The sequence below is a fragment of the Streptomyces sp. NPDC090741 genome, assembly GCF_044769045.1.
GTDB lineage: Bacteria > Actinomycetota > Actinomycetes > Streptomycetales > Streptomycetaceae > Streptomyces.
Genome location: NZ_JBIVXF010000004.1, coordinates 500,585 through 554,868, shown reverse-complemented (window position 1 = coordinate 554,868; position 54,284 = coordinate 500,585). Strand labels below are relative to the sequence as shown.

General features: G+C 71.5%; 57 protein-coding genes and 1 rRNA gene (1 of these 58 cut by a window edge). 34 read left to right on the top strand and 24 right to left on the bottom strand.

Features of this window, described 5'->3' with window-relative positions:
• Positions 1–140 precede the first annotated feature (140 nt).
• A 5S ribosomal RNA gene (gene rrf / locus ACIQU4_RS14765) occupies positions 141–257 on the top strand.
• Between the two features lie 87 nt (positions 258–344).
• Complete coding sequence (locus ACIQU4_RS14760) at positions 345–899, top strand: GNAT family N-acetyltransferase (RefSeq protein WP_403729559.1); 555 nt, start codon at positions 345–347, stop codon at positions 897–899.
• A 9-nt stretch (positions 900–908) separates the two neighbouring features.
• On the opposite strand, the gene ACIQU4_RS14755 is transcribed toward ACIQU4_RS14760, so the two are convergent.
• From ACIQU4_RS14755 to ACIQU4_RS14725, 7 genes are all read right to left on the bottom strand, one after another.
• The gene (locus tag ACIQU4_RS14755) at positions 909–1,391 is read right to left on the bottom strand and encodes a hypothetical protein (RefSeq protein ID WP_403729557.1); all 483 of its coding nucleotides are present in this window, start codon (positions 1,389–1,391) and stop codon (positions 909–911) included.
• Between the two features lie 40 nt (positions 1,392–1,431).
• Positions 1,432–3,003, bottom strand: a complete 1,572-nt coding sequence (locus ACIQU4_RS14750) for a type VI secretion protein (RefSeq protein ID WP_403729554.1) — start codon at positions 3,001–3,003, stop codon at positions 1,432–1,434.
• Entirely contained in the window at positions 3,004–4,422 is a 1,419-nt protein-coding gene (locus ACIQU4_RS14745) for an ATP-binding protein (RefSeq protein WP_403729551.1), read from the bottom strand.
• Positions 4,423–4,441: 19 nt separating this feature from the next.
• Positions 4,442–6,004 (bottom strand): SCO6880 family protein, encoded by a 1,563-nt coding sequence (locus ACIQU4_RS14740; RefSeq protein WP_403729548.1) that lies wholly within the window; start codon positions 6,002–6,004, stop codon positions 4,442–4,444.
• Complete coding sequence (locus tag ACIQU4_RS14735) at positions 6,001–7,320, bottom strand: hypothetical protein (RefSeq protein ID WP_403729545.1); 1,320 nt, start codon at positions 7,318–7,320, stop codon at positions 6,001–6,003. The genes ACIQU4_RS14740 and ACIQU4_RS14735 overlap by 4 nt, the downstream gene beginning before the upstream one ends.
• A complete protein-coding gene (locus ACIQU4_RS14730) occupies positions 7,310–8,155 on the bottom strand; it encodes a hypothetical protein (protein WP_403729543.1) in 846 nt (281 codons plus the stop codon). The genes ACIQU4_RS14735 and ACIQU4_RS14730 overlap by 11 nt, the downstream gene beginning before the upstream one ends.
• A 76-nt stretch (positions 8,156–8,231) precedes the next feature.
• Complete coding sequence (locus ACIQU4_RS14725; RefSeq protein WP_136213834.1) at positions 8,232–8,540, bottom strand: hypothetical protein; 309 nt, start codon at positions 8,538–8,540, stop codon at positions 8,232–8,234.
• 468 nt (positions 8,541–9,008) lie between these two features.
• On the opposite strand from ACIQU4_RS14725, the gene ACIQU4_RS14720 reads away from it, so the two are divergent.
• On the top strand, positions 9,009–9,632 hold the full coding sequence (locus tag ACIQU4_RS14720) for a hypothetical protein (RefSeq protein ID WP_403729540.1): 624 nt from the start codon (positions 9,009–9,011) through the stop codon (positions 9,630–9,632).
• Between the two features lie 41 nt (positions 9,633–9,673).
• On the opposite strand, the gene ACIQU4_RS14715 is transcribed toward ACIQU4_RS14720, so the two are convergent.
• Complete coding sequence (locus ACIQU4_RS14715; RefSeq protein ID WP_403729537.1) at positions 9,674–10,519, bottom strand: pentapeptide repeat-containing protein; 846 nt, start codon at positions 10,517–10,519, stop codon at positions 9,674–9,676.
• Positions 10,520–10,598: 79 nt separating this feature from the next.
• On the opposite strand from ACIQU4_RS14715, the gene ACIQU4_RS14710 reads away from it, so the two are divergent.
• From ACIQU4_RS14710 to ACIQU4_RS14690, 5 genes are all read left to right on the top strand, one after another.
• The gene (locus ACIQU4_RS14710; protein WP_403729534.1) at positions 10,599–11,207 is read left to right on the top strand and encodes a LysE family translocator; all 609 of its coding nucleotides are present in this window, start codon (positions 10,599–10,601) and stop codon (positions 11,205–11,207) included.
• 118 nt (positions 11,208–11,325) lie between these two features.
• The gene (locus tag ACIQU4_RS14705) at positions 11,326–12,120 is read left to right on the top strand and encodes a thioesterase family protein (protein ID WP_403729532.1); all 795 of its coding nucleotides are present in this window, start codon (positions 11,326–11,328) and stop codon (positions 12,118–12,120) included.
• A gap of 78 nt (positions 12,121–12,198) precedes the next feature.
• A complete protein-coding gene (locus ACIQU4_RS14700) occupies positions 12,199–13,866 on the top strand; it encodes a serine/threonine-protein kinase (protein ID WP_403729529.1) in 1,668 nt (555 codons plus the stop codon).
• A 73-nt stretch (positions 13,867–13,939) separates the two neighbouring features.
• Positions 13,940–14,941, top strand: a complete 1,002-nt coding sequence (locus tag ACIQU4_RS14695; protein WP_403729654.1) for an NlpC/P60 family protein — start codon at positions 13,940–13,942, stop codon at positions 14,939–14,941.
• Between the two features lie 217 nt (positions 14,942–15,158).
• Positions 15,159–15,857 carry a phosphatase PAP2 family protein gene (locus tag ACIQU4_RS14690; protein ID WP_403729526.1) on the top strand — a complete coding sequence of 233 codons (699 nt, stop codon included), beginning with the start codon at positions 15,159–15,161 and terminating at the stop codon, positions 15,855–15,857.
• 124 nt (positions 15,858–15,981) lie between these two features.
• On the opposite strand, the gene ACIQU4_RS14685 is transcribed toward ACIQU4_RS14690, so the two are convergent.
• Positions 15,982–16,215, bottom strand: a complete 234-nt coding sequence (locus ACIQU4_RS14685) for a hypothetical protein (RefSeq protein WP_403729523.1) — start codon at positions 16,213–16,215, stop codon at positions 15,982–15,984.
• A gap of 423 nt (positions 16,216–16,638) precedes the next feature.
• Here ACIQU4_RS14685 and ACIQU4_RS14680 point away from each other — a divergent pair, with 423 nt between their 5' ends.
• Both ACIQU4_RS14680 and ACIQU4_RS14675 read left to right on the top strand, forming a co-directional pair.
• The gene (locus ACIQU4_RS14680) at positions 16,639–17,472 is read left to right on the top strand and encodes a hypothetical protein (protein WP_403729520.1); all 834 of its coding nucleotides are present in this window, start codon (positions 16,639–16,641) and stop codon (positions 17,470–17,472) included.
• Between the two features lie 141 nt (positions 17,473–17,613).
• On the top strand, positions 17,614–17,766 hold the full coding sequence (locus tag ACIQU4_RS14675) for a hypothetical protein (protein WP_403729657.1): 153 nt from the start codon (positions 17,614–17,616) through the stop codon (positions 17,764–17,766).
• A gap of 15 nt (positions 17,767–17,781) precedes the next feature.
• Here ACIQU4_RS14675 and ACIQU4_RS14670 read toward each other — a convergent pair whose 3' ends face one another.
• On the bottom strand, positions 17,782–18,150 hold the full coding sequence (locus ACIQU4_RS14670) for a metal-sensitive transcriptional regulator (RefSeq protein ID WP_403729517.1): 369 nt from the start codon (positions 18,148–18,150) through the stop codon (positions 17,782–17,784).
• A gap of 204 nt (positions 18,151–18,354) precedes the next feature.
• Between ACIQU4_RS14670 and ACIQU4_RS14665 the strand changes: the two genes are divergently transcribed.
• Together ACIQU4_RS14665 and ACIQU4_RS14660 are read left to right on the top strand one after the other, a co-directional pair.
• Positions 18,355–18,975: a DUF47 domain-containing protein gene (locus ACIQU4_RS14665; protein WP_030157116.1), complete on the top strand. Its 621-nt coding sequence runs from the start codon at positions 18,355–18,357 to the stop codon at positions 18,973–18,975.
• A gap of 5 nt (positions 18,976–18,980) precedes the next feature.
• Complete coding sequence (locus ACIQU4_RS14660; RefSeq protein ID WP_403729515.1) at positions 18,981–19,979, top strand: anion permease; 999 nt, start codon at positions 18,981–18,983, stop codon at positions 19,977–19,979.
• A gap of 125 nt (positions 19,980–20,104) precedes the next feature.
• Here ACIQU4_RS14660 and pstB read toward each other — a convergent pair whose 3' ends face one another.
• The 7 genes from pstB to mshD form a co-directional block, all read right to left on the bottom strand.
• Positions 20,105–20,881: a phosphate ABC transporter ATP-binding protein PstB gene (pstB, locus tag ACIQU4_RS14655; RefSeq protein WP_403729512.1), complete on the bottom strand. Its 777-nt coding sequence runs from the start codon at positions 20,879–20,881 to the stop codon at positions 20,105–20,107.
• A gap of 30 nt (positions 20,882–20,911) precedes the next feature.
• Positions 20,912–21,994, bottom strand: coding sequence for a phosphate ABC transporter permease PstA (gene pstA, locus ACIQU4_RS14650; protein WP_403729509.1), 1,083 nt, complete (start codon positions 21,992–21,994; stop codon positions 20,912–20,914).
• Positions 21,994–22,983, bottom strand: a complete 990-nt coding sequence (gene pstC / locus ACIQU4_RS14645; RefSeq protein WP_403729506.1) for a phosphate ABC transporter permease subunit PstC — start codon at positions 22,981–22,983, stop codon at positions 21,994–21,996. Before pstC ends, pstA begins: the two co-directional genes overlap by 1 nt.
• A 126-nt stretch (positions 22,984–23,109) precedes the next feature.
• A complete protein-coding gene (pstS, locus tag ACIQU4_RS14640; RefSeq protein ID WP_403729503.1) occupies positions 23,110–24,249 on the bottom strand; it encodes a phosphate ABC transporter substrate-binding protein PstS in 1,140 nt (379 codons plus the stop codon).
• A gap of 330 nt (positions 24,250–24,579) precedes the next feature.
• Positions 24,580–25,536, bottom strand: coding sequence for a CHAD domain-containing protein (locus ACIQU4_RS14635; protein WP_403729501.1), 957 nt, complete (start codon positions 25,534–25,536; stop codon positions 24,580–24,582).
• A complete protein-coding gene (locus ACIQU4_RS14630) occupies positions 25,517–27,799 on the bottom strand; it encodes an RNA degradosome polyphosphate kinase (protein WP_403729498.1) in 2,283 nt (760 codons plus the stop codon). Before ACIQU4_RS14630 ends, ACIQU4_RS14635 begins: the two co-directional genes overlap by 20 nt.
• A gap of 301 nt (positions 27,800–28,100) precedes the next feature.
• On the bottom strand, positions 28,101–29,033 hold the full coding sequence (gene mshD / locus ACIQU4_RS14625; protein ID WP_385582838.1) for a mycothiol synthase: 933 nt from the start codon (positions 29,031–29,033) through the stop codon (positions 28,101–28,103).
• A gap of 176 nt (positions 29,034–29,209) precedes the next feature.
• Between mshD and ACIQU4_RS14620 the strand changes: the two genes are divergently transcribed.
• A complete protein-coding gene (locus ACIQU4_RS14620; protein ID WP_403729494.1) occupies positions 29,210–31,024 on the top strand; it encodes a bifunctional metallophosphatase/5'-nucleotidase in 1,815 nt (604 codons plus the stop codon).
• A gap of 98 nt (positions 31,025–31,122) precedes the next feature.
• Here ACIQU4_RS14620 and ACIQU4_RS14615 read toward each other — a convergent pair whose 3' ends face one another.
• A complete protein-coding gene (locus tag ACIQU4_RS14615; RefSeq protein WP_403729491.1) occupies positions 31,123–31,905 on the bottom strand; it encodes an alpha/beta fold hydrolase in 783 nt (260 codons plus the stop codon).
• Positions 31,906–32,035: 130 nt separating this feature from the next.
• On the opposite strand from ACIQU4_RS14615, the gene ACIQU4_RS14610 reads away from it, so the two are divergent.
• Together ACIQU4_RS14610 and ACIQU4_RS14605 are read left to right on the top strand one after the other, a co-directional pair.
• Entirely contained in the window at positions 32,036–32,605 is a 570-nt protein-coding gene (locus ACIQU4_RS14610) for a TetR/AcrR family transcriptional regulator (protein ID WP_403729488.1), read from the top strand.
• A 103-nt stretch (positions 32,606–32,708) separates the two neighbouring features.
• Positions 32,709–33,584 (top strand): phosphatidylinositol-specific phospholipase C, encoded by an 876-nt coding sequence (locus tag ACIQU4_RS14605; RefSeq protein ID WP_403729485.1) that lies wholly within the window; start codon positions 32,709–32,711, stop codon positions 33,582–33,584.
• Here ACIQU4_RS14605 and ACIQU4_RS14600 read toward each other — a convergent pair.
• The 5 genes from ACIQU4_RS14600 to ACIQU4_RS14580 form a co-directional block, all read right to left on the bottom strand.
• Entirely contained in the window at positions 33,564–35,006 is a 1,443-nt protein-coding gene (locus tag ACIQU4_RS14600; protein WP_403729482.1) for a sensor histidine kinase, read from the bottom strand. The genes ACIQU4_RS14605 and ACIQU4_RS14600 overlap by 21 nt on opposite strands.
• Positions 35,003–35,755 (bottom strand): response regulator transcription factor, encoded by a 753-nt coding sequence (locus ACIQU4_RS14595; protein ID WP_403729479.1) that lies wholly within the window; start codon positions 35,753–35,755, stop codon positions 35,003–35,005. Before ACIQU4_RS14595 ends, ACIQU4_RS14600 begins: the two co-directional genes overlap by 4 nt.
• A 54-nt stretch (positions 35,756–35,809) precedes the next feature.
• Positions 35,810–36,934, bottom strand: coding sequence for a S1C family serine protease (locus ACIQU4_RS14590; RefSeq protein WP_403729476.1), 1,125 nt, complete (start codon positions 36,932–36,934; stop codon positions 35,810–35,812).
• 102 nt (positions 36,935–37,036) lie between these two features.
• Positions 37,037–38,059, bottom strand: coding sequence for a LacI family DNA-binding transcriptional regulator (locus ACIQU4_RS14585; protein ID WP_403729473.1), 1,023 nt, complete (start codon positions 38,057–38,059; stop codon positions 37,037–37,039).
• 24 nt (positions 38,060–38,083) lie between these two features.
• Positions 38,084–38,923, bottom strand: coding sequence for a response regulator transcription factor (locus ACIQU4_RS14580; protein WP_403729471.1), 840 nt, complete (start codon positions 38,921–38,923; stop codon positions 38,084–38,086).
• A gap of 465 nt (positions 38,924–39,388) precedes the next feature.
• Here ACIQU4_RS14580 and ACIQU4_RS14575 point away from each other — a divergent pair, with 465 nt between their 5' ends.
• The 13 genes from ACIQU4_RS14575 (at position 39,389) to ACIQU4_RS14515 (ending at position 49,461) form a co-directional block, all read left to right on the top strand.
• Entirely contained in the window at positions 39,389–39,643 is a 255-nt protein-coding gene (locus tag ACIQU4_RS14575) for a MoaD/ThiS family protein (RefSeq protein WP_030157092.1), read from the top strand.
• Positions 39,644–39,653: 10 nt separating this feature from the next.
• Complete coding sequence (locus ACIQU4_RS14570; protein WP_403729468.1) at positions 39,654–41,534, top strand: hypothetical protein; 1,881 nt, start codon at positions 39,654–39,656, stop codon at positions 41,532–41,534.
• A 173-nt stretch (positions 41,535–41,707) separates the two neighbouring features.
• Positions 41,708–42,418 (top strand): DUF2993 domain-containing protein, encoded by a 711-nt coding sequence (locus tag ACIQU4_RS14565; RefSeq protein WP_403729466.1) that lies wholly within the window; start codon positions 41,708–41,710, stop codon positions 42,416–42,418.
• 156 nt (positions 42,419–42,574) lie between these two features.
• Positions 42,575–42,664 carry an Ms5788A family Cys-rich leader peptide gene (locus ACIQU4_RS14560; protein ID WP_350875872.1) on the top strand — a complete coding sequence of 30 codons (90 nt, stop codon included), beginning with the start codon at positions 42,575–42,577 and terminating at the stop codon, positions 42,662–42,664.
• Between the two features lie 227 nt (positions 42,665–42,891).
• Positions 42,892–43,737, top strand: coding sequence for a sulfurtransferase (locus ACIQU4_RS14555; protein ID WP_403729463.1), 846 nt, complete (start codon positions 42,892–42,894; stop codon positions 43,735–43,737).
• A gap of 65 nt (positions 43,738–43,802) precedes the next feature.
• The gene (locus ACIQU4_RS14550; RefSeq protein WP_403729460.1) at positions 43,803–44,093 is read left to right on the top strand and encodes a DUF1416 domain-containing protein; all 291 of its coding nucleotides are present in this window, start codon (positions 43,803–43,805) and stop codon (positions 44,091–44,093) included.
• A 111-nt stretch (positions 44,094–44,204) separates the two neighbouring features.
• A complete protein-coding gene (locus ACIQU4_RS14545; protein ID WP_119097642.1) occupies positions 44,205–44,468 on the top strand; it encodes a DUF3099 domain-containing protein in 264 nt (87 codons plus the stop codon).
• Between the two features lie 134 nt (positions 44,469–44,602).
• Positions 44,603–45,376, top strand: a complete 774-nt coding sequence (locus ACIQU4_RS14540) for a hypothetical protein (protein ID WP_403729457.1) — start codon at positions 44,603–44,605, stop codon at positions 45,374–45,376.
• The gene (locus ACIQU4_RS14535; RefSeq protein ID WP_403729454.1) at positions 45,373–46,209 is read left to right on the top strand and encodes a hypothetical protein; all 837 of its coding nucleotides are present in this window, start codon (positions 45,373–45,375) and stop codon (positions 46,207–46,209) included. The genes ACIQU4_RS14540 and ACIQU4_RS14535 overlap by 4 nt, the downstream gene beginning before the upstream one ends.
• Complete coding sequence (locus tag ACIQU4_RS14530) at positions 46,206–47,111, top strand: hypothetical protein (protein WP_403729451.1); 906 nt, start codon at positions 46,206–46,208, stop codon at positions 47,109–47,111. The genes ACIQU4_RS14535 and ACIQU4_RS14530 overlap by 4 nt, the downstream gene beginning before the upstream one ends.
• Positions 47,112–47,386: 275 nt before the next feature.
• Complete coding sequence (locus tag ACIQU4_RS14525; protein WP_030157076.1) at positions 47,387–47,959, top strand: FABP family protein; 573 nt, start codon at positions 47,387–47,389, stop codon at positions 47,957–47,959.
• A 67-nt stretch (positions 47,960–48,026) separates the two neighbouring features.
• Positions 48,027–48,482 (top strand): Fur family transcriptional regulator, encoded by a 456-nt coding sequence (locus tag ACIQU4_RS14520; protein WP_403729448.1) that lies wholly within the window; start codon positions 48,027–48,029, stop codon positions 48,480–48,482.
• 10 nt (positions 48,483–48,492) lie between these two features.
• The gene (locus ACIQU4_RS14515) at positions 48,493–49,461 is read left to right on the top strand and encodes a YgfZ/GcvT domain-containing protein (protein WP_403729446.1); all 969 of its coding nucleotides are present in this window, start codon (positions 48,493–48,495) and stop codon (positions 49,459–49,461) included.
• Positions 49,462–49,519: 58 nt separating this feature from the next.
• Here the strand turns inward: ACIQU4_RS14515 and dtd are convergent, their stop codons facing one another.
• Positions 49,520–49,945, bottom strand: a complete 426-nt coding sequence (gene dtd, locus ACIQU4_RS14510) for a D-aminoacyl-tRNA deacylase (RefSeq protein ID WP_403729443.1) — start codon at positions 49,943–49,945, stop codon at positions 49,520–49,522.
• A 161-nt stretch (positions 49,946–50,106) separates the two neighbouring features.
• Here dtd and ACIQU4_RS14505 point away from each other — a divergent pair, with 161 nt between their 5' ends.
• The 6 genes from ACIQU4_RS14505 to ACIQU4_RS14480 all read left to right on the top strand — a co-directional run.
• Positions 50,107–50,700 (top strand): AmfC protein, encoded by a 594-nt coding sequence (locus ACIQU4_RS14505; RefSeq protein WP_403729440.1) that lies wholly within the window; start codon positions 50,107–50,109, stop codon positions 50,698–50,700.
• A 108-nt stretch (positions 50,701–50,808) separates the two neighbouring features.
• Positions 50,809–52,053 (top strand): GNAT family N-acetyltransferase, encoded by a 1,245-nt coding sequence (locus tag ACIQU4_RS14500; protein WP_403729438.1) that lies wholly within the window; start codon positions 50,809–50,811, stop codon positions 52,051–52,053.
• A 5-nt stretch (positions 52,054–52,058) separates the two neighbouring features.
• A complete protein-coding gene (locus ACIQU4_RS14495) occupies positions 52,059–52,835 on the top strand; it encodes a putative protein N(5)-glutamine methyltransferase (RefSeq protein WP_403729435.1) in 777 nt (258 codons plus the stop codon).
• A 234-nt stretch (positions 52,836–53,069) separates the two neighbouring features.
• Complete coding sequence (locus ACIQU4_RS14490; RefSeq protein WP_403729432.1) at positions 53,070–53,507, top strand: helix-turn-helix domain-containing protein; 438 nt, start codon at positions 53,070–53,072, stop codon at positions 53,505–53,507.
• A 10-nt stretch (positions 53,508–53,517) separates the two neighbouring features.
• Positions 53,518–53,937: a VOC family protein gene (locus tag ACIQU4_RS14485; RefSeq protein WP_030157063.1), complete on the top strand. Its 420-nt coding sequence runs from the start codon at positions 53,518–53,520 to the stop codon at positions 53,935–53,937.
• Between the two features lie 51 nt (positions 53,938–53,988).
• A protein-coding gene (locus ACIQU4_RS14480; protein ID WP_403729426.1) for a helix-turn-helix domain-containing protein crosses the window boundary here: on the top strand, positions 53,989–54,284 show its 5' portion. Its footprint extends 115 nt past the window's final position; 296 of the gene's 411 nt are visible here — the first part of the coding sequence; it begins with the start codon at positions 53,989–53,991; its stop codon lies off the right edge, out of view.

Here is a 54,284-nt window from a genome sequence, read left to right as displayed (position 1 = left end):
CCAGATGTGGAAGCCCGGTAACGGGTGGAGCTGACTGGTACTAATAGGCCGAGGGCTTGTCCTCAGTTGCTCGCGTCCACTGTGTTAGTTCTGAAATAACGAACAGCTGTGTCAATGCCAGCGTTCAAATTTCATAGTGTTTCGGTGGTCATAGCGTTAGGGAAACGCCCGGTTACATTCCGAACCCGGAAGCTAAGCCTTTCAGCGCCGATGGTACTGCAGGGGGGACCCTGTGGGAGAGTAGGACGCCGCCGAACAATCATTGTAGAAAGCCCCGTACCGGGTATCCGGTACGGGGCTTTTCTGCGTTTACGGGCATGCCGGCCTGTGATTGGATCCGGGGCATGAGTGAGTATGTGATGCGTGCGGTTCGGGCGGACGAGTGGGAGAAGGTCAAGGAGCTGCGGATCACCGCGCTCAAGGACCCGGCCGCGCCGGTGGCCTTCCTGGAGAACCTGGACCAGGCCGAGGCCAGGACGGACGACTTCTGGCAGGACCGGGCGAGCGGGGCTTCGCACGGGCGGCACGCACGGCAGTTCGTGGCCGAGGCACCGGACGGGCAGTGGGTCGGGTCCGTGACCGTGCTCGTCGAGGAGGGCGGGACCACCGACTTCTTCGAGCGCGCCGTCGAGCGGACCCAGGGGCACCTGGTGGGTGTGTTCGTACGTCCCGAGCAGCGGGGCACCGGGCTGACCGAGGGGCTCTTCGCGGCCGCGCTGGACTGGGCCTGGTCGCTGGAGGGGCCGGCGCTGGAGCGCGTACGGCTCTTCGTGCACGAGGACAACGCGCGGGCCGCGGCCTTTTATCGGCGGTTCGGGTTCCGCGCGACCGGGGAGGTCCTGCCGGTGCCGGCTGATCCGGGGGCCAAGGAGTTCGAGTACGTGGTGCCACGTCCGTAGGGAGCGCGTCTAGCCGTACGGGTTGAGTGCCCGGAAGCGGACGGTTTCGCTGCGACGGTCGAACCACAGGCTGGTGTGATGGCCGTCGCCGTCGCCGTCGCCGTCGCGGTCCAGCTCCTGCGACCGGATCCACTGCGGGTTCTTCGGGCCTTCGCCCTTGAGGGGCTTCTCGAACCACGAGGAGAAGTAGTCATCGGCCGACTCATCCGAGACGAAGGCGTGGGCCGCCGTCAGTTCGGCAAGTTTCCCCGGCGCCAACCGGGCGAAGCCCGAGATCACCAGCTCCGGTGACGGTACGCCGCTCCGGTCGTTGTCCCGGCTGCTCACCCACTTGGCGTCGGTGAGTGGGCCCAGGAGCGGGAACGCCTGTTCCAGCGGTGCGATGTCGGTGTGCCAGTCCTCCTCGGCCCCGTTCTCCACCTGACGCAGGGCCCACCAGGCGGGTAGGACCGCCAGCCCCGCCCCTATCCCGATCAGCTTCCGTCGATCCAACGCGATCCCCCCCATGGTTGATCACCAGCAAATGCGCGCTCTAGTGCTGGAGCGCGGCTGCCTCCGGCCAGCGGGCACGGGCCTGTTCGCGGCTGCGGCACAGGGCGAGCAGGGGGAGGGACCCTTCCTGGAGGAGCTCGGGGAGCTGGGGGATCGGGGCCACGGCCGCGACGTCCTCCAGGACGAGCGTGAGTGGTGGGTCGAGCCGGCCGTGGGATGACCGTGCGGCCATGCGGCGGCCGTGCTCGACCACGCTCGCGGCGAGTGCGGTGAGCAGCGGCATCGCACCCGGGTGGGTACGGGGATCTTCCAGCGATTCGCCCACCAAGTAGAGGGTGCCCCCTTCGGCCACGAACGATGCGAGGGTCAGTGCATCTGTTCGGTTCGGATTGCAGGCCTCGCGGATGTGGATCGACGTGAGGCAGGAGAGGGCACGGGCCGTCAGGTGCTGGGCCTGCTCGCGGCGTTCGGGGTGGGCGGTGAGGGCGCTTTCCAGTTCGCCGGCGGCGCCGGGGGCGGCTTGGGGGTGGGTGCGGAGGATGCGGACCGGGTCCTGGGCGCTGTTGCCCTGGGCCCAGCGGTGCAGCTGCTTGAACGGGCGGTCGTCGAGGGCCGCGGCTTGCAGCCAGCTGCGCAGGAGCGTTTCCGCCGTGTCGGCGATGGCCGCGTCCATACGGGCCTGGGGGCGTACGGGGGCCAGGAGCGCGATCGCGCGGGCGGCGGCGGTATCGCGGTCGGCGCAGGCGTCGGCGGGGTTCCAGTGCATGCGGGCCGGGGTGTCGCAGAGGTGGGAGGGGTCGTAGAGGAGGACCGGGCCGAGTTTGGCGCGGGCGTCCTTCGTTTCCGCCCAGAGGGCCGGGGAGGAGGTGAGGACCAGGGCCGCGCCTTCCGCTGCCGCCAGGGCTCGGAGGGCCAGGGGGTGGCGCTGGGCCGGCGGGCCGTAGGCCAGGCCGATGGGGCTGCTGCCGTTGCCGGGGGTGCTGGCCCCGGGCCCCAGCGCCTCGAACGCCGGCGGGGCTGGATGTGCTGCCGGGGCTGGGATGGGCAGCGTGGCGGGGTGGTGCGGCCCGGGCGGGTGGTGCGGCCCGGGCGGGTGGTGCGGCTCGGGCGGGTGGTGCGGCTCGGGCGGGAGGTACGGCTCGGCCGGGGTCGGGATGGTGGGGCCGGAGCTGCTGGGGGCTCTGCCCCCAGACCCTCCCCCTTGCTGCGCTGGGGGGACCCCCAGCGCATCGAACGCCGGCTCAGCAGGGTGGCCCGGCTTGGTGCGGCGGGACTTCGTGCGGGCGATCACGCCCATCACGAAGATCGTCAGCACGAGCAGGATCAGGAGTTGGCTGATGAAGAGGCCCCAGAACAGGCCCCAGCCCGAGAGGGCCGAGGGGGCTGTGTCCGGCCAGGCTCCCGGGATGTCGTGCGGTTGAGCTATCAGGGCGCGGACCGCGCCCGCGGTGCGGGTGAACGTGACCGTGGAGGGCCAGGCGCCCTTCGAGAAGAGCGCGGCCAGGCCCGTGGACGTCCAGACCAGGGTCGCCAGGCCCAGGAGGAACGCCAGGAGGGCGATCAGGAGGGCGTCCGGGACGCCGCCTGGTTTGCCGTTCCGTTCGTCGTGCATTTACGCCACCGTTGTTGCCGAGCCCGGGCCGCCGTTGCGGTGGCGTTCCATCAGGAGGGCTCTTTCCTCCGCCTCCAGTTCGGCTGCCAGCAGGTCGTCGGGGAGCTGGGGTTGGGACGAGGACTCCGTCATGGCGCGGTCCGTGTAGACCAGGGGGCGTTCCGCTTCCGTGATCAGGTGTTTGACCACCTGGACGTTGCCGTTGACGTCCCAGACCGCGATGCCGGGGGTGAGGGTGGGGATGATTTCCACCGCCCAGCGGGGGAGGCCGAGTACGCGGCCGGTGGCCCGGGCCTCGTCCGCCTTCTGGGCGTAGATCGTGCGGGTCGAGGCCATCTTGAGGATGGCCGCGGCCTCGCGGGCGGCCGCGCCGTCGACGACGTCCGAGAGGTGGTGGACGACGGCGACGAAGGACAGGCCGAGGCGGCGGCCGAACTTCAGGAGGCGCTGGAACAGCTGGGCCACGAAGGGGCTGTTGATGATGTGCCAGGCCTCTTCGACCAGGAAGATGCGCTTCTTGCGGTCCGGGCGGATCCAGGTGTGTTCCAGCCAGACGCCCACGATCGCCATCAGGATCGGCATGGCGATCGAGTTGCGGTCGATGTGGGAGAGGTCGAAGACGATGAGGGGGGCGTCCAGGTCGATGCCCACGGTGGTGGGGCCGTCGAACATGCCGCGGAGGTCGCCGTCGACCAGGCGGTCGAGGACGAGCGCGACGTCGAGGCCCCAGGCCCGTACATCGTCTATGTCGACGTTCATGGCCTCCGCGGACTCGGCCTCCGGGTGGCGGAGCTGTTCCACGATGTCCGTGAGGACCGGCTGGCGGTCGCGGATCATGTCGACGACGTACGCGTGCGCGACCTTGAGCGCGAAGCCGGAGCGTTCGTCGAGGCCGTGGCCCATGGCGACTTCGATGATGGTCCGGAGCAGCGCGAGCTGGCCGGTCGTCGTGATCGCCGGGTCGAGGGGGTTGAGTCGGATCCCGTCGTCGTTGGCGGCGATGGGGTCCAGGCGGATGGGGGTTATCCCCAGCTGCTGGGCGATGAGGTTCCACTCGCCGACGCCGTCCTCGCCCTGGGCGTCGAGTACGACGACCTGGCGGTCCCGGAAGCGGAGCTGGCGCAGGACGTACGTCTTCTCCAGGGCGGACTTGCCGTTGCCGGACTCGCCGAGGACCAGCCAGTGCGGGGCCGGGAGCTGCTGGCCGTACAGCTGGAAGGGGTCGTAGATGTAGCCCTTGCCGCTGTAGACCTCGCGGCCGATGATGACGCCGGAGTCGCCGAGCCCGGGGGCGGCGGTGGGCAGGTAGACGGCCTGCGCCTGCCCGGTGGAGGTGCGTACGGGCAGGCGGGTGGTCTCGACCTTGCCGAACAGGAAGCTGGTGAAGGCGTCCGTCAGAGCGGACATGGGATCTCGCATGGGCGGCACTTCCCTCCAGCTAGCGTCGGATGCCGGTGGCGAACGGCAAGGTGTTGACGAAGGCGCGGTGGTGCTCGCGGTCGCACCATTCCAGCTTCAGGTAGGACTTGCCCGCCGAGGCGCGGATGGTGCGCTTGTCGCGGGCCAGTGCCTCCGGGGATCGCGAGGACACCGTGATGTACCCGACCAGGTTGACTCCTGCCGCACCGCTGGCGAGATCTTCACCCCTCTGGTCGAGCCGGCCGTGGGCGGCGATGTCGCGGGGGTCGACGGTGCGGTTCATCTTGGCGGCGCGGCTGGCGTCGGCCTCGTCGTTGGTCTTCTCGGTGAGCATGCGCTCGATGGCCACCTCGGTGGGCTCCAGATCCATGGTGACGGCGACGGTGCGGATCACGTCCGGGGTGTGGACGAGGAGGGGCGCGAGGAAGTTGACGCCGACCGGGGTCATCGGCCACTCCTTCACCCAGGCCGTGGCGTGGCACCAGGGGGCGCGGGTGGAGGACTCGCGGGTCTTGGCCTGGAGGAAGGTGGGTTCCACCGCGTCGAGTTCGGCAGGCCAGGCGTTGCGCTTGGTCATGGCCTGGATGTGGTCGATGGGGTGGTCCGGGTCGTACATGGAGTGCACGAGGGAGGCGAGGCGGCCCTGGCCGAGGGGCTGGCGGACGCGGATGTCGGCCTCGGCGAGGCGGGCGCAGATGTCGGTGAGTTCGCGGGCCATGACGATGGCGAGGCCGGCGTCGCGGTCGAGTTTGCGGCCCTTGTGGGGGGTGCCGGCGCGGGCGATGGTGTGGGCCTCGGCGGCGAGTTCGCGCGTGTAGTGCATGCAGGCGACGAGGTACGCGCGGTGCTGCTCGGAGGAGGTGGAGACCATCGACTGGAGCTGGTCGTACGAGTCGCGCAGCCAGACGGGGGCGCGGGTGTCGCCGCGCTGGGCGACGTCCTTGGCGTGGGCGTCCGGGTCTGCGGGGAGCGTGCGGGCGAGCATCTGGAGGCGGGTGACGAAGCCGTCGCCGTTGGCCACGTGCTTGAGGAGGGTGCCGAAGCGGTCGACGAGGGCTTCCTGGTCCTCGCTGTCGCGCAGGCCGACGCCGGGGCCCTCGATCTCGATGGCGGCGGTGACGGTTCTGCGGTCGGCGTGGAGGAGGACGGCGATCTCGTCGGGGCCGAAGGGGGCGGCGAGCCAGTTGATCCGGCCGATGCCGGGGGGCGGGCCGACCTCGACCTCGCGGCCGTCGGCGGCGCGGACGCCGGCCTCCATGGCGGAGGAGCGGTACGTGGTCCCGCGGCGCAGGGTGCGCTTGTAGCTGCGGTTGATCTCGAACCACTTGTAGAACGTGCGGCCCTTGTACGGGACGTACACGGCGGCGAGCGCGAGCATGGGGAACCCGGCGAGGCTGACGATGCGCAGGGTGAGGGCGGGGACGAGCAGGCCGCTCATCATGCCGAGGAACGCGCCGACGATGATCAGGGCGATCTCGCCGCTCTCGCGGTTCTTGCCGACGATCGCGTTCGGCCGGGCCCGGCCGATGAGATACGTGCGGCGGGGCGCGATCGGGTGCAGCTGGTGTGACTGGGTCGTCAACGCCCGTCACCTCCTGTGTTCCTCGTACTCGAGCTCGTGCGGGGCGGGGGTGTGGCGGAGGGGATGGATCCGCCGCCGGCCCCGCCGCCGGAGGTGGGGCGGCTGCTGTGGGCGGCCACGCCTCCGGAGAGGGGGTTGGCGGGGCGGGGGGCGCTGGAGCCGCCGCCGCCGTCGCCGCCGCGGTGGGCGCCGCGGCTGCTGTGGGTCTTGATGCCCTGGGATACGAGGGAGGCCGGGGAGCTGATGACGGCGGCGGCCTGGGCGCCGTCGGTGGCCTTGCTGCGGTTGGAGCGGGCGGAGGCGATCTCGTCGCCGAAGCCGGGGACGAAGCGGTAGATCATCGCGGAGGCGAAGATCGCCAGGAGGATGATCGCGAGGCCGGAGACCACGGCGGAGAAGGCATTGGGGCCCTTCTCGCCGGCGAGGGCTCCGGCGAGGCCGAGGACGATGACGATGACCGGCTTCACGAGGATGACGGCGATCATGATGCCGGCCCAGCGGCGGACGTGGCCCCAGAGGTTGCGGTCGACGAGCCCGGCGTAGACGACGACGCCGAGGAGGGCGCCGACGTAGAGGAGGGCGGCCCGGATGAAGAGTTCGAGGAAGAGGACGCCGGCGGCGAGGACGGTGACGAGGGAGACGACGATCAGCATGATCGGGCCGCCGCCGATGGAGTCGCCCTTCTTGAGGGCCTCGATGAAGGAGCCGAAGAAGACGTCGGTCTGGCCGCCGCTCGCCGAGGCGATGACCTCTGTGACGCCGTCGGTGGCGGAGACGACGGTGTAGAGGATGAGGGGGGTGAAGGCGGAGGCGAGGACGGTGAGCCAGAGGAAGCCGACGGCTTCGGAGATGGCGGTGGTGAGGGGGACGCCGCGGATGGCGCGCTTGGCGACGGCGAAGAGCCAGAGCACTAGCGTGAGGATGGTGGAGGCGGCGAAGACGACGGCGTACTGCTTGAGGAAGGCGCCGTTGGTGAAGTCGACGTTGGCCGTGCCGTTGATCGCTTTGCTGAGCTCGGTGACGATCCAGGCGGCGGCGTCGGCGCAGCCCTTGGCCAGGGAGGCGAGGGGGTTGAGGGCATCGGCCGGGTCGCTGGGCGCTAGGCCTGTGCGGGGGGCGCCTGCGGCGCCGCTGCCGCGCTCGCAGTAGTCCCGGGCCGGCCCCGCGATCAGCGCGCACGGGTCGTTGCTGGCGCTCGGCGTGGGCGAAGGCGTCGGGTCGGCCGTTGCTCGGGCGGCGAGGAGGAAGACGGCGGCCTGCACGATGGCCGCGGTGGCGCCGATACGGCGAAGCGAGGGCCTGCGGTTAGCGGGCATAGGTGAACCCTCCGAATTCGGTGACGGCCTTGCCGATCTCGTCGGAGGTGGACACGGGGTTGTCGCCGGTGACCGGGGTGGGACCGGTCTTCTGGGCGGTCTCGAGGACTCTCCAGTCGGAGCCGTTCCACTTGAGGTTGAGGGAGAGCGTGAACCAGCCGTTGGTCACGGGGCGGGTGGACTTCTCGCCGGTCAGCCCGAACATGCCGATGCACCACACGTCCACCGAGGCGGTCCCGTTGGCGAAGCTCTTGACCTTGACGCCGACCGGGACGGTCCGGCTGACGAAGGTGAAGCCCGCCGGGGCGAGCCCCTCTTTGGTCAGGCCGATCTGGGTCAACAGTCCGGCCGAGTAGTCGGCGTCGAACCCGGCCTGGAGTTTCGCCCGTGTGCTGTTGTCCGCGACGGCGTCGACGATGGTGTGTCTGCGCGTCGTGTTGAACATGCCGTCAGAACCCAGCACGACGGCGTAGTTCGAGGCGGCCGACTGCGCGCCCTGCTCGTCTTGCGCGAACCCGGAGGGGATTCCGCCGTTCTTGCCGTCGACCGGGTGGGTGCCTGTGGCTGCCGTGGAGGAGGCTGTCGGTGGGGCTTGGTCGGCCGGGGTCTCGGGGGTGTCTGCGGATTGGTTGGCGAAGGCGATCGCGGCGATCAGGAGGACCACCACGCCGACCACCGTGACCAGGCCGCGGGAGGCGCGTGGGGTGCGGCGGGGCGGGGTGCCGTAGGGGTCCGAGGCGGAGTCCGGGAGGCGGGTGCGGGTCTGGCCCGTGCCGCCGATCTCGCCGTACCCGCTGCCGCCGGCACCGCCGCCGTACTGGTCGTCGTTGCTCATTCCGTGTCCGCCCCCTCCGCCTCGTACGACGGTAGCGCTGGTTGTCATCAGGTCCGGCAGCCGGTGGGCGGCCCGGCTAGACGGCCATTCCGTAGACGATCGTGAAGAGGGTGCCGAGGGAGCCGATGATGAACACACCGGTGAGGCCGGCGACGATCAAGCCCTTGCCCTGCTCCGCGCTGAACGTGTCGCGCAGTGCGGTCGCGCCGATGCGCTGCTTGGCCGCGCCCCAGATGGCGATGCCGAGGCAGAGGAGGATCGCGACGGCCATGACCACCTCGACCATGACCTTCGCTTCATTGCCGAGACTGCCGAACGGCCCCCAGTTCGGGGCGATTCCGCCGATGATGGTGGTGATGTCGCCCTTTTCGGCTGCCAGGATCATGTAACTCACCGCCCCTGTATGGGTAGTTCCGTAGCCCGTGCCTGACGGCAGGGGTCACGCACTATCTTCGCTGATGAAACCGCCGCCGTACGTCGACTTGACGTCTCTCTTTACTCGATCTCCCGCCCTTTGACCCGCCCGCGCGCTCTGACCTGGGCACGGGCGGCGGGTACGCGGGAGAACATATGGTCACTCTGTGTATCACGGAGGGTGACCCCGGGCACATGATTGCCCTCCCGGCGTGCGGGGGGCTGCCCGGGTGGCCGCCGTTCGGCGCAGTCTGCGGGCGTGTCGTTGGGCCGAGCCGCTGACATTCGTCCGACATTCCGTCAGTCGTTCCATCCCGGCGGCGGGTTGCGGGGGATGCTCCAGGCCGTTCGGTAGGGCGACGCGAGGAGTGGACGGATGGGTTCCGTAGTAAAGGCCGGTCGGCGTGCGTGGTTTGCCGGTAGTTTCGCAGTTCCGCTGGTGATCGCGCTCGCGGGCGCCTCGGTTCCGGCGATGGCCGCCACTCAGGGGGCGGGCGCGGCGATCGCGCCCGGCTGGAGCAGCAGCAGGTGTCCGGAGCCGGACGCGAGGACGCTGCCGGCCAAGGCCCCCGGCAAGGCCGCGAAGGCCGCCAAGGCCAGGAAGGCGGCCAAGCCTGCGAACCCGTGCTCCGGGCCGAAGGGCGACCGGGGTCCCCAGGGGCCCAAGGGCGACCGGGGACCGCAGGGGCCCAAGGGTGACCGAGGGCAGCAGGGGCCGAAGGGTGACCGCGGGCCGCACGGTCCGCACGGGCCGTGCGAGGACATCGACACGACCCTGGGGCTGAGCGACACGGAGTTCAGCGCCGTGCTCCACCGGGGGAGGACCTTCCTGGGCGTACGGGGAACGGCGCCGGTCGGCTCGTACACCTGGAGGGACCTCACGACGCAGCTGAACCCGGGGCATCCGCGGAACGCGTGCGGGGTGTCGGTCGCCACCGTGGGCTTCACGGTGTACGTGAAGGTGCTGACGACCACGGGCGACGTCTTCGAGAACCAGTGCACGTACACGCCGGAGGCTGTGGTCACCTGCCCGTCGGGCTGGACGGCCATCATCAGGCCGTGAGCCGGTGCGGGTGCCGGTGCCGGCACCCGCTTCGGACCGGCTTACGCGGCCCAGTGGGCGGGGCGGACCAAGGTCGACGGGATCTTGGTCGCCGCGTCGCCCCGGGCCGCGCCCAGCTGGGGCTGGGTCAGGAAGAGGGCGCCGCGCAGGTCCGCCCCGCGCAGGTCGGCGTCGCGGAAGTCGGCGCCGATGACGTCGGCGAGGCGCAGGTCGGCGCCGCTGAGGTTCGCGGCGATCAGGTAGGCGCCGCGCAGGTTGGCGCCGCGCAGGTCCGCGCCTGCGAGGCGGGCGCCCATGAGGTCGGCGCCGCGGTGGTTCTTCTTGCGGGCCGGGGCCTTGGCGCGGGCCAGTTCGCTGGCGCGCAGGAGGTGCGTGTTGATGCGCTGCCGGAGGGCGCCGACGTCCAGGGTGGTGAGGGCGTCCGCGTCGGCCGCGGTCCACTGCGCGGTCTCGGCCTGCGCGCGGTGCAGGTCCGCGTGGACCGGGGCGGCCGCGGGGAGGGCGAGTGCCTCGGTGACGTAGAAGAGCAGCTCGTGCAGTTGCCGCAGCACCGGGAAGACCTCGTACATCGCCCCGGCCGTGCCGGGGTGCGTACGCCAGTCCCGGCCGCCGAAGGTCACCTGGGAGACCTGCTGGCCCGCGCCGAAGCAGTCGAAGACGGTGCAGCCCTGGAAGCCCTTGTCGCGCAGCCGGGTGTGGATGCCGCAGCGGAAGTCCTCCTGGAGGTTCTTGCAGGGGGTTCCGGCGGCCTTGTTCACGGCGAAGTCGTTGGACTTGGCGAAGGGCAGGGCGACGCAGCAGAGTGCGAAGCAGTTCGAGCAGTCTGCTTGCAGGACGGGGAGGACGGGGAGGTCAGGGGTGCCGGGTATGGCGGGTTTGGCGGACACCCCTCCATTGTGACCGGTCGGGGGCGCGCGGCCCGGTGAGGGGTTGATCGGGAGCGCGCGGGCGGTGAGCATCCCGTACATGACAGAAGTGATCGCAGTTGCCGTCATCACCCTCCTCGCCGTGATCAGTCCCGGCGCCGATTTCGCCATGGTCGTACGGAACAGCTGTCTGTACGGGCGGCCCACCGGGCTGTTCGCGGCGGCCGGGGTCGCGGCCGGGGTGCTGGTGCACGTCTCGTACACGATGCTCGGGGTCGGTCTGCTCATCGCCTCCTCCACGGCCCTGTTCACGGCGATCAAGCTGGCGGGCGCCGCGTACCTGGTGTGGATCGGGATACGGACCTTCCGGGCGCGGGCCGAGGTGAGCGTCGACCTGGCGTCCAAGCCGGAGCTGACGCGGCTGGGCGCGTTGCGGTCCGGGTTCCTGACCAATGTGCTCAATCCGAAGACCACGCTGTTCGTCGTGTCGACGTTCACGCAGGTCGTCGATCCGCAGACCCCGCTGTGGCAGCAGGCCGGGTACGGGCTGTTCATGTCGGCGGCGCACCTGGGCTGGTTCGGCGCGGTGGCGCTGTTCTTCTCGAACTCGCGGCTGCGCGACCGGATGCTGAAGGCGCAGAAGGCGTTGAACCGGGCGATCGGGTCGGTGCTGGTGGGGCTGGGCGTCGGGTTGGGCTTCGCCCGCTGAGCCCGCTGAGCCCGCTGAGCCCGCTGAGCCCGCTGAGCCCGCTGAGCCCGCGAGGTTCGGACCCGCCGGGTTCCCGGGGGCCTGGCGGGACGGGTTACCTGTCGGTAGCGTTCCGGCCATGGCGATCTCCGAGGCGTTCTACGAGCGGGTCGATGCCGGCCGGTTCCTGGCCACCGAGTACACGCGCGGGCCGTGGGATCCGGGCTCGCAGCATGCCGGGCCGCCGGCCGCGCTGCTCGGGCGGGCCGTGGAGGAGCGGGAGGGCGCCCGCGCGGACATGCGGATCGCGAGGATCACGTACGAGATCCTGCGGCCGGTGCCGATCGGCGCGCTGGAGGTCACCACCTCGGTGCTCCGGGCCGGCCGCAGCACCGAGGTGGTCGAGGCCGCCCTCGCCCCGGCCGGGGCCGCGCCGGTGATGCTCGCGCGGGCGCTGCGGATCCGGGTGGCCGGGGAGGCCGTACCGGGCGTGGCGCCGGGGCCGCAGCTGCCGCCGCCCGGGGAGGTGGGGCCGACTCCGTTCTTCCCGGTGCCGTGGGAGACCGGCTACCACTCGGCGATGGAGACCCGGTTCACCGAGGGCGCGTTCGTCGAGCTGGGGCCGGGCACCTGCTGGATGCGGATGAAGGTGCCGCTCGTCGCCGGGGAGGAGCCCAGGCCCCTGGACCGGGTGCTGGTCGCCGCGGACTCGGGCAACGGGATCAGCTCGGTGATGGACTTCGGCCGGTACGTGTTCGTCAACAGCGACCTGACCGTGCACCTGCACCGCCACCCGGTGGGCGAGTGGGCCTGCGTGGAGGCCCGTACGAGCGTGGACGCGGGCGGGATCGGGCTCGCCGACGCCCGGCTGCACGACGAGAAGGGGCCCATCGGGCGCAGCGCGCAGAGCCTGTTCGTCGCACCGCGTTCCTGACCCCGCAGGTGGGTTGACCCCGTGAAAGGGGTCAACCCACCTGCGGGGCACGGGAGTCCGTGTGGCAGGCTCGTGCCGGTGGAGGCCCTGAGAGACATCGACCCCGCCCGCATCGGGGCGCACGCGCTGCTGGCCCGGCTCGGTGCCGGGGGGATGGGGCAGGTGTACCTCGGGCGTTCGCCCGGCGGCCGCCTGGTGGCGGTGAAGGTGATCCGGGACGAGATCACCGGGCACCCGGAGGCCCTCGCCCGGTTCCGGCGGGAGGCCGAGACCGTACGGGCGGTGCGGTCGGCGTACACGGCGAACCTGATCGACGCCTCGCTGGCGGCGCCGCCGTTCTGGCTGGCGACGGAGTACGTGGCGGGGCCGACCCTCGCTCATGCCGTGGCGGAGCGCGGCGGTTTGCCCGCGGACACCTGCCGGCGGCTGTTCGCGGCCCTCGCTGAGGGGCTGGCGAGCGTCCACGCGTACGGGGTGACCCACCGGGACCTCAAGCCGCAGAACGTCATCCTGGGCGCGCAGGGTCCGCAGCTCATCGACTTCGGTATCGCCCGGGGGGTCGGGGAGACCGCGCTCACCCAGGACGGGCAGGCGCCGGGGACGCCGGGGTACACGGCGCCCGAGGTGCTGCTCGGGGCCGGGGCGGGGGCCGCCGCGGACGTCTTCGCGCTGGGCGCGACGCTCGCGTACGCGGCGACCGGGCGGCCGCCGTTCGGTACGGGCGTGGCGGCGACGGTGGGCTACCGGGCGGTGCACGAGCCGGTCGACGTGGCCGGGGTGGAGCCGGGGCTGGCGGCGCTGATCGAGGCGTGCGTGGCGAAGGACCCGGCGGCCCGGCCCGCTCCGGCGGAGGTGATCGCCCGGTGCGGGGTACGGGACGCGCTGATCGACGATCCGGTGTACCCGGGGCTGGGGGCGCTGGGCGAGGCCGTGCCGGTGCACGAGATGCGGACGCAGGGCCCGGGCCTGCCGCCTGGCTACACCCCGACCCAGTACGCGGCTGCGGTACCGGCGCGGCGCCGTGGGAGGGCGGGCGTGTGGGTGGCGGCCGGGGCCGCGCTGGCCCTGGTGGGGGCCGTGGCCGTGTGGAAGCTGCCGCTGGGCGGCGGGGGCGGCGAGGACGACCGGGCCGGCGCACGCAGCCCGAGTCCGAGCCGCAGCCAGAGCGAGAACGTGAGCCCGAGCCTTGCCGGCCAGACCAGCGGCAGCCCTGCGGCGCAGGCTCCGGCCGGTCCGCCCGTGTACATCCGGCAGACCGCGCCCAACCTGGACGACTACAACCCCGTCCAGCGGGCCTGCACCCGGCCCATGGAGGAAACACGGATCCTCGACTTCCAGAGCGCGTTGCCCAGGACCACCGACGACCCTCAGCTCAAGTCGGGCAAGGTGCAAATCGGCTTCCGGGTCAAGAACGCGCTCCCGGACGTGCCGCCGTACTACGTGGCCGTCGTCGTGAAGCCGCAGCACGAAGTCGACGAGAACGGCCGGTCCACGGCGGTGGCCGACAACCGCCAGCTCGGCTTCGTTGCCAAAGCCCAGGACCTGTACGAAGGTGACGAGTTGGAGTGGAAGTACGCCGTCTACCCGGACGACTTCTCCATGCAGCTCAACGGCAAGACCGTCAAGGCGCCTCCGCTCGCACAGGATCCCGGTGGGTGGACGGTGGTGTTCCGGCACGCCACGTCGGATACGGATCACAAGAGCTTCGACTGCGACGGATTCGACAGTGGGCCACAAAAGGGATGAATCCGACACGTCGCAGGGAATCCCGGTGAAAGACCGCGCGATGGGGGAGGGTTGACGGGTGCGCAGATTCTGGGTGATCGGCGGGATCGGCTTCGGGGCGTGTCTGTGCTTCGTGGCTCTCCTTGTGGTCGGCACGTACTCCGCCGCCGCGGGCATCGCGACCGGTGGTGGCCGCGCCGTCGGCCTCGCCAAGGGTGCCGTTCCCGGGAAGTACCAAGCCTTGGTGCAGAAGTGGGGCCTTCTCTGCCCGACCCTGTCTCCGGCCATCCTCGCCGCCCAGCTCTACTCGGAGAGCGGCTGGGACCCGGACATCGTGAGTCCGGCGGACGCGCGCGGCATCGCCCAGTTCATCCCCGGTACGTGGGCCACCCACGGAATCGACGGCGACGGCGACGGTGACCGCGACATCTGGGACCCCAACGATGCGATCCCTTCGGCGGCCTCCTATGACTGTGAGCTCGCCGGTTCGGTGCGCAACGTCCCGGGAGAGGCCGTCAGCAATATGCTCGCGGCCTACAATGCCGGTCCGGGAGCGGTGATCAAGCACCAGGGCGTGCCTCCGTACAACGAGACCCAGGGGTACGTGAAGGCCATCACGACCCTCGCGAAGAGCTTCGAGCGGCCCATCGGGCGGGTCGCGCCCTCGCAGCAGGCGGCCGGGGCCATCTACTTCGCGCAGAAGCAGTTGGGGACCCCGTACCTGTGGGGCGGGAACGGGACGCCGGATCAGGACGGGCGGTTCGACTGCTCGGGGCTGACCAAGGCCGCGTACGAGTCGGTGGGGATCGAGCTGCCGCGCGTCGCCAACGACCAGTACAACGCCGGGGCGCATCCGTCGCGCGACGAACTGCTCCCTGGCGACCTGGTGTTCTTCTCCGATGATCTGACGAACTCCCGGGCGATCCATCACGTCGGCCTCTACGTGGGCGGCGGATACATGATCAACGCCCCGTACACCGGTGCCGTGATCCGGTTCGACAAGATCGACACCCCGGACTACTTCGGGGCGACGCGTGTCACCAAGGACGGGGCCGCGGCCCTTCCCGACCGGAGCGCCGAGGCCAAGTCTTCCTAGTCGCGGCACCCTTGCCCACGCTGCGTTAACCCGAGGCCCTGAGCTGCGATGACGAGTCTCTCTTCGATAACGTTGCCGTGATCATTCCGTGGAGAGTGGAACGTGATGTCCAGAACGGGCGTTCCATGGACGCAGGCTTGATCAACGGGGGGGTTCAGGGGCGCACACCGGCGTGCGCCCGAGGGGAACCGAGCAAGGGCTAAGGGGCCGCATCGCCATGGCTGGACTCACAACCGGTGGGCCGAACGTGGACGTAAGCCTGCTGTACGACATCAACGGACTGGCGCGGCACGCCCCGGCCGCGGTCGACCGGGGCGTCGGCCTCGTCGGCTCGTACGGGATCCCGCTGGCCCTGGTGCTCCTCTTCCTGTGGTGCTGGCACGGTACGCGCCGGCAGGACGAGGCCACGGCCGCCGAGTCGTTCGCCGCCCTCGTATGGGCTCCGCTCGCCGCCGCGCTCGTCCTCCTCGTGAACGTCCCGCTGCGCGCGTTCGTCGCCCGGCCGCGGCCGTTCGCCGCGCACAGCGGCCTGGACGTGCTCGCCCCGTACTCCGGCCCCGGCGACTTCTCCTTCGTCAGCGGCCACGCCGGCCTCGCGATGGCCCTGGGCGTCGGCCTGTTCATCGCCAACCGCAGGCTCGGGCTCATCGGGATCGGGCTGGCCATCGCCGAGGGGCTCTGCCGGGTCTACCTCGGCGTCCACTACCCCACCGACGTCATCGGCGGCTTCGCGCTCGGCACCGCCGTCGTCCTGCTGCTCGCCCCGCTCGCGATGGCGCTGCTGACCCCGGTGGTGCGGGCGGTGGCCCGCTCGCCGCGCGCCGGCCGGCTGGTCCGGGCCAAGCGCCGGGCCCTGCCGCGCCCGGTGGACCTCGCGCAGCCGCCGGCCCCGCACGAGAGCGACCTCGCCGCGTAGCGGTCCCGGAATCCGGCTCACGGCCGCCCGTACGCGTCCCATACGGAGACCAGGACCGCCGCCAGCAGGCACAGGCCCGCCGCGCCGAAGCACAGGCGGACCGCCCTCGGCCGGTTGCGCGGGCTCACGGGTCGCCGCTCTCCGCGCCGTGGCCCTCCGGGTCCTCCTCGCGGCGGTACCGCGAGCGCAGCCACAAGCCGGTGGCCACGGCCGCCGTGGTGGTCGCCCCGATGGCCAGGGCCACGTCGGCCGGGCCGTCCGCCGAACCCGTCGGGCGGGCCGAGGCCGCGGCGGCGGGCGTGAGCGCGATGAGCAGGGCCCAGAGGAGGGCGGCGACGCGGGATGCGGGTCCTGGCATGCATCCAGGGCATCCGCTCCCGGAGGGCCCGGCCAGCCGGGCCGTCCGAACGGGCGACCCGCGGGCTGCCCGGTCAGGTGGTGGTGTGCCGGTCCGCGTCCCTGCGGGCCAGATCGCGCGAGCGGCGGGCCGGGCCTCTCCAGCCGCAGGTGCACCAGGCAAGACAGAAAGCCCCGCGTTCGGTGGTGCTCGTGGTGTGCCCGGTGTGCCCGGTGGGTGGCCGCTCCGTGGGACGGGAGTGCGGCGCGACGTCAAGCGGCGGGACAAGCGGCGCTTCGCTGTGCGAATCCACACCACCACGGTACCCGGACCGCGCAGGGCCCCGGGACCGAGGCGGCCGTGACGGGAAACCCCGGACCTCGTTAACCGGAGCGGGTGGGGGCCTCGGGCAAGCAGCGGTCATGCGTTGGGGGTTGGCAGGCGATGGTGGTGCACCAGCACAGGCGGCGGCGCGGGCGCGCGGGTGAGGTGGTGCTCGCCCTCTGCGCGGCCGCGATCCTGGCCGCGGCCAGTGGGTGTGCGGACGCGGCCAAGAGCGACGGCCGGCCCCCCGCCGACCCGGCCGCGACGGTACGGGGAGCCGCGGACCGGCTGGCCAAGACCGGCAGCGCGCAGGCCCGTACGGCCATGGAGATGGCCACGGGCGGGACCCGGGTCACGATCCGCGGCGAGGGCGGGGTCGACTTCAAGAACCGGATGGGCCAGCTCCTGGTGATGCTCCCGGCGGACGCGGCCGGCAAGGACGAGCACCGGCCCATCACCGAGCTGCTCGTCCCCGGGGCGCTGTACATGAAGAACAGGGGCGCCGGGGTGCCCGACGACAAGTGGGTGCGGGTCGACACGACGACCCTCGCCGACGGGAACCTCATCACGGGCGGGGCCACCGATCCGCTGGCCGCGGCCGAGCTGCTGCGCGGCGTACAGGAGGCGACGTACGTGGGCGAGGCCGAGGTGGCGGGCACCAAGGTGTGGCACTACCGCGGGACCACCGACATCGGCCAGGCCGCGAAGAACGCCTCACCTGCGGTCAAGGGGGCGTTGGAGGCGGCGGCGAAAGGGTTCAGCAAGGACGCGGTCCCGTTCGACGTCTACCTCGACGAGGAGGGCCGGCTGCGGAAGGTCCGGCACCGCTTCAGCTACGTCAACAATGGCGTGATCGATGTCTCCTCGACCACGCTGCTCTACGGGTTCGGGACGCCGGTGAAGGTCGTATTGCCCGCAAGCGGGGACATTTACGCCGGGAAGATCGCCGAATAGCCGGCCGGGCGGTGCCGGGTCGGCGCGACCGGGCCATGGCCCGGTATCCGGAAATGGTCCATCCGTGTCATGCGCACAGCGCCCCGTCCTCCCTACGCTGAGACGGCCCCTGACCGATGACGGCAGATCGAGGTGACACGCGTGACTCCCGCAGGCGGTACGACGGTGCAGGACCACGTGGCGCTCGCCGAGATCGAGCTGTGCGGCGAGCTGATCATCGCGGCGTCCGCGGCGGCCGAGGAGCGGCTCAGCCAGGACCGGATCGACGAGGTCCTGATGGGTCTCGGGCTGTAGCCGCCGCCGTACCGGTCAGGTGCGCAGCAGGCGGGCGATCGCCTTCGTCGCTTCCTCGACCTTGGCGTCGATCTCGGCCCCGCCCTTGACGGCCGCGTCGGCGACGCAGTGCCGCAGGTGCTCTTCGAGCAGCTGGAGCGCGAAGGACTGGAGGGCCTTCGTGCTCGCCGAGACCTGGGTGAGTATGTCGATGCAGTAGACGTCCTCGTCGACGAGCCGCTGCAGACCGCGGATCTGGCCCTCGATGCGGCGCAGCCGCTTGAGGTGCTCGTCCTTCTGGTGGTGGTAGCCGTGCACCACGCCGGTACCGGTACCGGTACCGATCGCCGTTTCCGTGCCGGTGGTGACGTCGGCTCCGGAGCCCTCCGCCTCGATGGCAGTCATGAGTCCTCCCGTGGTCCGGATCGAGGGATGCATACCCCTCATGGGTATAGGTTACCGGGCCCCGGACGGAGCGGCAGGGGCCCGTGGTCCTCACTCTGCCTGATGGAGGACACTGGGTAATCGCCCGGAACCGCCGGTTAGCCCTGGCCGGGGGATGCGCCTAGCATCAGCCTGACCGAATCCAATGCACCCCGAGGACCTCACGTGCGATTTCGTCTGACCCCCAGGGAGACGAGCTTCTACGACATGTTCGCCGCATCCGCGGACAACATCGTCACGGGCTCCAAGCTCCTGATGGAACTGCTCGGAGCGGACTCCTCCGCCCGGGCCGAGATCGCGGAGCGGATGCGGGCAGCCGAGCACGCGGGGGACGACGCCACCCACGCGATCTTCCACCAGCTGAACTCCTCCTTCATCACGCCGTTCGACCGCGAGGACATCTACAACCTGGCCTCGTCGCTCGACGACATCATGGACTTCATGGAGGAGGCCGTCGACCTGGTCGTCCTGTACCAGGTGGAGGAGCTCCCCAAGGGTGTCGAGCAGCAGATCGAGGTGCTGGCGCGGGCGGCCGAGCTGACCGCCGAGGCCATGCCGCACCTGCGGACGATGGACAACCTGACCGAGTACTGGATCGAGGTCAACCGCCTTGAGAACCAGGCCGACCAGATCCACCGCAAGCTGCTCGCACAGCTCTTCAACGGCAAGTACGACGCCATAGAGGTGCTGAAGCTCAAGCAGATCGTCGACGTGCTCGAAGAGGCGGCCGACGCGTTCGAGCACGTCGCGAACACGGTGGAGACCATCGCGGTCAAGGAGTCCTGAACCTCGTGGACACCTTCGCTCTGATCGTGACCATCGGTGTCGCGCTCGGTTTCACGTACACCAACGGTTTCCACGACTCGGCGAACGCGATCGCGACCTCGGTCTCGACCCGCGCGCTGACCCCGCGCGCCGCCCTCGCGATGGCCGCGGTGATGAACCTCGCCGGTGCCTTCCTGGGCAGCGGGGTCGCCAAGACGGTCAGCGAGGGGCTGATCGAGACGCCCCAGGGCAACCGGGGCATGTGGATCCTCTTCGCGGCGCTGGTCGGCGCGATCGTCTGGAACCTGATCACCTGGTACTTCGGGCTCCCCTCGTCCTCCTCGCACGCGCTGTTCGGCGGCATGGTCGGTGCGGCGCTGGCCGGCGGCACCGAGGTCATCTGGTCGGGTGTGGTCGACAAGGTCGTCATCCCGATGTTCGTCTCGCCGGTCGTCGGTCTGCTCGTCGGCTACCTGGTGATGGTCGCCATCCTGTGGATGTTCCGCCGGTCCAACCCGCACAAGGCCAAGCGCGGCTTCCGCATAGCGCAGACGGTGTCCGCGGCCGGCATGGCCCTCGGCCACGGCCTCCAGGACGCGCAGAAGACGATGGGCATCGTGATGATGGCCCTGACCATCGCGGAGCTGCAGACCGAAGGCTCCGAGATCCCGGTCTGGGTCAAGATCGTGTGTGCCGTGATGCTCTCGCTCGGCACGTACGCGGGCGGCTGGCGCATCATGCGGACCCTCGGCCGCAAGATCATCGAGCTGGACCCGCCGCAGGGCTTCGCCGCCGAGACCACCGGTGCCTCGATCATGTTCGGCTCGGCGTTCCTGTTCCACGCGCCGATCTCCACCACCCACGTGATCACCTCGGCGATCATGGGCGTGGGCGCGACCAAGCGGGTCAACGCGGTCCGCTGGGGTGTCGCCAAGAACATCGTGATGGGCTGGTTCATCACCATGCCGGCCGCGGCCCTGGTCGCCGCGCTCAGCTTCTGGATCGTGGACCTCGCCTTCGTCTGACGGCGGCGATCGGAAACGAAAGCGGGCCGGCTCCCCCCACCCAGGGGGAGCCGGCCCTTTTCTTTCGCCTTGCGGTGGCACCGCCATGCAGCACCGCAGGACGTTGTTCACATCCGGGCTTCGGTTTAGCCGAAGCGGCCCGAGATGTAGTCCTCGGTCGCCTGGACGGACGGGTTCGAGAAGATCCGGTCCGTGTCGTCGATCTCGATGAGCTTGCCGGGCTGGCCGACCGCCGAGAGGTTGAAGAACGCGGTGCGGTCGGAGACGCGGGCGGCCTGCTGCATGTTGTGCGTCACGATGACGATCGTGAAGCGCTCCTTGAGCTCGCCGATCAGGTCCTCGATCGCGAGGGTGGAGATCGGGTCCAGGGCCGAGCAGGGCTCGTCCATCAGCAGGACCTCCGGCTCGACCGCGATGGCGCGGGCGATGCACAGACGCTGCTGCTGGCCGCCGGAGAGGCCGGAGCCCGGCTTGTTCAGGCGGTCCTTGACCTCGTTCCAGAGGTTCGCGCCCTTCAGGGACCGCTCCACGATGTCCGTGAGCTCGGACTTCTTGAAGCTGCCGTTCAGACGCAGACCCGCCGCCACGTTGTCGTAGATCGACATGGTGGGGAAGGGGTTCGGACGCTGGAAGACCATGCCGACCGTGCGGCGGACCGCGACCGGGTCGACGCCGGCGCCGTACAGGTTCTCGTCGTCCAGGAGCACCTTGCCCTCGACGCGGCCACCGGGGGTGACCTCGTGCATGCGGTTCAGGGTGCGCAGGAAGGTGGACTTGCCGCAGCCGGACGGGCCGATGAAGGCGGTCACGGAGCGCGGCTCCACGGTCATCGAGATGTCATCGATGGCCTTGTGGGTGCCGTAGAAGGCGGACAGTCCGCTGACGTCGATTCGCTTCGCCATGAGGGGTCACTTCGCTTTCAGGGGGTCGCGTCAGCGACCGGTCTTCGGGGCCTTCCAGCGGGCGATGCCGCGGGCCACCAGATTGAGGATCATGACGAAGGCGATCAGGACGAGCGCTGCGGCCCATGCCCGGTCGTAGGAGGCGTCACTGCCGACCTTGTACTGCTCCCAGATGTACAGCGGGAGCGAGGACTGAGCACCTTCGAAGGGGTTCGGGTTGATCAGCTGGGTACCGAAGACCAGCAGCATGATCGGCGCGGTCTCACCGGCGATGCGGGCGACGGCCAGCATGACGCCGGTCGCGATGCCGCCGATGGCGGTGGGGAGCACGACCTTGAGGATCACGCGCCACTTCGGCACGCCGAGGGCGAGGGCCGCCTCGCGCAGCTCGTTCGGGACGAGCTTCAGCATCTCCTCGGTGGAGCGGACCACGACGGGCATCATCAGGATCGACAGGGCCATCGAGCCGGCGAAGCCGGAGGGGCCGAAGCCGAGCGCCAGGTTCCAGGTCGTGAGGATGAACAGACCCGCGACGATGGAGGGGATGCCGGTCATGACGTCGACGAAGAAGGTCACGGCCTTGGCGAGCGAGCCCTTGCCGTACTCGACCAGGTAGACGGCGGTCAGCAGGCCGATCGGCGCCGCGATCAGGGCGGCCAGGGCGACCTGCTCGATGGTGCCGAGCAGCGCGTGGTAGACGCCGCCGCCCTCCTCGAAGCTGGTGACGCCGTTCATCGAGTGGGTGAGGAAGTCGCCGGAGAGGGCCTTGATGCCGCGGCTGACGGTGGTCCAGATCAGCGAGAGCAGCGGGATGACCGCGAGGATGAAGCTGACCCACACGAGGGAGGTCGCGATGCGGTCCTTGGCCTGGCGGCGGTTCTCGACGATCGCGCTGGAGGTGTAGGTGATCGCGACGAACAGGATCGAGGCGATCAGGCCCCACTGGACCTTGCTGTGCAGGTCGGCGACGACGCCGATGCCGCAGCCGAGGGCGATCGAGAGGACCGCGGTGCCGGCCGGGGCCCAGCGGGGGAGGCCGCCTCGGGTGAGGCCGGCGGGAGCGGCGGACTTGCGGGCCGGGGCGGGCCGCTGGTCCTGGATTGCGTGGCTCATCAGGCGTTCGCCCCCGAGAAGTCCTTGCGGCGAGCGATGATCAGGCGAGCTGCACCGTTGACCAGCAGGGTGAGCAGGAAGAGGACCAGACCGGAGGCGATCAGCGCGTCGCGGCCGAACTCGTTGGCCTCGTCGAACTTCGCGGCGATGTTCTGTGCGAACGTGCCGCCGCCCGGGTCGAGGATGTGCCCGTTGATCAGGAAGCTCGGGGAGAGGACGGTCGCGACGGCCATGGTCTCGCCGAGGGCGCGGCCGAGGCCGAGCATCGAGGCGGAGATGACGCCGGAGCGGCCGAAGGGCAGCACCGACATGCGGATGACCTCCCAGCGGGTCGCGCCGAGGGCCAGGGCGGCCTCCTCGTTCATGCGCGGGACCTGCAGGAAGACCTCGCGGCTGACGCTGGTCACGATCGGCAGGATCATGATCGCGAGCAGGATGCCGACGGTGAAGAGCGAGCGGGCGACGCCGACCTGGGTCTTGTCGAAGACGTAGGTCCAGCCCATGTACTCGTCGAGCCAGAGGTTGAGGCCTGCGAGCTGCGGGACGAGGAAGAGCGCGCCCCAGATGCCGTAGATGATCGACGGCACGGCGGCCAGCAGGTCGACCACGTACGCGAGGGGCGCGGCCAGCTTGCGCGGCGCGTAGTGCGAGATGAAGAGGGCGATGCCGACAGAGATCGGAACCGCGATGGCCATCGCGATGATCGAGCTGACGACGGTGCCGAAGAGCAGGACGGCGATGCCGAAGACGGGCGGGTTGGCCGACGCGTTCCAGTCGAAGGTGGTGAGGAAGTTCCCCTCGTTCTTCGACAGTGCGATCGAGGCGCGGTAGGTGAGGAAGACGGCGATCGACGCCATGATCACCAGGAGCAGGATGCCGGAGCCCTTGGAGAGCCCGGCGAAGATCTTGTCACCGGCTCGGCCGGTGGACCTCGCGCTCTTGGAGACAGGCGGAGCCTGGTCTATCTGGGTGGGTGTGGTGGAAGCCATGATCTTTCCGGTCTGGGTGGGGGGAGGGCCCCCTGGCGGCGGTGCACCGGATCCCCTGGGTGGAGGGGAGGGTCCCCGGGTGCCGGGCAGTTCGGACGGGAACTGCCCGGCACCGGGGCTCAGTGATTAGGACAGCGAGTTGATGACTTCGCGGACCTTGGCGTTGATCTCGGCCGGGATCGGCGCGTAGCCGTTCTCGGAGAGGACCTTCTGGCCCGCGTCCGAGGCGGTGTAGTTCAGGAAGGACTTGACGGTCGGGAGCGTCTCGGCCTTGTTGCCCTTGTCGCAGACGACCTCGTAGGTCACCAGGACGATCGGGTAGGCACCCTCGGCCTTGGTGGTGTAGTCGAGCTTCAGCGCCAGGTCGGAGCCGGTGCCGGCGATCTTGGCGGCGGCGATGGCCTTGGAGGCGGTCTCGGAGGAGGCCTTGACCGGGGCGGCGGCGCCCGTGTTCAGGTCGACCGTCTTGATGCCCTGGGCGCTGGCGTAGGAGAGCTCGAAGTAGCCGATCGAGCCGTCCACCTGCTTGACCTGGGTGGCGACACCCGCGGAACCGGTGGCGCCGAGGCCGCCCGGGGCCGGCCACTTCTTCGCGGCTTCGTACGTCCAGGCCTCGGGAGCGGCGGCCTTGAGGTACTTGCCGAGGTTCTCGGTGGTGCCCGAGTCCTCAGAGCGGTGGAAGTGCTGGATGGCGGTGGAAGGAAGCGTGACGCCGGGGTTCAGCTTCTTGATCGCCTCGTCGTCCCACTTCTTGATCTTGTCGTTGAAGATGTTGGCGATCGTGGTGGCGTCGAGGTTCAGCTTGTCCACGCCGGCGACGTTGAAGCCGAGGGCGATCGGGCCGCCGACCATCGGAAGGTCGATGCCCTGACCGCCGGTGCAGACCTTCTTCGACTCCTCCACGGCCTCGGGCTTCAGCGCGGAGTCCGAGCCCGCGAAACCGACGGTGCCCTGGTTGAAGGCGACGATGCCCTCACCGGAGGAGGAGGACTTGTAGTTGACCTCGACGCCCGAGCAGGCGGCCATGTAGTTCTTGACCCACAGGTCCACGGCGTTCTTCTGGGCGGAGGAGCCGGAGGCCAGGAGCTTGCCCTTGGCGCCATCGCACTTGATGTCGCCCGCGGCGGCGGCCGACGGCTTGCCGCTGGCGGCGCCGCCATCCTTCGTGTTGTTGTCCGAGCCGCACGCCGTGAGGACCAGGGCGCCGGACACGACAAGCGCCCCGAGGGCGGAGGCACGAAGCATGTTCTTGCGCTGAAGCTTCACTTTTCGGGTGTTCCTTCCAGAAGCCGCCGGCCGCTTTCTGCATCGGGGCGGCGTGCGAAGAGGACTACGTCGGATTGCACGGCGTGTCATTCGATCTGGTGGGCGACTCGCTCCGTGCACCACTGAAATTAGGCAGATCAGGTGAAGTGGCCGACCGGGGCAAGTGAACGGACGGTGAACCGTGGCGGACGGCCTGGTGTGGATGGTCGGGTTTGCTCCGGAGTGTCATCCGCCGTTGTCCCGTCGTTACCGTTATGTGACCCCGTCGGGGTGGTTCCCCGGGTCCGGCGCGGACCCGGGGGTGGCTGAATCTTTTCGGTCGCCGCCCGGTCAGGGGGCGGCGACCGTCACGGGCTGCCACAGGCCCTGGAAGGTGAACCGGGCCGCTTCCACCTCGTGCCGCTGGTCGGCGTGGAGCACGCCCAGGGCGTACGCCGTCGCCGGGGCGATGCGCGGGGTGCGGGCCGCCGTCGCCGAGGCGGCCGCGGCCTCGGCGGCGTCGCGGTGGCGGTCCAGGGCCTCCCCGGCCGCCGCCAGCCGGGCCACGTCCTCGCCCAGGGCCTCCCGGGCGTAGCGGTGGACCCGCAGCAGCCGGCGTACCTCGTGCCAGGAGCCGTCGTGGTCGGCGTTGTACGGCTGGGCCTCGGCGGCGTGCGGCAGCGCCGAGACGGCCGCCGCCAGCCGGGTGTGGGCCACCTCCGCCAGCGGGATCAGGACCTCGTCCACCCGCCCGCGGGCCGCGACCGGGTCCAGCGGCACCTCGGAGGCCAGTACGGCCACGGCGTCCGCGACCGCGTGGAACCGGGACGAGCCCAGCGCCTGCAGGGTCGCCGAGTGGGCGCGGGTCCGGGCCAGCGTGAGCTGCCGCTCCAGCAGGGCGCCGGCGCGCGCCGAGCCCACCGTGAGCGAGCCCGCGGCTCCCCGGGGTGCGGGCACCTCCGGGGAGCCCGAGAGCCGGTGCAGCGCGTCCAGCAGCCGGGTCAGCCGGGCGGCGTACGCGTGCTCGTCCGCCAGGGTCGAGGACAGCCACACCAGCTCGGTGCGCAGCCCGTCGGCCCAGGAGGACTCGGTCACCACTCGGAAGGTGGACAGGGACCCGCTGATGCGGCGCGCAGCCCCCCGCAGGCTGCGCGCCGCATCGCTGCCCTCCGCGGCGTCGGCCCCGCTCTCCTCGTGGAGGCGCAGCCCGCGCAGGAAGGCGGTGGCCTGGGCCCGCAGGTACGTGCCGAGCACGTCACCCGCGGAGCCCTCTCCACGTGCTGTCAGGTCATGGTTTGGCAGAGCCACGCCGGCGCCTCCGGGCGTCTATGAGCATCTCCTGAACGTGCCGCAGCGGCTGGCCTTCGTGGTCCGTGCTGTGCCGGGTCCATTCGCCGTCCGGGCCCAGGTGCCAGGAGGAGGTGGCGTCGGACATGCCGGTCTCCAGCATCCGGTCCAGTGCCGCGCGGTGGGCCGGGTCGGCGACCCTGACCAGTGCCTCGATGCGGCGGTCGAGGTTGCGGTGCATCATGTCGGCGCTGCCGATCCACACCTCGGGCTCGCCGCCGTTGCCGAAGGCGAAGACCCGGGAGTGTTCCAGGAAGCGGCCGAGGATCGAACGGACCCGGATGTTGTCCGAGAGCCCGGGGACCCCGGGGCGCACGGCGCAGATGCCGCGGACCCAGATGTCGACGGGCACTCCCGCCTGGGAGGCCCGGTAGAGCGAGTCGATGAGCGCCTCGTCGACGATCGAGTTCATCTTGAGGCGCACGTACGCGGGGCGGCCGGCCCGGTGGTGGGCGGCCTCCTTGTCGATCCGCGCGATCAGGCCGTCGCGCAGCGAGCGCGGGGCGACGATGAGGCGGCGGTAGGTCTCGCGGCGCGAGTAGCCGGACAGCCGGTTGAAGAGGTCGGAGAGGTCCGCGCCGACCTGCGGGTCGGCGGTGAGCAGGCCGAGGTCCTCGTACAGGCGGGCGGTCTTGGGGTGGTAGTTGCCGGTTCCGACGTGGGAGTAGCGGCGCAGCGTGTCGCCCTCCTGGCGGACCACGAGCGACAGCTTGCAGTGGGTCTTGAGGCCCACCAGGCCGTACACGACGTGGCAGCCGGACTCCTCCAGCTTGCGGGCCCATTTGATGTTGGCCTGCTCGTCGAAGCGGGCCTTGATCTCGACGAGTACGAGGACCTGCTTGCCGGATTCCGCGGCGTCGATCAGGGCGTCCACGATCGGGGAGTCGCCGGAGGTCCGGTACAGCGTCTGCTTGATCGCGAGGACGTCCGGGTCGGCGGCGGCCTGCTCCAGGAAGGCCTGCACCGAGGTGGAGAAGGAGTCGTACGGGTGGTGCAGCAGCACGTCCCGTTCGCGCAGCGCCGCGAAGATGTCGGGCGCGGAAGCGGACTCGACCTCGGCGAGGTCGCGGTGGGTGCCGGCGACGAACTTGGGGTACTTCAGCTCGGGCCGGTCCAGGGAGGCGATGCCGAAGAGGCTGGTCAGGTCCAGCGGGCCGGGCAGCGGGTAGACCTCGGCGGCGGAGACGTTCAGCTCCTGTACGAGCAGGTCCAGGACGGCGGGGTCGATGGACTCCTCGACCTCCAGGCGCACGGGCGGGCCGAAGCGGCGCCGCATGAGCTCCTTCTCCAGGGCCTGGAGCAGGTTCTCCGCGTCGTCCTCCTCGACCTCCAGGTCCTCGTTGCGGGTCACCCGGAACATGTGGTGGTCGAGGACCTCCATGCCGGGGAAGAGCTCCTCCAGGTGCGCGGCGATGACGTCCTCGAGGGGGACGTAGCGGTGCGGGGAGGCCTCCAGGAAGCGGGAGAGCAGCGGCGGGACCTTGACGCGCGCGAAGTGGCGGTGGCCGCTGACGGGGTTGCGGACGACGACCGCGAGGTTCAGCGAGAGCCCGGAGATGTACGGGAAGGGGTGCGCGGGGTCCACGGCCAGCGGAGTGAGCACCGGGAAGATCTGGTTCCGGAACAGCGTGAAGAGGCGGGCCTGCTCCTTCTCGGTGAGGTCCGGCCAGCGGATGAGGTGGATGCCCTCTTCGGCGAGCTGGGGGGAGATGTCCTGCTGGAAGCAGGCGGCGTGCCGGGCCATGAGCTCGCGCGAGCGGGTCCAGATCAGGTCCAGCACTTCACGGGGCTGGAGGCCTGAGGCCGAACGGGTGGCGACGCCGGTCGCGATGCGCCGCTTGAGGCCGGCGACGCGGACCATGAAGAACTCGTCGAGGTTGCTCGCGAAGATCGCCAGGAAGTTGGCGCGCTCCAGGAGCGGGGTCGCCGGGTCCTCGGCCAGCTCCAGGACCCGCTCGTTGAAGGCCAGCCAGCTGCGCTCGCGGTCGAGGAAGCGCCCTGCGGGCAGCTCGTCGCCGTCCGTGCCGTCGTAGGCGTCCAGGTCGGCGTCGAGATCGGGCGCGAGGCCGGGCTCGATGCCGGAGCGCGGGCGGTGCGCGGCTATGGAGCCGATCCGCGCGGGCTTGGCCGCCGGGCCGGGGGCGGCCGGGGAGGCTTCGGCGGACGTCTGAGACGGGTGCTGGGCAGGAACCTCGGCGGGGCCTGCGCTGGGCTGGGGGCTCATGACTCCATTGTTCCGCGCAGGCGGCAGGACAGGCGCGTCGGACGGGGTCGCCGTCAGTCGGAGTCGGGGCTGCATGCGGGGAGAGTCGCAAGCGTGCATGAAGGTCCGGTGAATGGCGCATGGCTTCCAGGCTCCGGGTGGTGCACGAGTACGTCTTTTACGTCGTTTCCGTGCCCGGAATGATCCGGTGCATCCCCTGTGTCCCCGGTGTGCGCCCGGAGCGCGGGGCCTGTCCGTGGACAGGCCCTCGCTCTCCGTGTCACCCGACGGCCCTCCGGCGGAGCGCTCCGCCCGCCCTCCGTCAGCTTTCCGTGCGGTACATCAGGTCGACCTCGTGGGTGCTGAAGCCGAGGCCCTCGTAGACGGCGAGCGCCGCCGGATTGTCGGCGTCCACGTACAGCATCGCGGTGGGCAGGCCGGCCCCCGCGAGGTGGTGCAGGCCGATCGCGGTGAGGGCCTTGCCGAGGCCGCCGCCCTGGGCGCCGGGGCGGACGCCGAGCACGTAGACCTCCCCGAGGCGCTCTTCGGCATGCACCTTCGTCCAGTGGAAGCCGATCAGCTCCCCGTCCCGCTCGGCGAGGAAGAAGCCCTTGGGGTCGAACCAGGGCTGCGCGATCCTGTCGTTCAGGTCCCGCTGGGTCAGCGAGCCCTGTTCGGGGTGGTGGGCGAAGGCGGCCGAGTTCACCGCGAGCCAGGCCGCGTCGTCCTGGCCGGGCACGAAGGTCCGTACGGTCACCCCGGCGGGCAGCACCACCTCGGGCAGCGGGGGCCCGTCCGGGCCGAGCGGGCGGCGCAGCTGGCGCAGCTCCCGGAACAGGGTCAGGCCGAGCACCTGCGCGAGGTGGCGGGCGGCCGACTTGCCGCCGTGCGCCCACACCCGGATCCGCTTGCCCGAGGCGGCCAGCAGGGCCGAGCCCAGGGCCCGCCCGTGCCCGCGCCCGCGCAGCGCGGGGTGGACGACGAGCTCTGCGGCGGGGGCCTCCACCGGATCGGTGTCCTCCAGTTGCCCGTATCCGGCGAGCCGGCCCTTCTCCGTGAGCAGGAAGTGCCGGATCCCCTCGCGGCGCCCGCCGCGCAGCTGGAGGCGGCCCTGCTCGGACACGGCGGTGGTGCCGTCCGTCCGCGCCGCGTCCTCGATGAGGGCGAGCACGGCGTCGGCCTGTTCCTCCGTCAGCTCGTCGAGGGTCTCAATCTGGCGTCCCGGCTCCAGGGCCGCTGCTGCGTCGTCAGTCATGCGTCGAGCCTACGACCGCGGGAGGTGCCCGCGGTGGTGGTGCGTGCAGCGGACCGGCGGTGAGCCGTCTTCTACGTGTAACCAGGCCGACACCCGTACCCCCTGTCGTGCTACGCGCGTTGACCATAGGCTGCCGCCGACCTCCCGAGTTTTACCGCTGTCCAAAAGGGGACTAAATGTCAGCGACGCCACAACGGCACCGCCGAACCCGCCGGTTGACCTTCGCCGCCATCGCCGTCACGGCCGGTGCCGGAGCGATGGTCGCGGCCGCACTGCCGGCCGGTGCCGCGAGTGGTGGCGGTGCCGGCAAGAGCCGCACCGTCGACGTGCAGATGCTGTCGTTCAACGACTTCCACGGCACGCTGGAGCCCCCGCAGGGCTCGTCCGGCACCGTGACCGAGCGTCAGGCGGACGGCACCACCAAGGCGATACCCGCCGGTGGCGTCGAGTACCTGGCGACCAGCCTGCGCGAGGCCCGCAAGGGCCACGAGTACTCCGTCACCGCCGCGGCCGGCGACATGATCGGCGGCAGCCCGATGCTGTCCGGCCTCTTCCACGACGAGCCCACCGTCGAGGCGCTGAACAAGCTGAAGCTGGACGTCAGCAGCGTCGGCAACCACGAGTTCGACGAGGGCAAGACCGAGCTGCGCCGCATGGCGTACGGCGGCTGCCACCCGGTCGACGGCTGCTTCGAGCCCGGCAAGGACTACACGGGCGCCGAGTACAAGTACCTCGCGGCGAACGTCACGGACGAGAAGACCAAGCGTCCGCTGATGAACCCGACCTTCATCTGGAAGAAGGGGGACGTGAAGATCGGCTTCATCGGCGTCACCCTGGAGGGCACGCCGGACGTCGTCACCGCCGACGGGGTCAAGGGCCTGAAGTTCGGCGACGAGGTCGAGACGATCAACAAGTACGCCGCCGAGCTGAACAAGCAGGGCGTCAAGTCGATCGTCGCGCTCATCCACGAGGGCGGCCTGCCCGCGAACGGCGCCTACAACTACGACTGCGACGCCCCGGGCGCCGGCGCCGGCATCTCGGGCGCGATCGTGGACATCGCCAAGAACGTGGACCCGAAGGTCGACGCGCTGGTGACCGGCCACACGCACCAGGCGTACGCCTGCAACATCCCGGACCCGGCGGGCAACCCGCGCATGGTGACCTCGGCCGCCTCGTACGGCCGCCTGTTCACGGACACCACGCTCACGTACGACCGCCAGACCAAGGACATCGTCCGTACGGCGGCCCTCGCGCCGAAGCCGGTCAACAAGGTCGTCACCCGGGACCAGCCCAAGGCCCCGGACATGACCGAGCTGATCACGCGCTGGAACGCGCTGGCCGCCCCGGTCGCGAGCCGTCCGATGGGCTACATCTCGGCGGACATCGCGGGCCGCGGCTCCGAGGCGCCCGAGAAGCCGCTCGGCGACATGATCGCCGACTCGCAGCTGGAGGCCACGGCCCCGGCCGCCAAGGGCGGCGCGCAGCTGTCCGTCATGAACCCGGGCGGCATCCGTGCCGACCTGGCCTACAAGGCCGCGGGCGGCGAGGGCGACGGCGTCGTGACGTACGGCGAGTCCTACACGGTCCAGCCGTTCAACAACCTGATGAACGTGGTGGACCTGACGGGCGCGCAGCTGATCACCGCGCTCCAGCAGCAGGTCAGCGGGCCGGTCAACGGCCCGAACCCGAAGATCCTGCAGGTCTCGAAGGGCTTCACGTACACCCTGGACATGACGAAGACGGGCGCGGACCGCATCGTCGTGGACTCGGTGAAGCTGAACGGCGCGGCGATCGACCCCGCCAAGACCTACCGGGTCGCGATGAACGAGTTCCTCGCGGGCGGCGGTGACGGTTTCACCGTCCTGAAGGACCACAAGAACAAGCTGGTCGGCGTGCCCGACCTGGAGGCCTTCAACGCCTACCTCGCGAAGTCGACGGAGGCGGCCCCGTTCGCCCCGCCGGCGGCGGACCGCATCACGGTCATCAAGTAACACCTGCGCACGGCAAGCGCCCGAAGGGGCGGTGGGCCTTCCCGGCCCGCCGCCCCTTCGGCGTGTCCGCCCCGGACCCCCGTACCGGAGCGGAGCGGTCAGAGGTCCGCGAGGAACTTCCGGACGGCCTCGTGGAACTCCTCGGGGTGGGTGAACGGCAGGAAGTGCTCCCCGTCCACAGGTGTGTACGAGGTCACCGGCCGGCGGGAGACCATCGCGTCGGCCGTCTCCTGCCGGAGCGTCTGGCTGCGGGTGCCGTGGATCAGCAGCGCCGGGCAGTGGCTCCCGAGCCAGGCGTCCCAGTGGTCGCCGCGGCAGAGCTCGGCGGAGTCGATCATGTCCTGCGGGTGGAACGGCAGCCGCCAGCCCCCGTCGGGGAGCGGACGCAGCGCCCGCTCGACGAACTGGGAGCCCACCGGCCCGGCCGCGGCGAGGAGTTCCTCGCGGGTGGGGGCGGTGTAGCGCATGCCGCGCAGGAAGCCGAAGAGCGCTCCCGCCGTGTCGGGATTGATCTCCACGGTGGCGTCCACGTTGACGAGGGCCGCGATCCGGTCGGGGTGCGCGGCGGCCAGGTGGTAGGCGTTGAACCCGCCGAGGGAGTAGCCGAGGAGGGCCACGGGGGCGTCCAGGCCGAGGTGGTCGAGGAGCGCGACGGCGTCCGAGAGATAGCCGTCGCGGGTGTAGTCGGCGGCCCGGTCGGAGTCGCCGTGGCCGCGCTGGTCGGGGGCGATGACCCGCCACCCGTCGCCCAGGGTGTCGGCGAGGCCGGCGAAGGCGAGGCCCTCGGACATGCCCCCGTGCAGGGCGAGCAGCGGGCGGCCCGGGCCGCCGAAGTCCAGGTACGACAGCGCGCGGCCGTCGATCGTCAGCGTGTGGCGCATGGCTTGGATCTCCCCTGTGAGTCATGCGGTGACGGTGCGGTACGGGGACGAGCCTGCCAGGATTTGGGCAGGTGCGCAATACGAATGTCTTGGGCACTTGCCCAAATGCTGCCGCGGATACGATCCCGGCATGGGAAATCGCGAGGACCTGCTGGCCGGAGCGCGCCGCTGCCTGGAGGAGAAGGGCTACCTGCGCACGACCGTGCGCGACATCGCCACGGCGTCGCAGGTGAGCATGGCCGCGATCGGCTACCACTTCGGCTCGCGCGAGGCCCTGCTCAACCTCGCCCTCTTCGCCGCCATGGACGAGTGGGCCGCCGGGTCCGGCCGGCTCGCCGGCCAGGGCGCCACCACCGCGGAGCGGTACGCCGACACCTGGGACCGCAAGATCCGCGACTTCGGCGACATGCGCTGGCTCTGGACGGCCTCCATCGAGGCCTTCGTCCACGCCCAGTCCTCGCCCGAGCTGCTCGCCACCCTCGCCGAGAACCAGCGCCAGGCCCGCCGCATGGTGGCCGCGCAGCTGCGCGGGGTCCCCGGGGACGCGGTCACCGAGGAGGACGTACGGTCCCTCGGGTCCGTGCACATCGCGCTGCTGAGCGGGGTGATGGTGCAGGCGCTGACCGACCCGGAGCAGACCCCGACGGGCCGGGAGCTCGCCCAAGGCCTGCGCGCCATGGCCGAGTTGCTCGAAAGCTGAGGACTACCGAAGGGTAGTAAAGCCGCGTCCCGCACGCCAGAATCCCGGGGGCACCAGCCGGCGGAGGCTGGGAGCCGTCACCGGGTCGGCAAAGGGGCGGGCAATGGCACTGGATCGTCGGGCATTTCTGGTCGGGGCGATGGCGGCGGGCGCCGGCGCGGCCACGGGACTCGGAGCGGCGGGGCCGGCCTCGGCCCGTACGCTCGGCACACAGGACTGGATGGCCGGGCTCGGGGACTCCACCGCCCTCCAGCGGATGACCATCCCCGGCACCCACGACTCCGGCGCCCGCCAGGGCGGGCTCTTCGTCGCCTGCCAGAACACCTCGATCGCCGAACAGCTCGACTCGGGCATCCGGTTCCTCGACGTCCGGTGCAGAGTCACCGGTGGATCGTTCGCGATCCACCACGGCTCCTTCTACCAGGGCCTGATGTTCGGGGACGTCCTCGTCGCCTGCTGGAACTTCCTCGCCGCACACCCCTCCGAGACCGTGCTGATGCGCCTGAAGCAGGAGTACTCGCAGGACAGCGACGCCACCTTCCGCGCCGTCTTCGACGACTACCTCGACAACCGGGGCTGGCGCCCGCTGTTCCGGATCGCGGACTCGCTGCCCGCCCTCGGCCAGGCCCGCGGCAAGGTGGTCCTGCTCGCCGACAACGGCGGTCTGCCCGGACTGCGCTACGGCGACGGCAGCGTCTTCGACATCCAGGACGACTGGAACGCCGAGCCGTTCGCCAAGCGCGGCAAGATCGAGGACCAGTTCCGCCGGGCCGTCCAGCAGCCCGGGAAGCTCTTCGTCAACTACGTGAGCACGTCCGCCTACATGCCACCGCGCTGGAACTCCGACCGCCTCAACCCGCAGGTGCACTCGTTCGTCGACGGCGGTGAGCTGGCCGGCCGGACGGGGCTGGGGATCGTCCCGATGGACTTCCCCAATACCCGCTCCGGGCTCGTCGCCTCACTGATCCGGCACAACTGACGGCTGCTCCGGCGGCGGCGCCGGGGCCCCCGGGATGCGCAGCACCGCCTCGGTGCCCGGCCCGCCGGCCGGCGCCGCCCGCAGCTCGACGCTGCCGCCCGCGCGGCGCACCGTACGGTCCACGATCGACAGGCCCAGCCCGCTGCCGGGCAGGGCGCGGGCCGAGGAGGAGCGCCAGAAGCGTTCGAACACGTGCGGCAGGTCCTCCGCCGGGATGCCGGGCCCGTGGTCGCGTACGGTCAGCTCGCCCGCCCGCAGCGAGACCTCGACCGTGCCGCCCGGCGGGCTGAACTTCACCGCGTTGTCCAGGACGTTGACCACCGCCCGCTCCAGCGCCGCCGCCTCGCCCCGTACGTACCAGGGCGCCACCTCGTCGGTGAAGTGCAGCTCGGGGCCGCGCAGCCGGGCGCGGGACAGCGCGCTCTGCGCGATCTCGTGCAGGGCCACCACCTCCAGCCTGGCGGGCGGGGCCGCGTCCGGGCGGGACAGCTCCTGGAGGTCCCCGATCAGCGCGGCCAGCTCCGTCATCTGCGCCTTGACCGAGGCCAGCAGCTCCTTGCGGTCCTCGGGCGGAATGGCCCGGCCGGTCTCCTCGCTGCGCGCGAGCAGCTCGATGTTGGTGCGCAGGGAGGTCAGCGGGGTGCGCAGCTCGTGCCCGGCGTCCGCGATCAGCTGGGCCTGCCGCTCCTGGGAGGAGGCGAGGGCCGCCGTCATGGAGTTGAAGGACCGCGACAGGCGGGCGATCTCGTCGTCGCCCTCGTCGGGGATCCGTACGGTCAGGTCCTCGGTCCGGGCGATGTGCTCGACGGCGCCCGTCAGCTCGTCCACCGGCCGCAGCCCCGTACGGGCCACCCACAGGCCGGCGACGCCCGCACCGGCCACCCCGATGCCGGAGACCAGGATCAGCACCCAGGCCAGGGTGGACAGCGGTTTGTCGATGTCGGCCAGCGGCCGGGCCACCGAGACCGCGAAGACCGGGGCGCCGGGCTGGGTCTGCGCCGCGAAGGTGTAGACGCGCATCCCGACGCCGTTGTCGGTCGTCGCGTCGTGCAGCGCCTTGGCCTTGCGGCCCGCCGCGACCTGCTTGTCCGTATCGGTCACCGGCAGGTCGGTCTGCCCGCTCACCCAGCAGTGGCTGCCGTCCGCGGTGACGATCTGGACCGTGGCGTTCAGGTTCTCGGCGATGTCCTGCTGGGCCTGCGTCGGCGGGCGGGCCGGGCAGCCCTGGCGCAGCCGTTCCAGCACCTGCGCGGTCGGGTTGGTGGCCATCAGGGACTGGTTCAGCTGGTTGCCCAGCTGCGCCTGCACCATCACCCACGACACCGCGGACACGGTGGCCACGGCCAGGGCCACGGCCGTGGTCACCAGCAGGGCGATGCGGGAGCGCAGGGGGAGCGCCCGGAATCTGGCGGCCGGGCTCACTCGGGCCCTCCGGAGTCGCCGGCCCCGGTGGCGCGCAGGACGTAGCCCACCCCGCGCACGGTGTGCACCAGGCGGGGCTCGCCCCCGGCCTCGGTCTTGCGGCGCAGGTACATGACGTACACGTCCAGGGAGTTGGAGCTGGGTTCGAAGTCGAAGCCCCAGACGGTCTTGAGGATCTGCTCGCGGGTCAGCACCTGGCGCGGGTGTGCCAGGAACATCTCCAGCAGCGTGAACTCGGTGCGGGTCAGCTCCACCTGGCGCCCGGAGCGGGTGACCTCGCGGGTGGCGAGGTCCATGCGCAGGTCGCCGAAGGCGAGCGCGTCCGCTTCCTCGTGGTCGTCGGCTCCCGGGCGCGCGGTCGCGTAGGCGCTGCGGCGCAGCAGGGCGCGGACGCGGGCGAAGAGCTCGTCGAGCTCGAAGGGCTTGACGAGGTAGTCGTCGGCGCCCGCGTCGAGGCCGGTGACGCGGTCGCCGACGGTGTCGCGGGCGGTGAGCATCAGGATCGGGGTGGTGCTGCCGGAGGCGCGCAGCCGGCGGGCCGCCGTCAGGCCGTCCATCCGGGGCATCTGGATGTCGAGGACGATCAGGCCGGGGTCGTACGAGGCCGCCTTGTCGAGGGCGTCGAGCCCGTCGACGGCGGTCTGCACGGCGTACCCCTCGAAGGCGAGGCTGCGGCGCACGGCCTCCCGCACGGCCGGCTCGTCGTCGACGACGAGGATGCGGTGCGGGTCGCCTTCGGCCGGATTCATCTTCGGTCCCCCAGGGGTGTTCGTGGTCGGTCGTACCAGGCTCGCACGGGAGGCCTAGTACGAGGTCCCGAAGCCGCTGGTGCCGTTGCTGCGGCTGTTGCCGCTGTTGTTGCTACCGGCTCCCCCGGGGCCGCCCTTGCGGAGGGAATCGAGGTCGGCCTTGATCGTGTTCACCGGGATCGCGAAGCCGAGGCCGACGCTGCCGGCGGAGGAGCTGTCGCTGGAGGGGGAGTAGATCGCGGAGGGCATGCCCACGATCTCGCCGTTCATGTTGACGAGGGCGCCGCCGGAGTTGCCCGGGTTGAGGGAGGCGTCCGTCTGGATGGCCTTGTACGAGGTGGTGTTCGATCCGGTGTTCCCGTTGAACTGCTGACCGTCGTACGAGAACGGCCAGCTGCCGCCGCCGCGCTGGCGCTGGGGCGCCTGCTGCTCGGACTTGGGCACGTTGACCTCGCGGTTCAGGGCGGAGACGATGCCGCTGGTGACCGTGCCGGTGAGGCGGTCGGGGGAGCCGATGGCGACGACCTGGTCGCCGACCTTGAGGTTGTCGGAGTTGCCGAGCTTGGCCGGCTTGAGCCCGCCGGCGCCCTGGAGCTTGATGAGGGCGAGGTCCTTGTCGGGGTCGGTGCCGACGGTCTTGGCGGTGTACTTCTTGCCGTCGCTCATCGTCACCTGGATCTCGGTGGCGCCGTCGACGACGTGGTTGTTGGTGACGATCTCGCCGTCGGCGGTGACCACGATGCCGGAGCCGGTGCCCTGGCCGGAGCCGGTGCTGGTGTCGATCCGGACGACGGAGGGGCTGACCTGCTCGGCGACGCCGGAGACGGTGCCGGTGCTGGACTGCGAGACGTTGGTGCCGTTGATGCCGCCGCCGGCGCGGTCCTGGCCGGCGAGCAGCTGCTGCACGCCGGCTGCGGTGCCGCCCCCGATGACGGCGGCGGCCAGCGCCACGGCCACCAGCAGCGCGACGGGCCGCTTGGCCCGGGCCGCGTGCGCGGGCCCCTCGGGGGGCGTGGGCGCCATCGGCGGCTGGTGCGCCTCGTGCCACCCGGGCGCGGCCGCCGCGGGCGCCGCCGGCGGCGGGTACGCGGGCGGCGGCGGGTAGTTCCCGTGGCCGGCGCGCGGGGTCGGGCGGTTCTCCTGCGGGTACTCGCCGTCGCGGCGGAAGCTCTCGGTCATGACTACGACTCTGTCCCCGGATCATGAGAGCTTCCTGAGTCCACCCTGAGAAGCCCGACAGAACCGTGTATGCCCGAAATAAGCCCGCCCGGGGAGGAGCGGCTATCGGCAGCCGCAGGAGCGGCGGATCACCAGGGCCGAAGGGAACTGCTTCAGGCGTTCGCGGCGGGAGCCGGCCACGCGCAGGGCGTCGTCCAGGACGAGGTCCACCGCCGCGCGGGCCATCGCCGGGCGGTCCGAGGCGATCGTCGTCAGCGGCGGGTCCGTCAGGGCCGCCTCCTTGACGTCGTCGAAGCCGGCCACCGCCAGCTCCCCCGGTACGTCGATCCGCAGCTCCCGCGCCGCCCGCAGCACGCCGATGGCCTGGTCGTCCGTGGCGCAGAAGATGGCCGGCGGCCGGTCCGGCCCGGACAGGACCTCCAGCGCCACCCGGTACGCGTCGTAGCGGTTGTACGGGGCCTCGAAGAGGCGCCCTTGCGTCGAGCGGCCCGACTCGTGCATCGCCCGGCGCCAGCCCTCCACGTGGTCGGCGACCGGGTCGCCGACCGACGGGGTGTTCTCCACCCCGCCGATGCAGGCGACGTACTCGTGCCCGTGCTCCAGCAGGTGCCGGGTGGCGAGCTGCGCGCCGCCGATGTCGTCCGTGACGACCGCGACGTCGTCGATGGCCTCGGGCCGCTCGTGCAGCAGCACCACCCGCGCGTCCCACGCCTCGATCTCCGAGGCGGCGCGCTCGCTCATGCCCTGGCTGACCAGGATCAGGCCCGAGACCCGCATCCCGAGGAAGGCCCGCAGGTAGTGCACCTCGCGCTCGTCCCGGTAGTCGGAGTTCCCGACCAGGACCATCTTTCCGCGCTCCGCGGCGGCCTGCTCGACCGCGTGCGCCATCTCCGCGAAGAACGGCTGCCGCGCATCGGGGACGATCATGCCTATGAGGTCGGTGCGCCGCGACGCCATCGCCTGCGCGACCCGGTCCGGGCGGTAGCCCAGCTCCTTGATCGCGGCGAGTACACGCTCGCGCGTGGCCGGGGCGACCGGCCGGGGTCCGTTGTTGATGACGTAGCTCACGACGGCGGTAGACGTACCCGCAAGTCGTGCAACGTCATCCCGCGTCACCTTGGCCACGCTCGGGAGTCTACGCGGGGTGACCTACCTCTGGGCAGGCCGTCCTGCCGACTGGGCGATCACAGGAGGTTCCTCCATACGGGGGACGCCGGCCGGGGCCTGAGCCGCCGCCAAGGCCGCCGCCTGCGCCGCGGCCTTGGCGGCCGCCTGGGCCGCTGCCTGGGCCGCCGCTTCCGCAGCCGCCCGCTCGACCTTCTCCGGCGTGACGAAGCGGTAGCCGACGTTGCGGACCGTACCGATCAGCGACTCGTGCTCGGGGCCGAGCTTCGCGCGCAGCCGCCGTACGTGGACGTCCACCGTCCGCGTGCCGCCGAAGTAGTCGTACCCCCATACCTCCTGGAGCAGCTGGGCGCGCGTGAAGACCCGGCCCGGGTGCTGGGCCAGGTACTTGAGCAGCTCGAACTCCTTGAAGGTGAGGTCGAGGACCCGCCCCTTCAGCTTCGCCGAGTACGTCGCCTCGTCGACCGACAGGTCGCCGTTGCGGATCTCCATCGGGGAGTCGTCGGAGCCGAGCTGCTGGCGGCCGGTGGCGAGGCGCAGCCGCGCCTCGACCTCGGCCGGGCCCGCGGTGTCGAGGAGGACGTCGTCGATGCCCCAGTCGGCGGTGACGGCCGCGAGGCCGCCCTCCGTGACGACGAGGATCAGCGGACAGCCGGGGCCGGTGGAGCGCAGCAGCTGGCAGAGCGAGCGCACCTGCGGCAGGTCGCGGCGGCCGTCGACGAGGATGACGTCCGCGCCGGGGGTGTCCACGAGGGCCGGGCCCTCGGCGGGGGCCACCCGGACACTGTGCAGGAGCAGGCCGAGGGCGGGCAGCACCTCGGTGGACGGCTGGAGGGCATTGGTCAGCAGCAGGAGAGAGCTCATGCCCGACCACCTGCCCAGGTCGGGCGTTCGTGCACGGTTCGCTGGTCCATCACGTCGGTTCCTCCTCGGTCCCGTCGAGGACTTTCGCGGTACTGCTTCGTACGTGGTGCGTGGTGCTGGTGCGGTGTGGTGGTTCGCCGGTCCCCGCGCCCTGAGGTCCGGACGGACACCACTGTTCCCGGTCCGTTCAACGTGCTGAAAGCACAAAAGGACCCGGGGGCAACGTTGCCCGGATCCTCTCGCCAGCAGAATAGCCCACCCGTCGTTGCATGGCAGAGGCTCGGACTCTCTCGTTTCTGTGGTTCCCGCCACCCTTACGACCAGCGTATGCCCCGGTTTCACCGGATCGGTGGATGTACGGGAGGCCGCCCGGGCGCATTCGGGGCGTGTGGAGGCACGCCGGATCCGGGGGCCGGAGGGTTCATCATGGAGGCCGACTGTAGAGAGCCGACGATAGGAGCTGCAGTGGCAACCGGAACCATCCGCTACTGGGCGGCGGCCAAGGCCGCGGCCAAGACGGCGGAGGAGCCGTACTCGGCGCGGACACTGGCCGAGGCGCTCGACGCCGTGCGGGAACGCCACCCCGGTGAGCTGACCCGGGTCCTGCAGCGCTGCTCCTTCCTCGTGAACGAAGAGCCCGTGGGCAAGCGCCCGCACGATGCCGTTCCGCTGACCGAGGGGGGCACCGTCGAGGTGCTCCCGCCGTTCGCGGGCGGGTGAGCGGAAACCGATGAGCACTCCCGAGGAACAACAGCAGCAGGGCCGGCAGGAGGACCCGTACGGGACCCAGACCTGGCAGTCGGACACCTGGGAAACCGGCTACCAGCCGGTGCAGCCGCCGCTGGGCGCGCTGCCGGGCCAGCCGGTGGCACCGGAGGGCTGGTTCCGCGACGAGGCCCCGCAGGCCGCCGGGTCGTGGCCGGAGGCCTCCGGCGCCGCGGCCGGGCAGCCCGCGTACCAGCCGCCGGCCCCGCAGCCGGTCGCCCCCGAGGGCTGGTTCCCCCACGAGGCGCCCGCGACCGACTGGCAGCCGGGCGGTGGGTCGTGGACCGAGGGCTCCGCCGCGGAGCAGACGGCCTATCTCCCGCCCCAGAGCGCCGCCCCGGCGGCCGGCGCCGCCGACCAGACGGCCTTCCTCCCGCCGTACCCGGGCCCGGCCGCGCCCCAGCCGGCCGCCGGTACGCCGTACGAGGGCTTCGTCGCCGACGACCGCCACCCCGCCGGTACGCCGTACCCGGCTTCCGCTGCGGGCGAGAGGCCCGCCTCCGCGGCCGCCGAGACGGCGTACCTCCCGCCGTACCCGGGCCCGGGCGGGGCCGAGCCGCAGGCCGCCGGTGCTCCGGCGTACCCGGGTTACGGCGTGGGCGAGCGGCAGGGGGCCGCGGCTGCGGCCGAGACCGCCTATCTGCCGCCCTACCCCGGCCCTGCCCCGGCCGAGGCGCAGGTGCAGGCGCAGGCGCAGCCCGTGGCTCCCGAGGGGTGGTTCCGGGACGAGGCGCCCGTCGCCCAGGCCCCGGCCCCCGCGGCCGCCCCCGCCCCGGCCGGCGACTGGGCGCAGAGCGGGCCCGGCGCGGCCTGGGCCGAGGGGGCCGCCGCCGAGCAGACCGCGTACCTCCCGCCGCAGGCCGCCGCCCCGGCGGCCGGCGCCGCCGAGCAGACCGCCTTCCTGCCGCCGTACCCGGGCCCGGGTACGGCCGACCCCCAGCGGGCCGCCGACGCGGCGGAGACCGCCTTCCTGCCGCCGTACCCCGGGCCCGGCTCCGAGGTGCCCGCCGTCGCCCCGGCGGCTCCCGCCGAGGGCGAGGGCGAGGATCCCTCGTACTCGCCGCCCACCGTCGGGGGGAACACCCTGCGGGCCGTCGATCCGGCTCAGGCGCGCGCCGAGGGGCGGTCGCCGATCATCGATCCCGGGCCGCAGCCGGCCATACTGACCGCCGCGCTCGGGCTGCTGCTGGCCGGTGCCGCCGCCGTCGGGGACCTCGGTCTCCTCGCGCCGCTGATCGTCCTGCAGGGGCTCACCGCGGCCGGCTGGTTCCGGCTCAACGGCATGTGGCCCGCCCGGCAGGGCATCGCCCTCGCCTTCCTCGGAGCCCTCGTCGCCGACGCGGCCGTGCTCGCCGTGGACGACACGTACGGCCCCGGCGCGATCATCGGGACCCTCGGCGCCTGGGTGCTGCTCACCCTGGTCCTCCAGCTGCGCAGCCACGCCGACCCCGACGAGCGGATGTACGGGCTGATGGCCTCCGTGGCCTCCGCAGCGCTCGCCATCGTCTGCGCCGGCTACCTGGCCGCCGACTCCGCCGCCGTCAGTGTCGGAGCCGCGTCCGTGGCGGTCGCCGTGTTCACCCGTGCGCTGCCGTTGCCGACCCCGGTCTCCGTCGGCGTCTCGCTGGCCGCCGCCACCGGAGCCGGCATCGCCGTCGGCGGGCTGACCTCGGTCGGGGTCGGCGGGGCGCTGCTCGGCCTGGCCGCCGGGGTGTGCGCGCTGATCGGGCTGCGGGTGGCCGCGTACGACTACCCGTCCAAGTTCGTCCACATGACGGCCGGTGTCGCGCTGCCGCTGGCGGCCGCCGCTCCCGCCGTCTACCTGATCGGCCGGGTGGTCGGCTGAGGCAGGGCCTCCGTCAGGCCCGCAGTCGGGCCCGCAGTCAGGCCCGGAGTCGTGCCCGCAGTCAGGCCCGGAGTCGTGCCCGCCGCCCGGGCCCGACTCCGGGCCTGACGGCCCCCTGACGGCCGGCCATGGTCCACTGGGACGCACGTACCGGTCTACAGGGGGAGGGGCACGTGCGGTTCCTGCGCGTCGTTGTGATCATCGGAGTGGTGCTGGGGGCGCTGTTCGCCGGCGCCGACCGCTGGGCGGTGAACTACGCCGAGAACCGGCTGGCCGACCGCATCCAGGCCCGCCAGGGGCTCGCGGGGTCCACGGAGGTGGACATCCACGGGTTCCCGTTCCTGACCCAGGCGCTCAGCCACGAACTCGACCGCGTCGACGTGAGGCTCAAGGGCGTGGAGGCCGTGTCGGACGGCCGCAAGACGCGGCTCTCGGAGCTCGACGCCAGCTTCCGCAGCGTGAAGCTGAACGGGGACTACAGCGGGGGCACCGCGAAGCAGGCCGAGGGCACGGCCCTCGTCACGTACCGGGACCTGACCGAGGCCTCGCAGACCGGCGTGACGGTCACGTACGGCGGGGCGCCCGGCAAGGTGAAGGTGACGGCGGCCGTGGAGGTCCTCGGCAAGAGGCTCGCCCCCAGCGTGGTGTCGACGGTCACGCTCGTGGACGCCCCCGGCGGCGGCAAGACGGTCCGCGTCCGGGCCGACGAGATACCGGGCGCGGGGCTGCCCGGGATCGAGGGCGCGGTCCGCAAGAAGACCGACTTCGACCGCCGGCTCGACAGCGGCCTGCCGTCCGGGCTCAAGCTGACCACGCTGACCTCGGACGAGTCCGGCGTACACCTCACGCTGAGCGGCTCGGACGTGGTATTGGCCGGATCGTGAGACGCTGCGGTCCGATCCGCAGAAGGGTGGGCCGTACGAAGGCCCCCGGAGGCGGTGCGGCAGCCGCCCGGGGGCATGCACATCCCACTATTCGGACGATCCTGTCTCGGAATATGACACACCGGTGACAGGGCGGCCGATTCGTCCCTACGATCCATGGCTATGAAGCATCAGCAGGCGGACCTCACGAAGCGACGGGCAGTAGACCTGTGTCGCGTCGCCGCCATGCTCTGTCGATCCATGTGACCTGTGAGCGCTTCCGCTCCATCAGCCGGACGACCGTCCTTCCCGCGTGACCGCACCGCAGCCGCCCCCTCCTGCCCACTGACGCTTCCCCGCGCAGTGCCCGAGGAAGCCGCCCGCAGCGGTACGCACCAGCAGAATCCGCAGAACCTGCAGAACCCGCAGACCGCCCCGCGCCACCTGCACCTGCACAGCACGCCCCGCCGCACACTGCCCCGGAGGAGATCACCATGAGCCGCAGCGACGTCCTCGTAGACGCCGACTGGGTCGAGGCCCACCTGAACGACGCCGACGTCGTCATCGTCGAGGTGGACGAGGACACGTCCGCCTACGACAAGAACCACATCACCAACGCCGTCCGGATCGACTGGAAGCAGGACCTCCAGGACCCGGTCCGCCGCGACTTCGTGGACCAGGAGGGCTTCGAGAAGCTCCTCTCCGCCAAGGGCATCTCCAACGAGGACACGGTCGTCCTCTACGGCGGCAACAACAACTGGTTCGCCTCCTACGCCTACTGGTACTTCAAGCTGTACGGCCACCAGGACGTCCGCCTCCTCGACGGCGGACGCAAGAAGTGGGAGCTCGACTCCCGCGACCTGGTCGACGGCACCGAGGTCCCGAACCGCCCGGCCACCCAGTACAAGGCCCAGCCGCAGGACGCCTCGATCCGCGCCTTCCGCGACGACGTCGTTTCCGCGATCGGCGTCCAGAACCTGGTCGACGTCCGCTCGCCCGACGAGTTCTCCGGCAAGCTGCTCGCCCCGGCGCACCTCCCGCAGGAGCAGTCGCAGCGCCCCGGCCACGTGCCGAGCGCCCGCAACATCCCGTGGTCGAAGAACGCCAACGACGACGGCACGTTCAAGTCCGACGAGGAGCTGACCGCCCTCTACCAGGCCGAGCAGGTCGACCTGTCGAAGGACACCATCGCGTACTGCCGCATCGGTGAGCGCTCCGCGCTGACCTGGTTCGTGCTGCACGAGCTCCTGGGCCAGGAGAACGTCAGGAACTACGACGGCTCCTGGACCGAGTACGGCTCCCTGGTCGGCGTGCCGATCGAGCTCGGCGCCAACAAGTAACCACCACCACGGCCGGGTACGCGACGCCCTCCGTAGTACGACCTCTCCAGGACAGGACAGAGAACATGTGTGGAGCACAGACCGGCGGGCCCGACCTCGCCACGCTCAAGCCCGGTGAGACCGCCATCCAGGGTCAGGTGACCAAGGACGGCGAGCCCGTCACCGGGTACGTGCGCCTGCTCGACTCGACCGGCGAGTTCACGGCCGAGGTCCCGACCTCGGCGACCGGCCAGTTCCGCTTCTACGCGGCGACCGGCTCGTGGACCCTGCGCGCGCTGGTTCCCGGCGCCCAGGCGGACCGCGCCGTGGTCGTGGCCGAGGCCGGCGGCGTGACGGACGTGGCGATCGCGGTCTGAGCACCGCACGCCTGAATGACCGGCCGAAGGGCCGCACCCCAGGGGGTTGGACGCCACTGGAACGGGGTGCGGCCCTTCGCGCCGTCCGCCTCCCGGTTCTACCCTGGAGGCATGTACGCCCGGCGGCGCCGCGTCTACTTCGTCCTCATGGGCGGATGCATCTTCCTCTTCGTATCCGCCTGGTCCTTCGTACGGCTGTTCTCGGTCGAGGCGGCCGTGGCCCTGTGCGTGGTCGCCATGGTCATCCCGCCGGTCGCCGCGATGATCGCGAACCGGCGCGGCCCGGAGGACCGCTGGTGGGACGACCCCTCGGGCGACCCGAAGTCCGACGAGTGGTGGGACGAACTGGACGGAAAACGGCGTCACGAGGACTGAAACGCGCTGAAAAAGGGCCGAGGTAAGGCCGAGATAAGAATGTGATCAGCGCGTCTACAACCACCCCCGTTCTGTACAGGTCATCGGTGTGCACGGGTACTCACCCGGTGCCTCATGTCCTGTGGGGGACTTCCTTGGAACACGAACAGACCCTTCCCGAGCAGCCGGAAGGGGAGGAGACCGCAGCCCGCCGCCCGCGCGCCGGCCGCCGTACGGTCGTCCTGATCGCCGGCGCCGTCGTGCTCGGCGCCCTCGCGGGCACGGTCACCGGCTACGCGATCCAGTACGACCGCGAGCCCACTCCACTGCCGCCGCTGGCGCAGCAGAAGATCGACCAGCCGAAGCCGCAGGCGCCGAACGAGTCGACGAGCACCCGCACCATCAACGCGGGCCGCTGGCACAAGACGGACGACGACCTGACGAAGCTCCTGATCGAGTCCCCGGCGGGGGCGAAGGTCGCCTTCTCGGGCTACGAGTCCCCGGACGAGTTCTCCGCGGACTACTACAAGAAGCCCAACCAGGGCCTCGGCTTCCTGCTCCGCAACGGCATCCGGCGGATCGCCGCCCGCCGCTGGTCCGAGGACGACCGCAACTACATCTCGGTGCAGCTGTTCCAGTTCGCCGACCGCTCGGGAGCCGACGCCTACCAGGACGACAAGAGCTACCTGGAGGACAAGGAGTACGCGGGCAACGCTGGCAAGGACCTGCAGGGTGTGCCGGCGGCCTACGGCCACGTCTGGATCGACTCCGAGACCCATGAGGAGCCCGGCTACCACCCGACCCGCTCGGCCCGGGTCATCGCCCGCCGCGGCGACATCGTCATGGAGATCGAGTACACGAACAACCGCGGCACCATCGACGAGGGCACGGTCGTCGAGCTGGCCAAGCGGCAGTGGGAGCGGCTGTGAACGACCAGCAGAACGAGGACCTGACCGCCCCGGTGAACGGGGACGCCGTGGCCGGTGAGACCCCGGCCGCCGAGGCGGCGCCGCGCGCGGTGAACCGCAGGACCGTGTCGCTGGCCGCGGGCGCCGTGGCAGTGGCCGTGCTCGCCGGGGGCGCCCTCTGGGGAGCCGGCGCGATCGCCGACGCCGACCGCAGCGCGCCGACGCGGTACTGGATCGCGGCGGGCCCCACGCCCAGCGGTACGCCGCAGCCGGTTCCGGCCGTGCCGTCGAACGAGCTCACCGGCAAGCTGATGCCGCTGCCGGTCAACTACAGCCTCGGCCCCGACCTCGGCGCGGACGGCAACGACTTCTACGTGTCGGGCGAGCGGGCGGCGGAGGCCTTCAAAGACGCGCGTTCCGGGCTCTCCGGCGACCAGCGGGAGCAGCGGGACAAGGCGCTGGCCGACCTGAAGCTCAAGGGCATGGCCGGACGCAGCTACAGCAAGGACCACCTGGGGCTGGTCGCGGAGGTCCGTCTCACGCAGGCCGATCCGCAGGCCCTCGCCAAGTTCTCCGAGTTCGGCAAGAAGATCCTCGACCTGGTCGGCGACGACCGCGAGGCGCCGAAGGTGGACGGTTTCCCCGACGCCAAGTGCGCGCTGCGGGGCATCAGCGACCCGGAGCGGAAGGAGAAGGAGAAGGAGAAGATCGACACCATGGAGTGCGTGGCCGTCCAGGGTGACGTCCTCGTGAGCTTCCGGGCTTACGGGATCCCGCAGTTCTCCACCACCGAGGTCGTGGACCTGTTCACGCAGCAGCTGAACCGCCTGAAGTCCCCCGGGGAGTCCGTGTGACCGAGCAGAACACCGCCGAGACCGCCCCGGTGGCCGAGACCGTCCCCGTGGCCGAGGCCTCCGTACCCCTCGCCGAGCCGCAGGCCCTCGCCGAGCCGGGGGCCTCCGGCGAGCCGCAGGCCCCCGCCGCACCCAAGGACCGCCGCAAGCTGTTCGCGGCGCTGCGCTGGACGGCCGCCGTCGTCGTCTTCGCCGCCGTCGGCACGGGGGTCGCGTACGGGATCGCCCAGCCCGAGCGCACCGACATCCCCGGCCTGGCCACGAAGGACGACGGCCGCTGGACGTACCCCACCCTGGCCAAGCCCGCCCTCCCCGCCGGCGCCCCGCTGGCCAAGGGCCCCGACAACCGGGCCGAGACGCACTACGCGCCGCTCACCGGCCTGCTGCTGCCCGCACCCGAGGGCGCCAAGCCCGACGACGGGCTCAAGACGGACAAGGACGGGACGGTGTCCGTCGACGCCTTCCTGGAGGAGTACGCCCCCGACCGCCGGGCGAAGCTGAAGGAGGGTCTGGAGTACGGCGGCCTGCGCCAGATCGCCGGCCGCGGCTGGACCACCCCCGACGGCACCCGCACGCACGTCTACCTGCTGCGCTTCCACGCCGCGGGCTTCACGGACGCCTTCCGCGGCTGCACCACCAACATGCAGCTGGCCGGCGCTCAGGTCCTGGAGATGGACCTGTCCTGGCGGGACGTCGTGAGCAAGCAGGAGCGCAGCGCGAAGCGCCCCGAGGGCGTCGGCCTGTTCCAGGAGCCCAAGCCGGCCAACGGTGACGAGCAGACCAAGCTCGGGTGCCTCCAGGCGGGTGACGTACAGGGCGTGATCATCCAGACCCGCAAGGGCGAGGTGGCCACGGTTCCCTTCCACCAGACGGTGATCCTGCAGAGCCAGCTGCTGGGCTGACCACCTGCGGGAAAGGCCGTGCGGCCTACCTCACGGAGTGCGCCGGTCCCCGGGCCAGTAGGCTTGGGGACCGGCCCGTACACGCCCACATCACTTCGAGGAGCACCCCGTGCTTGAGGCAATCTTCACCTCCCTGCTGGTCCTGGTCTGCGTCGGCGTGCTCGCCTTCAGCGGCCTCGCAGTGAAGAAGCTGTACCAGGGCCAGCGCTGATCGTCCGATCGGCCGCCGTCCCGGACCCGGAACCCCTCCCCACAGATCGCCTGAGCAGCCATACATGATCCAGATCCCGTCCGACCTGAACCCGGGCCTCGTCCCCCTCGCCTTCCTCCTCGGTACCTGGGAGGGCGCGGGTGTCTTCGACTTCCCCGGTGAAGAGAAGTGCAACTTCGGCCAGGAAGTCGTCTTCAGCCACGACGGCCGGGACTTCCTGGAGTACACCTCCCACAGCTGGGTCCTCGACGCCGAGGGCAACAAGGTGCGGCCGCTGGAGTCCGAGTCCGGCTACTGGCGCATCGACAAGGACCGCAAGGTCGAGATCGTCATGGTCCGCGACCAGGGCGTCGTCGAGGTCTGGTACGGCGAGCTCGCCGACCAGAAGCCCCAGATCGACCTGGTCACGGACGCAGTCGCCCGGACCGCCGCCTCCGGCCCGTACAGCGGCGGCAAGCGGCTCTACGGCTACGTGAAGAGCGACCTGATGTGGGTCGGCGAGAAGGCCACCCCGGACGTCGAGCTGCGCCCGTACATGTCGGCCCAGCTCAAAAAGGTCGTCACCCCGGAGGAGGTCGCCGAGATGGCGCGCAACCTCCCGGACATGCCGGACGACGGCATCGCCTTCTTCCGCTGACGGACCGAGCGGGAACGGGGACCGCGGGCTCGGCCCGCGGTCCCCTTCGCGCGCTTACACTGGCCGGGTGGGGAGCATCGGAGACACCGAGAGTGCCGACTGGAAGACCGACCTGCGGCAGCGCGGATACCGGCTGACCCCGCAGCGCCAGCTCGTGCTGGAAGCCGTCGACAGCCTGGAGCACGCGACGCCGGACGAGATCCTCGCCCAGGTGCGCAAGACCGCCTCCGGGGTCAACATCTCCACCGTCTACCGCACGCTGGAGCTCCTGGAGGAGCTGAAGCTGGTCTCGCACGCCCACCTCGGGCACGGGGCCCCCACGTACCACCTCGCCGACCGGCACCACCACATCCACCTGGTCTGCCGCGAGTGCACCGATGTGATCGAGGCGGACGTGGACATCGCCGCCGAGTTCACCGCGAAGCTGCGCGCCACCTTCGGTTTCGAGACCGACATGAAGCACTTCGCGATCTTCGGACTCTGTAAGAAGTGCGCCGCCAAGCAGCAGGACGCCCCGTCGTAGGCTTGGTGGCATGACCAGCAGCCCCTTGCTCCATCTCCCCGGCGCCGTACCGGCCGAAGGCCGCGACGAGGGCGTCGCCGCCCACTACGGAGAGCTGTACGGCGAACAGCGCACGCTCGCCGACGGCCGCGGTTTCGTCGACCTCTCGCACCGCGGAGTCGTCACCGTCACCGGACCGGAGCGGCTGAGCTGGCTGCACCTGCTGCTCACCCAGCACCTGACGGAACTCCCGCCCGGGCAGGCCACCGAGGCGCTGATCCTCTCCGCCAACGGCCACATCGAGCACGCGCTCTACCTCGTCGACGACGGCGAGACCGTGTGGGCGCACGTGGAGCCCGGCACCCAGGAGGCGCTGATCGCCTACCTGGAGTCGATGAAGTTCTTCTACCGCGTCGAAATCGCCGACCGGACCGCGGACTTCGCCGTCGTCCACCTGCCGGCCGGTTCCATCGCCGAGCTCGCCAAGGAGCACCCCGTACGGGAGACCCCGTACGGCCGCGACGTCTTCCTGCCCCGCGCCGAGCTGGAGGCCTTCGCCGCCGCGCACGGCCCGGCCGCCGGGCTCCTGGCGTACGAGGCCCTGCGCGTGGAGGCGCACCGGCCGCGGGTCGGCCTGGAGACCGACCACCGCACCATCCCGCACGAGCTGGGCTGGATCGGCACCGCCGTGCACCTCCAGAAGGGCTGCTACCGCGGCCAGGAGACGGTGGCCCGCGTCCACAACCTGGGGAAGCCGCCCCGCCGGCTGGTCTTCCTGCACCTGGACGGCTCCGAGGTGCTCCTCCCGGGACACGGCACACCGATCCGGCTCGCCGCCGACGGGGAGGAGGGCCGCCAGCTGGGCTTCGTGACCACCGCGGTCCGCCACCACGAGCTCGGCCCGATCGCGCTCGCGCTGGTCAAGCGGAACGTGCCGGTCGACGCCCCGCTGCTGGCCGGGAAGACGGCCGCCGCGCAGGAGGTCGTCGTAGCGCCGTAGCGCCGTAGCGCCGTAGCCCCGTAGCCCCGTAGCGCCGTAGCGCCGTAGCGTCGCCGGGCTACATGTCGATGACGATGGTGAACGGGCCGTGGTTGGTGAGCGAGACCCGCATGTCCGCGCCGAACCGGCCCGTCTCCACCGTGGCCCCCAGCGCGCGCAGCTGCGCGACGACCTCGTCGACCAGCGGCTCGGCGACCTCGCCCGGCGCCGCCGCGTTCCAGGTGGGGCGCCGGCCCTTGCGGGCGTCCCCGTAGAGCGTGAACTGCGAGATCACCAGCAGCGGCGCGTTCACGTCGCTGCAGGACTTCTCCGCCTCCAGGATCCGTACGGACCACAGCTTGCGCGCCAGCTGCGCCGCCTTCTCCGGCGTGTCGTCGTGGGTCACCCCGACCAGCACGCACAGCCCCTCGCCGACGATCTCGCCCACGGTCTCGCCGGCCACGACGACGCTCGCGCCGTCCACCCTCTGCACCACTGCTCGCATACCACCTGTGTACCAGGCGTGCACCCATCAGGGGCCGATCGGGTGGCGTGGGACTGCACCGGCACCACGGAGAGTGGCACGATGCACGCAGGCGGTGCTTCCCTCCGGTCCCACGGGCCGGGGAGACCCCATGCACCGGTCGAGGGGACGGACCCGTTCACATGAATATTTCTGGTACCTCCGTACCTGCATCACCCGCGGCCACTCCGACGGGCGCGGTCAGACCACCCGCGCAGCGCACGGGCGGGGAGCAGGCGCCGACCACGCCCGCCACCGCGCTCGGGCTGCAGGAGCTGCGTACGCTGCGCCGCGACGCGCAGCGCGACGAGGCCGATCTGAGCTACGTACGCAGACTTCTCCAGGGCCGGATCGACATCCTGCGTGCCGAACTGGCCCGGCGCAGCGACCCGGAGGCACCGGTGACCCCGGAGCCGCCGGTGGTCGACCGGCTCTCGGAGATCCTTGCCGACGCGCCGTCCCGCCGCAGCGCCTCGGCCCGGCACGTCACGCTCTGCACCCCGCACAGGGAGGAGTTCCGGCTGCTGGCGGCGGAGATGCTCTCCGATGTGGAGCTGTCGGACCTGGCCGCCCGCACCGACGGCGAACTGCACGACGCGATGGGCCGGTTGGTGCGGTACGAGCAGCAGGTCTCGCGGCGGCGGCAGCAGCTGCAGCGCACGGCGGACGACTGCAGCGCGGAGATCACCCGGCGCTACCGGGAGGGTGAGGCGCAGGTGGACGACCTGCTGGTGTAGCCCGTCGGCCCGGGACCACCGGCCCGGGAGCGGGGCGTGGTCCGGGGCGCGGTCCGGCGCGGGTAATTCGGGCGACGGGGGCCGGGACGGCGATTAGCGTGGCCGGTTATGAGTGCTGACGTGCGGCCGATCGCCGAATCCGAACTCCCCGAGTGGCTCGGAGCCGTGAACACCGGCTTCCTGCGCCCCGACCGCGTCACCGAGTCCGACATAGCCCAGCGCGCCAAGCACGGCGACCTCGGCCGCACGCTGGGCGCCTTCGACGCCTCCACCGGTCGCTGCGTGGCCACCTTCCGGTCCTTCGCCCAGGAGCTGACCGTCCCGGGCGGGGCGACCGTGGCCGCGAGCGCCGTCACCAACGTCGCCGTACTGCCCACGCACCGCCGGCGCGGTCTGCTGACCCGGATGATGGCCACCGAGCTGGCGGCCGCGCAGGCGCGCGGCGACGTCGTGTCCACGCTGATCGCCGCCGAGTACCCGATCTACGGGCGGTACGGGTACGGGCCGGCCGCCTCGATCGCCGAGTGGGAGATCGACGTGAGCCGCACGGGGCTCGACCCGCGCTGGTCCGGGCCCGCGGACGGCGGCCGGATCGAGCTGGTCGACGCCGCCGAGGCGCGCACGATCGGCCCCGGGCTGCACGAGCGGCTGCGGGCGGTCTCGCCCGGCACGGTCGACCGGAACGCGCGCTGGTGGAGCCTGGCCACCGGGCTGGAGGAGGTGTCCTCCCGCCCGTACAAGGACAAGTTCCACGCCGTGTACCGGACGGCGGAGGGCGAGCCGGCCGGCCTCGCCGTGTACGCGTCCGACGCGCACTGGACGGACGCGAAGGTCCCGCTCAACACCGTGCAGGTCAAGGACCTGATCGCGGTCACGCCGCAGGCGCAGCGCGTGCTGTGGCACTTCCTGTGCTCGATCGACTGGGTGCTGAAGGTGCGCACCGGCTTCCGCGCCCCTGACGACCTCGTCGCCCAGTTGCTGCCCGACCCGCGTGCGGCCGCGATCGTGACGGCCTCGGACTTCCTGTGGGTGCGCGTGCTGGACGTCGTACGGGCGCTGGGCGCGCGGACGTACGCCGTGCCCGGGGTGCTCGTACTGGAGGTGACGGATCCGGCGGGTCCGGCCGCCGGGCGCTACCGTCTGGACGCGGGCACGGGGGAGTGCACGACCACGGAGGAGCCGGCTGACCTGCGGCTCGACGCGTCGGCGCTGGGCTCCCTGTACCTCGGTGACGAGTCGGCGGTGCGGCTCGGCGCGCTCGGGCGGATCGTGCAGGAGCGGCCGGGGGCGCTGGCGCTCGCGGACGCGGTGTTCCGCACGGCGCGCCGCCCGTGGTGCCCGGACGTCTTCTGAGAGCGATGGAACCAATGACTTCGATTGTGGAAACCCTGCGGGCGGCGGGCTGCGTCTTCGCGGAGGAGGAGGCGGAGCTGCTGACGGCCGCCGCCGAGGACGACGGGCACCTGGCGGACCTGGTGGCCCGGCGGGCCGGCGGCGAACCGCTGGAACACGTCGTCGGCTGGGCGGAGTTCTGCGGGCTGCGCATGCGCGTGGGCGAGGGGGCCTTCGTACCGCGCCGGCGCACCGAGTTCCTGGTGCAGGAGGCCGTGGCCCTGGGCCGGCCGGACGCCGTCGTACTGGACCTGTGCTGCGGGGTCGGCGCGCTGGGCGCGGCGGTGACGGCGCAGCTGGGCCCCCGGGTGGAACTGCACGCGGCGGACATCGACCCGGCGGCGCTGGCGTACGCGCGGCTGAACGTGGCCCCGTACGGCGGGCAGGTCCATGAGGGCGACCTGTACGCGGCGCTGCCGCACTCGCTGCGCGGGCGGGTGGACCTGCTGCTGGTCAACGCCCCGTACGTGCCGACGGAGGAGATCGGGCTGCTCCCGGCGGAGGCCCGCGACCACGAGCCGCTGGCCTCCCTGGACGGCGGCCCGGACGGCCTGGACATCCACCGCCGGGTCGCGGCGGGGGCCCTGCCGTGGCTGGCCCCGGGCGGTCGCCTGCTGATCGAGACGAGCGCCCGCCAGTCCCCCCGTACGGCCTCGGCCCTCTCGGCGGCGGGCCTGGCGGTCCGCGCCACCACGTCGCAGGACCTGCACGCGACGCTGGCGATCGGCACCCGCGCGGCCTAGGGGGTGGTGAGGGCCCGGGCGAGGGGCTGCCCGGTCCTGCGGGCCCGCTCCGTCCGCTCCCGGACCTCGCGCAGGGTGCGCGGCCGGTGGCCGGGCCCGCAGCCGCAGCAGGCCCGCCGGAAGTCGACCCCGGCGGCCAACGCGGCGGCGGGGCGAGCGAGTTGACGGGGACCATCGCCGGTGCGGTCATGGCACGGGCTCCCGCCGGCGGCGCTGTCGCCGTACGCTGGCGGGGTGACGCTTGAGGACCTCGTACGGCTGCGCCGGGCCCGGGACATGATGGACCGCGAGTACGCGCGCCCCCTCGACGTGGCCGAGCTGGCGCGCGTGGCCCTGATGTCGCCGGGGCACTTCTCCCGCAGCTTCCGGGCCGCCTTCGGCGAGACCCCGTACAGCTACCTGATGACGCGCCGCGTCGAACGGGCCAAGGCGCTGCTGCGGCGGGGCGACCTGAGCGTGACGGAGGTCTGCTTCGAGGTCGGCTGTACCTCGCTGGGATCGTTCAGCTCCCGCTTCACCGAACTGGTCGGCGAGAGCCCGAGCGCGTACCGGGCCCGCAGCCACGAACCGGGCGCGGCCATTCCGGCGTGCATCGCCAAGATCCTCACGCGGCCGGTCAGGAACGGCCCGGCCGAGAGCGGCCCGGAAGCGGAATCCGCCTCCCGCGCTTAGCGTCGGTGGCATGGAAATCAAGCTGTCCCAGTGCTTCATCGCGGTCGACGACCACGAGAAGGCGCTCGCCTTCTACCGCGACGCCCTCGGCCTGGAGGTGCGCAACGACGTGGCGTTCGAGGGGATGCGCTGGGTGACCGTCGGCTCGCCCGCGCAGCCGGACGTGGAGATCGTCCTCGAACCGCCGGCCGCCAACCCGAACGCCGCGCCCGCCGACAAGCGGGCGATGGCGGAACTGCTGGCCAAGGGCATGCTGCGCGGCGTGATCTTCTCCACCGACGACGTCGACGCCGCCTTCGAACGCATCCGGGCCGCCGGCGGCGAGGTCCTCCAGGAGCCGGCCGACCAGCCGTACGGCGTCCGCGACTGCGCCTTCCGCGACCCGGCCGGCAACATGCTCCGCTTCAACCAGCCCCGCGCCCGTGGGTGATTTTGCAAGCAGGTGCTTGCAATAGTTAGCAGAGTCGGGCAGGATCGGGGCATGGCATCGCTCAACGTCGGAAATCTCGGCGAATACCTCCGCGAGCAGCGGCGGCAGGCCCAGCTTTCGCTGCGGCAGCTGGCCGATGCGGCGGGGGTGTCGAATCCGTACCTGAGCCAGATCGAGCGCGGGCTGCGCAAGCCGAGCGCGGACATCCTCCAGCAGCTGGCCAAGGCGCTGCGGATCTCCGCGGAGACGCTGTACGTGCAGGCCGGGATCCTCGACGAGCGCGATCGCGACGAGGTCGAGACGCGGGCCGTCATACTCGGCGACCCGTCCATCAACGAGCGGCAGAA

Bases quoted from the DNA above. Each gene is read 5' to 3' on its own strand.
- ACIQU4_RS14760 (WP_403729559.1), top strand. From the start codon at position 345: ATGAGTGAGTATGTGATGCGTGCGGTTCGGGCGGACGAGTGGGAGAAG.
- ACIQU4_RS14750 (WP_403729554.1), bottom strand. From the start codon at position 3,003: ATGCACGACGAACGGAACGGCAAACCAGGCGGCGTCCCGGACGCCCTC.
- ACIQU4_RS14745 (WP_403729551.1), bottom strand. From the start codon at position 4,422: ATGCGAGATCCCATGTCCGCTCTGACGGACGCCTTCACCAGCTTCCTG.
- ACIQU4_RS14735 (WP_403729545.1), bottom strand. From the start codon at position 7,320: ATGCCCGCTAACCGCAGGCCCTCGCTTCGCCGTATCGGCGCCACCGCG.
- ACIQU4_RS14730 (WP_403729543.1), bottom strand. From the start codon at position 8,155: ATGAGCAACGACGACCAGTACGGCGGCGGTGCCGGCGGCAGCGGGTAC.
- ACIQU4_RS14725 (WP_136213834.1), bottom strand. From the start codon at position 8,540: ATGATCCTGGCAGCCGAAAAGGGCGACATCACCACCATCATCGGCGGA.
- ACIQU4_RS14710 (WP_403729534.1), top strand. From the start codon at position 10,599: ATGACAGAAGTGATCGCAGTTGCCGTCATCACCCTCCTCGCCGTGATC.
- ACIQU4_RS14705 (WP_403729532.1), top strand. From the start codon at position 11,326: ATGGCGATCTCCGAGGCGTTCTACGAGCGGGTCGATGCCGGCCGGTTC.
- ACIQU4_RS14690 (WP_403729526.1), top strand. From the start codon at position 15,159: ATGGCTGGACTCACAACCGGTGGGCCGAACGTGGACGTAAGCCTGCTG.
- ACIQU4_RS14685 (WP_403729523.1), bottom strand. From the start codon at position 16,215: ATGCCAGGACCCGCATCCCGCGTCGCCGCCCTCCTCTGGGCCCTGCTC.
- ACIQU4_RS14680 (WP_403729520.1), top strand. From the start codon at position 16,639: ATGGTGGTGCACCAGCACAGGCGGCGGCGCGGGCGCGCGGGTGAGGTG.
- ACIQU4_RS14670 (WP_403729517.1), bottom strand. From the start codon at position 18,150: ATGACTGCCATCGAGGCGGAGGGCTCCGGAGCCGACGTCACCACCGGC.
- pstB (WP_403729512.1), bottom strand. From the start codon at position 20,881: ATGGCGAAGCGAATCGACGTCAGCGGACTGTCCGCCTTCTACGGCACC.
- pstA (WP_403729509.1), bottom strand. From the start codon at position 21,994: ATGAGCCACGCAATCCAGGACCAGCGGCCCGCCCCGGCCCGCAAGTCC.
- pstC (WP_403729506.1), bottom strand. From the start codon at position 22,983: ATGGCTTCCACCACACCCACCCAGATAGACCAGGCTCCGCCTGTCTCC.
- ACIQU4_RS14630 (WP_403729498.1), bottom strand. From the start codon at position 27,799: ATGAGCCCCCAGCCCAGCGCAGGCCCCGCCGAGGTTCCTGCCCAGCAC.
- mshD (WP_385582838.1), bottom strand. From the start codon at position 29,033: ATGACTGACGACGCAGCAGCGGCCCTGGAGCCGGGACGCCAGATTGAG.
- ACIQU4_RS14620 (WP_403729494.1), top strand. From the start codon at position 29,210: ATGTCAGCGACGCCACAACGGCACCGCCGAACCCGCCGGTTGACCTTC.
- ACIQU4_RS14615 (WP_403729491.1), bottom strand. From the start codon at position 31,905: ATGCGCCACACGCTGACGATCGACGGCCGCGCGCTGTCGTACCTGGAC.
- ACIQU4_RS14610 (WP_403729488.1), top strand. From the start codon at position 32,036: ATGGGAAATCGCGAGGACCTGCTGGCCGGAGCGCGCCGCTGCCTGGAG.
- ACIQU4_RS14605 (WP_403729485.1), top strand. From the start codon at position 32,709: ATGGCACTGGATCGTCGGGCATTTCTGGTCGGGGCGATGGCGGCGGGC.
- ACIQU4_RS14595 (WP_403729479.1), bottom strand. From the start codon at position 35,755: ATGAATCCGGCCGAAGGCGACCCGCACCGCATCCTCGTCGTCGACGAC.
- ACIQU4_RS14590 (WP_403729476.1), bottom strand. From the start codon at position 36,934: ATGACCGAGAGCTTCCGCCGCGACGGCGAGTACCCGCAGGAGAACCGC.
- ACIQU4_RS14580 (WP_403729471.1), bottom strand. From the start codon at position 38,923: ATGAGCTCTCTCCTGCTGCTGACCAATGCCCTCCAGCCGTCCACCGAG.
- ACIQU4_RS14570 (WP_403729468.1), top strand. From the start codon at position 39,654: ATGAGCACTCCCGAGGAACAACAGCAGCAGGGCCGGCAGGAGGACCCG.
- ACIQU4_RS14560 (WP_350875872.1), top strand. From the start codon at position 42,575: ATGGCTATGAAGCATCAGCAGGCGGACCTCACGAAGCGACGGGCAGTA.
- ACIQU4_RS14555 (WP_403729463.1), top strand. From the start codon at position 42,892: ATGAGCCGCAGCGACGTCCTCGTAGACGCCGACTGGGTCGAGGCCCAC.
- ACIQU4_RS14550 (WP_403729460.1), top strand. From the start codon at position 43,803: ATGTGTGGAGCACAGACCGGCGGGCCCGACCTCGCCACGCTCAAGCCC.
- ACIQU4_RS14545 (WP_119097642.1), top strand. From the start codon at position 44,205: ATGTACGCCCGGCGGCGCCGCGTCTACTTCGTCCTCATGGGCGGATGC.
- ACIQU4_RS14525 (WP_030157076.1), top strand. From the start codon at position 47,387: ATGATCCAGATCCCGTCCGACCTGAACCCGGGCCTCGTCCCCCTCGCC.
- ACIQU4_RS14515 (WP_403729446.1), top strand. From the start codon at position 48,493: ATGACCAGCAGCCCCTTGCTCCATCTCCCCGGCGCCGTACCGGCCGAA.
- dtd (WP_403729443.1), bottom strand. From the start codon at position 49,945: ATGCGAGCAGTGGTGCAGAGGGTGGACGGCGCGAGCGTCGTCGTGGCC.
- ACIQU4_RS14505 (WP_403729440.1), top strand. From the start codon at position 50,107: ATGAATATTTCTGGTACCTCCGTACCTGCATCACCCGCGGCCACTCCG.
- ACIQU4_RS14500 (WP_403729438.1), top strand. From the start codon at position 50,809: ATGAGTGCTGACGTGCGGCCGATCGCCGAATCCGAACTCCCCGAGTGG.
- ACIQU4_RS14495 (WP_403729435.1), top strand. From the start codon at position 52,059: ATGGAACCAATGACTTCGATTGTGGAAACCCTGCGGGCGGCGGGCTGC.
- ACIQU4_RS14485 (WP_030157063.1), top strand. From the start codon at position 53,518: ATGGAAATCAAGCTGTCCCAGTGCTTCATCGCGGTCGACGACCACGAG.